General features: G+C 62.4%; 47 protein-coding genes and 4 pseudogenes (1 of these 51 only partly in view). 27 read left to right on the top strand and 24 right to left on the bottom strand.

The window, feature by feature from the left end:
* Positions 1 to 231, top strand: a pseudogene (locus LU684_RS11365) (ATPase); the annotation flags it as partial.
* A gap of 89 nt (positions 232 to 320) precedes the next feature.
* A pseudogene (locus LU684_RS11370) lies at positions 321 to 554 on the top strand (ATPase); the annotation flags it as partial.
* Positions 555 to 694: 140 nt separating this feature from the next.
* Here the strand turns inward: LU684_RS11370 and LU684_RS11375 are convergent.
* Positions 695 to 1,742 (bottom strand): annotated as a pseudogene (locus tag LU684_RS11375) (alkene reductase).
* A 17-nt stretch (positions 1,743 to 1,759) separates the two neighbouring features.
* Positions 1,760 to 2,062, bottom strand: coding sequence for an ArsR/SmtB family transcription factor (locus LU684_RS11380; RefSeq protein WP_016488913.1), 303 nt, complete (start codon positions 2,060 to 2,062; stop codon positions 1,760 to 1,762).
* Positions 2,063 to 2,212: 150 nt separating this feature from the next.
* Between LU684_RS11380 and LU684_RS11385 the strand changes: the two genes are divergently transcribed.
* On the top strand, positions 2,213 to 2,800 hold the full coding sequence (locus tag LU684_RS11385) for an acyl carrier protein phosphodiesterase (RefSeq protein ID WP_095116029.1): 588 nt from the start codon (positions 2,213 to 2,215) through the stop codon (positions 2,798 to 2,800).
* Positions 2,801 to 2,868: 68 nt separating this feature from the next.
* On the opposite strand, the gene LU684_RS11390 is transcribed toward LU684_RS11385, so the two are convergent.
* The gene (locus LU684_RS11390; RefSeq protein WP_016488911.1) at positions 2,869 to 3,657 is read right to left on the bottom strand and encodes a lysophospholipid acyltransferase family protein; all 789 of its coding nucleotides are present in this window, start codon (positions 3,655 to 3,657) and stop codon (positions 2,869 to 2,871) included.
* On the bottom strand, positions 3,657 to 4,412 hold the full coding sequence (gene olsB, locus LU684_RS11395) for an L-ornithine N(alpha)-acyltransferase (protein ID WP_016488910.1): 756 nt from the start codon (positions 4,410 to 4,412) through the stop codon (positions 3,657 to 3,659). Before olsB ends, LU684_RS11390 begins: the two co-directional genes overlap by 1 nt.
* Positions 4,413 to 4,571: 159 nt before the next feature.
* Here olsB and LU684_RS11400 point away from each other — a divergent pair, with 159 nt between their 5' ends.
* The 7 genes from LU684_RS11400 (at position 4,572) to LU684_RS11430 (ending at position 10,149) form a co-directional block, all read left to right on the top strand.
* Positions 4,572 to 5,459 carry a hypothetical protein gene (locus LU684_RS11400; protein ID WP_060517499.1) on the top strand — a complete coding sequence of 296 codons (888 nt, stop codon included), beginning with the start codon at positions 4,572 to 4,574 and terminating at the stop codon, positions 5,457 to 5,459.
* Positions 5,460 to 5,534: 75 nt separating this feature from the next.
* The gene (locus LU684_RS11405) at positions 5,535 to 6,617 is read left to right on the top strand and encodes a serine hydrolase domain-containing protein (protein ID WP_232894654.1); all 1,083 of its coding nucleotides are present in this window, start codon (positions 5,535 to 5,537) and stop codon (positions 6,615 to 6,617) included.
* A complete protein-coding gene (locus tag LU684_RS11410) occupies positions 6,614 to 6,910 on the top strand; it encodes a hypothetical protein (protein WP_016488907.1) in 297 nt (98 codons plus the stop codon). Before LU684_RS11405 ends, LU684_RS11410 begins: the two co-directional genes overlap by 4 nt.
* 44 nt (positions 6,911 to 6,954) lie before the next feature.
* Entirely contained in the window at positions 6,955 to 7,536 is a 582-nt protein-coding gene (locus LU684_RS11415; protein WP_023049230.1) for a YceI family protein, read from the top strand.
* Position 7,537: 1 nt separating this feature from the next.
* On the top strand, positions 7,538 to 8,695 hold the full coding sequence (locus LU684_RS11420) for a phospholipase D-like domain-containing protein (protein WP_232894655.1): 1,158 nt from the start codon (positions 7,538 to 7,540) through the stop codon (positions 8,693 to 8,695).
* A 51-nt stretch (positions 8,696 to 8,746) separates the two neighbouring features.
* Positions 8,747 to 9,325 carry a DJ-1/PfpI family protein gene (locus LU684_RS11425; protein ID WP_016488904.1) on the top strand — a complete coding sequence of 193 codons (579 nt, stop codon included), beginning with the start codon at positions 8,747 to 8,749 and terminating at the stop codon, positions 9,323 to 9,325.
* A gap of 233 nt (positions 9,326 to 9,558) precedes the next feature.
* Positions 9,559 to 10,149, top strand: coding sequence for a GNAT family N-acetyltransferase (locus LU684_RS11430; RefSeq protein WP_016488903.1), 591 nt, complete (start codon positions 9,559 to 9,561; stop codon positions 10,147 to 10,149).
* An 8-nt stretch (positions 10,150 to 10,157) separates the two neighbouring features.
* On the opposite strand, the gene LU684_RS11435 is transcribed toward LU684_RS11430, so the two are convergent.
* Positions 10,158 to 11,138, bottom strand: a complete 981-nt coding sequence (locus tag LU684_RS11435) for a hypothetical protein (RefSeq protein ID WP_060517501.1) — start codon at positions 11,136 to 11,138, stop codon at positions 10,158 to 10,160.
* Positions 11,139 to 11,375: 237 nt separating this feature from the next.
* Positions 11,376 to 12,899 carry a fumarate hydratase gene (locus tag LU684_RS11440; protein WP_016488901.1) on the bottom strand — a complete coding sequence of 508 codons (1,524 nt, stop codon included), beginning with the start codon at positions 12,897 to 12,899 and terminating at the stop codon, positions 11,376 to 11,378.
* A 276-nt stretch (positions 12,900 to 13,175) separates the two neighbouring features.
* On the opposite strand from LU684_RS11440, the gene LU684_RS11445 reads away from it, so the two are divergent.
* Positions 13,176 to 14,114 carry an iron-sulfur-binding ferredoxin reductase gene (locus tag LU684_RS11445; protein WP_016488900.1) on the top strand — a complete coding sequence of 313 codons (939 nt, stop codon included), beginning with the start codon at positions 13,176 to 13,178 and terminating at the stop codon, positions 14,112 to 14,114.
* 33 nt (positions 14,115 to 14,147) lie between these two features.
* Here LU684_RS11445 and LU684_RS11450 read toward each other — a convergent pair whose 3' ends face one another.
* Positions 14,148 to 19,154 (bottom strand): RHS repeat domain-containing protein, encoded by a 5,007-nt coding sequence (locus LU684_RS11450; protein ID WP_060517505.1) that lies wholly within the window; start codon positions 19,152 to 19,154, stop codon positions 14,148 to 14,150.
* A gap of 161 nt (positions 19,155 to 19,315) precedes the next feature.
* Positions 19,316 to 20,770: a pyruvate kinase gene (gene pyk, locus LU684_RS11455; protein ID WP_016488898.1), complete on the bottom strand. Its 1,455-nt coding sequence runs from the start codon at positions 20,768 to 20,770 to the stop codon at positions 19,316 to 19,318.
* A 179-nt stretch (positions 20,771 to 20,949) separates the two neighbouring features.
* On the opposite strand from pyk, the gene LU684_RS11460 reads away from it, so the two are divergent.
* From LU684_RS11460 to sbcB, 3 genes are all read left to right on the top strand, one after another.
* On the top strand, positions 20,950 to 21,336 hold the full coding sequence (locus tag LU684_RS11460) for a tetratricopeptide repeat protein (protein ID WP_016488897.1): 387 nt from the start codon (positions 20,950 to 20,952) through the stop codon (positions 21,334 to 21,336).
* A 123-nt stretch (positions 21,337 to 21,459) separates the two neighbouring features.
* Positions 21,460 to 21,819, top strand: coding sequence for a PilZ domain-containing protein (locus tag LU684_RS11465; protein WP_016488896.1), 360 nt, complete (start codon positions 21,460 to 21,462; stop codon positions 21,817 to 21,819).
* Positions 21,820 to 21,861: 42 nt separating this feature from the next.
* Positions 21,862 to 23,295, top strand: coding sequence for an exodeoxyribonuclease I (sbcB, locus tag LU684_RS11470; RefSeq protein ID WP_023049235.1), 1,434 nt, complete (start codon positions 21,862 to 21,864; stop codon positions 23,293 to 23,295).
* 72 nt (positions 23,296 to 23,367) lie between these two features.
* Here the strand turns inward: sbcB and mvaT are convergent, their stop codons facing one another.
* Positions 23,368 to 23,745: a histone-like nucleoid-structuring protein MvaT gene (mvaT, locus tag LU684_RS11475; RefSeq protein ID WP_012273998.1), complete on the bottom strand. Its 378-nt coding sequence runs from the start codon at positions 23,743 to 23,745 to the stop codon at positions 23,368 to 23,370.
* A 284-nt stretch (positions 23,746 to 24,029) separates the two neighbouring features.
* On the opposite strand from mvaT, the gene purU reads away from it, so the two are divergent.
* Positions 24,030 to 24,881, top strand: a complete 852-nt coding sequence (purU, locus tag LU684_RS11480; protein ID WP_016488894.1) for a formyltetrahydrofolate deformylase — start codon at positions 24,030 to 24,032, stop codon at positions 24,879 to 24,881.
* Positions 24,882 to 25,066: 185 nt separating this feature from the next.
* Here the strand turns inward: purU and LU684_RS11490 are convergent, their stop codons facing one another.
* The 5 genes and pseudogenes from LU684_RS11490 to LU684_RS30730 form a co-directional block, all read right to left on the bottom strand.
* Positions 25,067 to 26,059, bottom strand: coding sequence for a lysylphosphatidylglycerol synthase transmembrane domain-containing protein (locus LU684_RS11490; RefSeq protein ID WP_016488893.1), 993 nt, complete (start codon positions 26,057 to 26,059; stop codon positions 25,067 to 25,069).
* A complete protein-coding gene (locus LU684_RS11495; RefSeq protein WP_016488892.1) occupies positions 26,056 to 26,820 on the bottom strand; it encodes a DUF2334 domain-containing protein in 765 nt (254 codons plus the stop codon). Before LU684_RS11495 ends, LU684_RS11490 begins: the two co-directional genes overlap by 4 nt.
* Complete coding sequence (locus tag LU684_RS11500) at positions 26,813 to 27,934, bottom strand: glycosyltransferase family 4 protein (RefSeq protein WP_232894656.1); 1,122 nt, start codon at positions 27,932 to 27,934, stop codon at positions 26,813 to 26,815. The genes LU684_RS11495 and LU684_RS11500 overlap by 8 nt, the downstream gene beginning before the upstream one ends.
* 213 nt (positions 27,935 to 28,147) lie before the next feature.
* Entirely contained in the window at positions 28,148 to 28,912 is a 765-nt protein-coding gene (locus LU684_RS30725) for a methyl-accepting chemotaxis protein (protein ID WP_371262295.1), read from the bottom strand.
* Positions 28,913 to 29,005: 93 nt separating this feature from the next.
* Positions 29,006 to 30,022: pseudogene (locus tag LU684_RS30730) on the bottom strand (cache domain-containing protein); the annotation flags it as partial.
* Positions 30,023 to 30,192: 170 nt separating this feature from the next.
* Here LU684_RS30730 and LU684_RS11510 point away from each other — a divergent pair.
* Positions 30,193 to 31,668 carry a helicase HerA-like domain-containing protein gene (locus tag LU684_RS11510; RefSeq protein ID WP_023048374.1) on the top strand — a complete coding sequence of 492 codons (1,476 nt, stop codon included), beginning with the start codon at positions 30,193 to 30,195 and terminating at the stop codon, positions 31,666 to 31,668.
* 87 nt (positions 31,669 to 31,755) lie between these two features.
* On the opposite strand, the gene LU684_RS11515 is transcribed toward LU684_RS11510, so the two are convergent.
* Together LU684_RS11515 and LU684_RS11520 are read right to left on the bottom strand one after the other, a co-directional pair.
* Positions 31,756 to 33,228 carry an inorganic phosphate transporter gene (locus LU684_RS11515; RefSeq protein WP_024717454.1) on the bottom strand — a complete coding sequence of 491 codons (1,473 nt, stop codon included), beginning with the start codon at positions 33,226 to 33,228 and terminating at the stop codon, positions 31,756 to 31,758.
* A gap of 311 nt (positions 33,229 to 33,539) precedes the next feature.
* The gene (locus LU684_RS11520; RefSeq protein ID WP_016488886.1) at positions 33,540 to 33,740 is read right to left on the bottom strand and encodes a hypothetical protein; all 201 of its coding nucleotides are present in this window, start codon (positions 33,738 to 33,740) and stop codon (positions 33,540 to 33,542) included.
* Between the two features lie 475 nt (positions 33,741 to 34,215).
* Between LU684_RS11520 and pcaR the strand changes: the two genes are divergently transcribed.
* From pcaR to pcaC, 7 genes are all read left to right on the top strand, one after another.
* Positions 34,216 to 35,091: a pca regulon transcriptional regulator PcaR gene (gene pcaR / locus LU684_RS11525; RefSeq protein ID WP_016488885.1), complete on the top strand. Its 876-nt coding sequence runs from the start codon at positions 34,216 to 34,218 to the stop codon at positions 35,089 to 35,091.
* A gap of 327 nt (positions 35,092 to 35,418) precedes the next feature.
* Positions 35,419 to 36,765 carry an MFS transporter gene (locus tag LU684_RS11530; protein WP_016488884.1) on the top strand — a complete coding sequence of 449 codons (1,347 nt, stop codon included), beginning with the start codon at positions 35,419 to 35,421 and terminating at the stop codon, positions 36,763 to 36,765.
* Between the two features lie 198 nt (positions 36,766 to 36,963).
* Entirely contained in the window at positions 36,964 to 38,166 is a 1,203-nt protein-coding gene (gene pcaF, locus LU684_RS11535) for a 3-oxoadipyl-CoA thiolase (protein WP_232894659.1), read from the top strand.
* 185 nt (positions 38,167 to 38,351) lie between these two features.
* The gene (locus LU684_RS11540; protein WP_016488882.1) at positions 38,352 to 39,641 is read left to right on the top strand and encodes an MFS family transporter; all 1,290 of its coding nucleotides are present in this window, start codon (positions 38,352 to 38,354) and stop codon (positions 39,639 to 39,641) included.
* Positions 39,642 to 39,650: 9 nt separating this feature from the next.
* Entirely contained in the window at positions 39,651 to 41,003 is a 1,353-nt protein-coding gene (locus LU684_RS11545; RefSeq protein ID WP_232894660.1) for a 3-carboxy-cis,cis-muconate cycloisomerase, read from the top strand.
* Positions 41,004 to 41,014: 11 nt separating this feature from the next.
* Positions 41,015 to 41,806: a 3-oxoadipate enol-lactonase gene (gene pcaD, locus LU684_RS11550; protein WP_016488880.1), complete on the top strand. Its 792-nt coding sequence runs from the start codon at positions 41,015 to 41,017 to the stop codon at positions 41,804 to 41,806.
* Between the two features lie 10 nt (positions 41,807 to 41,816).
* Complete coding sequence (gene pcaC, locus LU684_RS11555; RefSeq protein WP_016488879.1) at positions 41,817 to 42,212, top strand: 4-carboxymuconolactone decarboxylase; 396 nt, start codon at positions 41,817 to 41,819, stop codon at positions 42,210 to 42,212.
* 131 nt (positions 42,213 to 42,343) lie between these two features.
* Here the strand turns inward: pcaC and LU684_RS11560 are convergent, their stop codons facing one another.
* The 6 genes from LU684_RS11560 to ttgA all read right to left on the bottom strand — a co-directional run bounded on the left by LU684_RS11560 (position 42,344) and on the right by ttgA (position 51,454).
* The gene (locus LU684_RS11560) at positions 42,344 to 42,850 is read right to left on the bottom strand and encodes an Mpo1 family 2-hydroxy fatty acid dioxygenase (protein WP_016488878.1); all 507 of its coding nucleotides are present in this window, start codon (positions 42,848 to 42,850) and stop codon (positions 42,344 to 42,346) included.
* A gap of 176 nt (positions 42,851 to 43,026) precedes the next feature.
* Positions 43,027 to 43,950 carry a LysR family transcriptional regulator gene (locus LU684_RS11565; protein ID WP_016488877.1) on the bottom strand — a complete coding sequence of 308 codons (924 nt, stop codon included), beginning with the start codon at positions 43,948 to 43,950 and terminating at the stop codon, positions 43,027 to 43,029.
* 202 nt (positions 43,951 to 44,152) lie between these two features.
* A complete protein-coding gene (locus LU684_RS11570) occupies positions 44,153 to 45,409 on the bottom strand; it encodes an OprD family porin (protein WP_016488876.1) in 1,257 nt (418 codons plus the stop codon).
* A gap of 283 nt (positions 45,410 to 45,692) precedes the next feature.
* Positions 45,693 to 47,147 carry an AdeC/AdeK/OprM family multidrug efflux complex outer membrane factor gene (locus tag LU684_RS11575; protein WP_016488875.1) on the bottom strand — a complete coding sequence of 485 codons (1,455 nt, stop codon included), beginning with the start codon at positions 47,145 to 47,147 and terminating at the stop codon, positions 45,693 to 45,695.
* Positions 47,144 to 50,296 (bottom strand): multidrug efflux RND transporter permease subunit TtgB, encoded by a 3,153-nt coding sequence (gene ttgB / locus LU684_RS11580; RefSeq protein WP_016488874.1) that lies wholly within the window; start codon positions 50,294 to 50,296, stop codon positions 47,144 to 47,146. The genes LU684_RS11575 and ttgB overlap by 4 nt, the downstream gene beginning before the upstream one ends.
* A gap of 3 nt (positions 50,297 to 50,299) precedes the next feature.
* A complete protein-coding gene (ttgA, locus tag LU684_RS11585) occupies positions 50,300 to 51,454 on the bottom strand; it encodes a toluene efflux RND transporter periplasmic adaptor subunit TtgA (RefSeq protein ID WP_016488873.1) in 1,155 nt (384 codons plus the stop codon).
* 258 nt (positions 51,455 to 51,712) lie between these two features.
* Here ttgA and ttgR point away from each other — a divergent pair, with 258 nt between their 5' ends.
* The gene (gene ttgR, locus LU684_RS11590) at positions 51,713 to 52,345 is read left to right on the top strand and encodes an efflux transport transcriptional regulator TtgR (RefSeq protein WP_016488872.1); all 633 of its coding nucleotides are present in this window, start codon (positions 51,713 to 51,715) and stop codon (positions 52,343 to 52,345) included.
* Positions 52,346 to 52,422: 77 nt separating this feature from the next.
* Here ttgR and LU684_RS11595 read toward each other — a convergent pair whose 3' ends face one another.
* Entirely contained in the window at positions 52,423 to 53,874 is a 1,452-nt protein-coding gene (locus LU684_RS11595) for an MDR family MFS transporter (RefSeq protein WP_095116006.1), read from the bottom strand.
* A gap of 362 nt (positions 53,875 to 54,236) precedes the next feature.
* On the opposite strand from LU684_RS11595, the gene LU684_RS11600 reads away from it, so the two are divergent.
* Positions 54,237 to 55,106: an isocitrate lyase/PEP mutase family protein gene (locus LU684_RS11600; protein WP_016488870.1), complete on the top strand. Its 870-nt coding sequence runs from the start codon at positions 54,237 to 54,239 to the stop codon at positions 55,104 to 55,106.
* Between the two features lie 252 nt (positions 55,107 to 55,358).
* Here LU684_RS11600 and LU684_RS11605 read toward each other — a convergent pair whose 3' ends face one another.
* Positions 55,359 to 56,264 carry a LysR family transcriptional regulator gene (locus tag LU684_RS11605; protein ID WP_232894661.1) on the bottom strand — a complete coding sequence of 302 codons (906 nt, stop codon included), beginning with the start codon at positions 56,262 to 56,264 and terminating at the stop codon, positions 55,359 to 55,361.
* A gap of 102 nt (positions 56,265 to 56,366) precedes the next feature.
* On the opposite strand from LU684_RS11605, the gene LU684_RS11610 reads away from it, so the two are divergent.
* Together LU684_RS11610 and LU684_RS11615 are read left to right on the top strand one after the other, a co-directional pair.
* The gene (locus LU684_RS11610) at positions 56,367 to 57,242 is read left to right on the top strand and encodes an MBL fold metallo-hydrolase (protein WP_232894662.1); all 876 of its coding nucleotides are present in this window, start codon (positions 56,367 to 56,369) and stop codon (positions 57,240 to 57,242) included.
* 28 nt (positions 57,243 to 57,270) lie between these two features.
* Positions 57,271 to 57,351: the start of an NAD(P)-dependent oxidoreductase gene (locus LU684_RS11615; protein ID WP_232894663.1), read on the top strand. The gene runs 534 nt beyond the window's last position; only the first 81 of its 615 coding nucleotides appear in the window; the start codon lies at positions 57,271 to 57,273; the stop codon falls past the right edge of the window.

The raw sequence follows: 57,351 nt of genomic DNA on the forward strand, positions 1-57,351 counted from the left end.
AGCGATGTGGCGGCGCTGAAGAAGCAGGGCAACCCGAGCGCGGCAATCCAGGGCCTGGAACAGGATATTTTGGTGTTGAAGAGCCAGATCGACAACCGCCCGGCTGCGGCAGCGTCCGGTGGTGCGTCGGTGCAGGAATTCGATGCCTTCCGTGCGCAGACGACGCGCAACCTGAATACGCTGCAGAGCCAGATTCAGAACCTGCAGCAGCAGATCAACGCCCGGCCGTAACAGAGCGCGGGAGGGCTTTGCCCTCCTTTCGCGACACAAGGCCGCTCCCACAAGTTCGACGCTACCTTGAGGGCTGTGCTTATCCCTGTGGGAGCGATGTGGCGGCGCTGAAGAAGCAGGGCAACCCGAGCGCGGCAATCCAGGGCCTGGAACAGGATATTTTGGTGTTGAAGAGCCAGATCGACAACCGCCCGGCTGCGGCAGCGTCCGGTGGTGCGTCGGTGCAGGAATTCGATGCCTTCCGTGCGCAGACGACGCGCAACCTGAATACGCTGCAGAGCCAGATTCAGAACCTGCAGCAGCAGATCAACGCCCGGCCGTAACAGAGCGCGGGAGGGCTTTGCCCTCCTTTCGCGACACAAGGCCGCTCCCACAAGTTCGGCGCTACCTTGAGGGCTGTGCTTATCCCTGTGGGAGCGGCCTTGTGTCGCGATGGGCCGCAAAGCGGCCCCGGCAATCGTGATTACAACCGCGGATAATCGATGTACCCCACCGGCCCCTTGCCATAGAAAGTCTCTGGCCGCGCCTCGTTCAATGGCGCATCCGCCGCCAGCCGCGCCGGCAGGTCGGGGTTGGCGATGAACGGCACGCCAAACGCCACTGCATCGGCTTTGCCACTGGCCAGGGCCGCATTGGCGCTGGCCTTGTCAAACCGCTCGTTGACGATGTACGGGCCGCCGAATGCCTCTTTGATCAATGGTCCGATGCTGTCATCGGCTTCCCGCTCCCGCGAGCAGATAAAGGCAATGCCTCGCTTGCCCAGCTCGCGAGCCACGTAGGTGAAGGTTTCGGCGCGGTCGGCATCACCCATGTCGTGAGCATCGGCACGCGGCGCCAGGTGCACGCCTACGCGGTTTGCGCCCCAAACTTCGATGGCCGCATCGGTCACCTCCAGCAGCAGGCGTGCACGGTTTTCCAGCGACCCTCCGTAGAGGTCAGTGCGCTGGTTGGTGCTGCTTTGCAGGAACTGGTCAAGCAGGTAACCGTTGGCGCCGTGAATCTCTACACCATCGAAACCGGCAGCCTTGGCGTTTTCGGCACCACTGCGGTAGGCCTCGACGATGTCGTTGATTTCCTCGGTTTCCAGCGCGCGTGGGGTGGGGTAGTCACTTAGCGGGCGCACCAGGCTTACATGGCTTGGGCTGGATTGCGCTGGGGGCCACCGGCAGCTCGCCGTTCAGGTAGCTGGGGTGGGAAATACGGCCAACGTGCCACAGCTGCAGGAAGATGCGCCCGCCGGCGGCGTGCACGGCCTTGGTGACGTTGTTCCAGCCACGCACCTGCTCATCGTTCCAGATACCGGGGGTATCCGGGTAGCCGACGCCCATGGCAGTGACCGAAGTCGCTTCGCTGAGGATCAGCCCGGCGCTGGCGCGCTGTACATAGTATTCGGCCATCAGCGCATTGGGCACGCGGCCTTCGTCGGCACGGCAGCGGGTGAGCGGGGCCATGATGATGCGGTTGGGCAGTTGCAGGTCGCCCAGGGTGATCGGATCGAAAAGCGTGGTCATAGCGGTTACCTGCCTTGTCAAAGTGTTTGGCGAAGTTGTTCGAGGAATGCCTCAATGGTGGCTTCGTTGCGTTTGAAGAAGTGCCATTGGCCAATCTTCTGGCTGCTGATGAGCCCGGCGCGCTGCAAGGTGGCCAGGTGGGCGGAGACGGTCGACTGCGACAGGCCGCAGCGTTGGTCGATCTGCCCGGCACACACACCGTTTTCGGTGCTGTGGTACTGGTCGGGGAATTGCGTTGCCGGGTCTTTCAGCCAGCTGAGGATTTCTCGCCTGACCGGATGGGCCAGCGCTTTTATGATTTCGTCGAGATCAAGAGGCATGGGTGGAGGCTCGTTGTAGCGGTATATCGCGATAGAGCGAAATGTAAATCGGCTGTTCCCGATATCCAAATACCAAGAGGTTCTGAGCTGAGCGCGAATCGATATATCGCGTTATAACGATATAAGGCGGAGCGGTGGTAGACTGCGCCCATGAACTACCTCGCACACCTGCACCTGGGCGGCCCGGCGCCGCAACAACTGCTTGGCAGCCTGTATGGCGATTTTGTCAAAGGCTCGCTGGAAGGGCGCTTCCCTCCTGCGCTGGAGGCGGCTATCCGGCTGCACCGGCATATCGACAGCTACACCGATCAGCATCCGCTGGTGCTGGCGGCACTGGCGCGCTTTCCGCGCGAGCGGCGGCGCTTTGCCGGCATCGTGCTGGATGTCTTCTTCGACCATTGCCTGGCGCGGCATTGGGGCCACTACGCCGAGCAGCCACTGGCGCAGTTTACTGGCGCGTTTTACAGGGTGCTGCTGGCGGAGCCCGAGCTGCCGGGGCGATTGGCGCGGATTGCGCCGTTCATGGCAGCGGATGACTGGCTAGGGGCTTATGGCGATTTTGCCACGCTGGAACAGGTGTTCAACGGCATTGCCCGACGCTTGTCGCGGCCTGAGGGGATGGCCGGGGTAATGGTGGAACTGGAGCGGCTGTATGAGCCGCTGCTGGCGGATTTTCGCGAGTTCTATCCCCAGTTACAGGCTTTTGCGGCGGCGCAGCGTAGGGCTGAGGACTTGTAGCGCCTGCGAGATCGAGCGCCGCCCGCGCGGCGCTCGATCTCGCAGGCGCCAGCTTGCCCACGCCAGGCTCAGGCAGCCCGCGCCGGCCGCCTTGGCACTGCTTCAACTTCTTCAACCCCGAACAAAGCCAGGTGAATCGCCTGCTGTGCTTGCAACGCCAGCACCGCACGCTCCTTGCCCACGCTGCCGATAGGTGGCAGCAAGTGAATGCACACCTCGCCTCGCGGCTGGGCAAACAGGCGCATCAGGTGCGACACCAGATCATCGTCGCCAATGAACGGCGCAATCGGATCGATCTGGCCATCACGCAGATACTGGATAGCCACCGGCTGCACCGCCGCGCCCCGGTCGATGGCACCTGCCAACAGGCGGCCATGGAAGGTGCGCAAGTTGCGACCGCAGGTAGTGGTGCCTTCGGGGAAGATCAGCAGGGGGCGCGCCAGCCCCAGTTGCCCGGCGATCTGTTCGTGCAGGCGCTGGCTGTCGCCACCACCACGGCGAATGAACAGTGTGCCGGCTTTTTCCGCCAGCCAACCCGCCACCGGCCAATGACGCACTTCAGCCTTGGACAGGAACGACAGGGGCAGCAGCATGCCGAGCAGGGGGATGTCGGTCCACGAAACGTGGTTGCTGACCCACAGCATCGGCCGCTGCGGCAGTTCGCCGACTACACGCACGTTGAAGGGCAGGGCGGCGACCAGGCGTTTCATGAACAGGCAGGTCCAGCGCTGGCGGCGCTCAAGGGGAGCCTTGAAACCGAGGCGTTCGCCGAGGGCAATAAGACTGGCCATGAACATACCCAGCAACAGCACGAGCAGCAGTCGGGTCAGGCGGGCTACTACCCGCAGCTTCTGCATCAGACCGCCGCCTTGAAGTGCCGGGCGTAGCGCGGGCAGAGATTATCGCGCTTGAGCAGGATGAATACGTCGGCCACCTGGAAGTCCTCGTCCCAGCAAGGCTCGCCGCAAATCTTTGCGCCCAGGCGCATGTAGGCCTTGAGCAGCGGTGGCATTTCGGCGATGACGTTGCCCGGCAACGCCAGGCTTGGCAGCGGGTTCTTTGGCTCGGCCCGCAGGTGCTCGTTGCACAGGTAGCGATCACGCAGGCGCTGCATCACGGCATGGGCCTGCACGCCGCCGTCCTGCATCGGGATGCTGGCACAGCCCATCAGGTAGCTGTAGCGGCCCTCGTTGAGCACCTCGGCCAGTTCACCCCACAGCACGGCGATGGTGCCGCCGTTGCGGTAGTCGGGGGCTACGCAGGTGCGGCCCAGTTCGAGGATCGGGCCCTGCAGCTGCAACAGGCCGTGCAGGCGGAATTCTTCTTCACTGTAGAAGCGGCCCAGGCTGCTGGCGGCCTGGTGGTCGAGCAGGCGGGTGGTGGCCACCAGCTCGCCTGTGCTCAGGTCGCGTACACCAATGTGGCGGCAGTGCACGTCGTAGTCGTCCATGTCCAGGCCGTGCTCGGCACCCTTGAGCTTGGCCTTGAATTCTGCGCTGAACACTTTGAAGCGCAGGGCCTGGGCCTCTTGCAGCGCCGCGGCGCCAACCAGGCGTTCGGCTTGCAGACGGCGTTCAGTGCTGTTGTCGCCAGAATGAGCGATCCGAGTCATTACGAGTCTCCATAAGCCAGCCATGAAGGGTTGCGGCCGGTCGGCTTTGTTGTGCAAAGTCAGCCTAGGTAGACGCGGTGTCACCCCTGTGAATCTTTGGTGATGCTTGCGTGACACCCCCCAAACCTTGACCAGAAAGCCCCAGCAAGGAGCCGTCCCATGGCCTGGTTGCAACGATTGAACGACCCGCTCCGCCACGCGCCGGCGGGCACTCTGGGCGAAACCTATGCCGCGCTGCTCGAGCGCCTCGGCCCGGTTGCCCCCTTCGAACTGGCCGCACTGGGCGGGCGCGCGATGGCCACGCCGGGCCTGGCTTTTTTGGTGGGTTACCAGGCCGCCTTGCGCGTGCTGTGGCCCAGTGCACCGTCCAGCCTCGGCGCGCTGTGCGCGACCGAGCGGCGCAGCGTGCGGCCGGCGGACATGCACACGCGCCTGGACGGCTTGCGCCTGACCGGCAGCAAGGACTTCGTCACCGCCGGGCTGGAGGCGGAGTGGCTGCTGGTGGCGGCGCGCAGCGAAACCGCAGGCGCGGCGCCACAATTGAACCTGGCGGTGGTGTACCCCGGGGAGCCCGGCGTGACCCTGGAGCCATTGCCGACCTTGCCGTTGATGCCGGAGGTGGGCCATGGGCGCTTGCTGCTGGAACAGGCGGCGTGCGAGCTGCTGGCCGGTGACGGCTGGGATGCTTATGTGAAGCCGTTTCGCTCGCTGGAGGACTTGTATGTGCTCACGGCACTGACGGCCTGGTTGTATGGCGTGGGGCAGGAAAGCGCCTGGCCGCAGGCTTTACGCCTGCAACTGCTTGGGCTGCTGGCCGGGTGTGCCGAGGGTAGCCGGCAGTGTGCCGACTGCACGGATGGCCATTTGCTGTTGGGTGGTTTGTTTGCGCAGTTCCAGGCGTTGCGGGGGGCGATCGACGCAGCATTGGCGGCCGGGCCGGTGCATTGGGCGCAAATCTGGCAGCGTGACCAAGGGGTGATGGCGTTGGCTGCGGCGGCGCGCGAGCAGCGCCTGAACAAGGCTTGGGCGGCTGCGGGATTGTCATGAAGGCCTGATAGGTTTTTGTGAACCGATGATCCCGGGGGGCCGCAAGGCGGCCCCAAAATTTCGAGCTGAAACACAATGCTGAAAGGTCTGCTATTGGTTCTTTGCCTGGCCTTGGCAACCGCCGAAGCCGAGGACTGGCCTGACCCTGACTGGCAGAACGATCCTGCCCGTTTCGACTGGCAAGCCGTCGACGCCTACGCCTTCCCCCCTCGCACTGCCCCCGACCGCAGCGGCATCCGCACCGACGCGCTGCTGATCATCCGCGATGGCCGTATCCTCCACGAGCGCTACACCGCCCCCACCACTGCCGCCACCGCGCACCTGACCTGGTCGGTAAGCAAGAGCGTACTCGCCACGCTGATGGGCGTGGCCCAAGGCGAAGGGCGCTTCCAGCTGGAAGATCCGGTCACCCGTTTCTATCCCGCCATGCGCGGCCATCCCGGCATACGCATGGCCGATCTGCTGCACTGGGCCAGTGGCCTGGACTGGCAGGAAGACTACGAATACGCCCCCCTCAAGTCATCAGTGGTGGCCATGCTATACACCCGTGGCCGCGAGGACATGGCGGCCTATACGGCGGCGCGGGGTACGGCGGCCAGCCCCGGTGAGCGTTTTCTCTATTCCAGTGGTGACAGCAACCTGCTGGCGGCTGCACTGCGCGGCATGCTCGATGCCGGGCAGTACCCCGATTACCCCTGGCACGCGCTGTTCAGCCCGTTAGGTATCGACAGCGCGGTGTGGGAGCGTGACGGGGCGGGCACCTACGTGGGCTCTTCCTATCTGTACCTCAGCGCCCGCGACCTGGCGCGAATCGGCTTGCTGATGCAGCGTGACGGGCGCTGGCAAGGCCGGCAACTGCTGCCCACGGCCTGGGTGGCCTTCAACCGAACAGCGTTTACCCATGCCGAACCTGTGCCCGGTGAGGCCAACCCTGGCGGCCACTGGTGGCTCAACCGGCCGTTGGCCGGCGCCCAACGGCCTTGGCCGAGTGCACCCGAAGACACCTACGCCGCCCTTGGCCACTGGGGCCAGGCGCTGTACGTGCTGCCCGCGCAAAAGCTGGTGATCGTGCGCTATGGCGATGACCGCGACGGCAGCTACCAGCACGACGAACTGCTCAAGCGGGTACTGGCGGCAGTGCCCCGGGAGGGCACATGAAGCGGGCCTTGTTGCTGGTGTTGCTGGGCCTTGTGTTCTGGGCCTGGCAGGAGCGTCAGGCGTTGGCTGATTTCCCCGGCATCCTCTCGGCCTACTCGGCCAAGGAATACTGCTCGTGCCGCTTCGTCATGGGCTTCGGGCAGGCCTACTGCCAAGGCTATGTAAAGCAATGGCTGCCGCTGAGCCTGCTGGAGGAAAACAGCCCGCAGCGACGAGTCACTGCCGAGGGGTTGGGGCGGCGCAATCAGGCTAGCTGGCAGGGCCCGCACGAGGGCTGCCGCTTGCTGCCATGAAGGCGGGCGGGTAAGGTTGGCGGCCTGGTTTCACGAGATCTGTCATGTTCAAGCTGCCCCGTCTGCTGCCCGCCTTGTTGCTGGCTTTGTGCCTGCCTGCCCACGCCAATTGGCACCTCGATGGCGAATCGTCGCGCCTGTCGTTCATTACCGGCAAAAACGGTGACACTGCCGAAGTGCACCGCTTTCTGGTGCTGCATGGCACGGTCGACCGCAAAGGCGTGGCGGGGTTGAGCATCGAGATGGATTCGGTGAGCAGTGGCATTGCACTGCGTGACGAGCGCATGCGTGAGGACCTGTTCGAGGTCGAGCGTTTTGCCGAAGCCAAGGTGCGGGCGCAGCTGGACCTGCGGCCGATCAACGACTTGGCCAACGGTGCCCAGATCGAACTGCGCCTGCCGCTCACCGTTACCCTGCATGGCCAGTCGCACAGCTACAACGCCCTGTTGTTGGCCACCCGCCTGGACGAGCGGCGCTTTCAGGTCGTGACACTCGAACCCCTGGTGTTGCGTGCCGATGATTTCGGCCTGCTGCCAGGGCTGCAAACCTTGCGCAAGTTTGCCGGGCTCACGTCCATCAACCCGTCAGTGCCGGTTAGCGCGGTGCTGATTTTCACCGCCCGCTGACATGCCGGGCCCGGTCTTCCCCTGGCGGGATGGCAACCAGTTCGAACTGCTGATCGACGGCCCCGAGTTCTTTCCGCGCATGCTCGCAGCCATCGTGCGTGCCGAGTTCCAGGTTGACCTGGAGCTGTACCTGGTCGAGGCCGGCGCCTGTGCCGAGGCGGTGGTCGAGGCGCTGGAGCAGGCCGCACGGCGTGGCGTGCGGGTGCGCTGCCTGTTCGATGATTATGGCTCGCTGGCCTTCGACAGCGCCCTGCGCCAACGCTTGCTGGAGGCTGGTGTGTACCTGCGCTGGTATAACCGTCTGCGCTGGAAGCGCGGCTTGCGCAACCTGTACCGCGACCACCGCAAGCTGCTGCTGGTGGACGAACGCTGGGCGGTGGTGGGCGGCACAGGGGTTACCGACGAGTTCTGGACCCCGGGCGACGCGACCAGCGAATGGCATGAGGTGATGGTGCAGATTCAGGGGCCGGTGGTAACCGACTGGCAGTTGCTGTTCGACCGCCAGTGGGGCGCCAACAACCGCCGCACCGCCTGGCGCCCTGCCGAGGGCTTCGGCCTGCCCCGTTTGCCCAAGGTGCCTGCGCAGGGCCAGGGCATGGGGCGGGTAGCTTATGCCGACGCCCGCCAGCATCAGGACATCCTGCATTCGCTGGTGCGGGCGCTGAACAGTGGCAAGCAGCGGGTATGGCTGGCCACGCCATACTTTCTGCCGACCTGGAGCGTGCGCCGTTCTTTGCGCCGTGCTGCCAGCAAGGGGCTTGACGTGCGGCTGTTGCTGACCGGCCCACGCACTGACCACCCGTCGGTCCGCTACGCCGGGCACCGCTACTACCCCCGCCTGCTGCGCGCCGGTGTGCGGATTTTCGAGTACCAACCGTGCTTCCTGCACCTGAAGATGGTTGTAGTGGACGACTGGGTCAGCGTCGGTTCGTGCAACTTCGACCACTGGAACCTGCGGTTCAACCTTGAGGCCAACATTGAGGCGCTGGACCCGCCGTTGACGGCCGCGGTGGTGGCCAGCTTCGAGCGCGACTTTGCCTTGAGCGAGGAAGTCGACCTCGACCACTGGCATGCCCGCCCCCTGTGGCGCCGGGTTAAACAACGAATCTGGGGCTGGATCGACCGACTGGTAGTCAACGTGCTCGACCGCCGTGACTGACAGCGGCTATCGTGCATTGACTGTTTACGGTTAACCGAAGGAGTGGGTGCGATGACGGCGAAGAAGATTCTTATGCTGGTAGGCGACTACGTCGAGGATTACGAGGCGATGGTGCCGTTTCAGGCCTTGAGCATGGTGGGCCACACGGTGCACGCGGTGTGCCCGGAGAAACTGGCGGGGCAGACCGTGCGCACTGCCATCCATGATTTTGAGGGTGAGCAGACCTACAGCGAAAAGCCGGGGCACAACTTTGCCTTGAATTATGACTTTGTGCGGGTGCGGCCCGAGAGTTACGACGCCCTGCTGATCCCGGGTGGCCGTGCGCCGGAGTATTTGCGCCTGGATGAAAAAGTGCTGGCGCTGGTGCGGGCTTTTGACCAGGCTGGCAAGCCGATTGCGGCGGTGTGCCATGGTGCCCAGCTGCTGGCGGCGGCGGGTGTGCTGGAGGGGCGCGAATGCAGCGCGTATCCGGCGTGTGCCCCGGAAGTGCGTCTGGCGGGCGGCACGTTCATCGATATCGCCGTGGACCAGGCCCATGTGGATGGCAACCTGGTGACCGCACCGGCGTGGCCAGCGCACCCGGCTTGGCTGGCGGCATTTCTGAAGGTGCTGGGCACCCGTATTGCCTGATACGGCGTCTTCGCGGGGGAACCAGGTATTCGCCATGCACGGTGAACGCCGCCACCGCGCGACTGCCGCCGGCGTTGAACGCGGCCTAGTAGGCGTTTACCCGCTCGGTAGCGGTCATGGAACAGTACCTGTCGTGTATGGAAAAGGCGGGTCGTTGCCTCGGATGATAGGGTTTCCCCTCAAGCCCGGCTTAGCCGAGCGCGTCATCCACATCGACAAAACGACCGCCAAGCATGGAAATACGCCTGTTGCACGGCGCCGCTATCGCGCCATACATCGATGACCTCGCTCGCCTGCGCCTGGCCGTAATGCGCGAATTTCCCTACCTGTACGACGGCAGCCCGGACTCTGACGTCGACTATCTGGCCAGCCATGTCCGCTCCGGGCGCAGCCTGGTCGTGCTGGCCGTGGACGACGGCCAGGTAGTCGGAGCCTCAACCGCTTTGCCGCTGATGGATGGAGCTCCTGAATTCCTTCAGCTGTTCCGGGCTCAGGGCCGCGATCCTGCGAGCGTCTATCTGTTCGGTGAGTCGTTTGTCCTGCCGCAGTACCGCGGGCAAGGCCTCGGGGTGCGTTTTTTTATCGAGCGTGAATCCTATGCGCACACACTTGCCGCGTTCGATTACTGCGTTTTCTGTGCCGTCGAGCGCCCGGGCGTGCATCCAAGGCGCCCCGCCGGTTACAAACCCTTGCAGGGTTTCTGGCGCAACCGGGGTTTTTTGCACGAGCCGTCGTTACGCACCACGTGTGCCTGGCGCGACCTGGGTGAGCAGGCCACTTCCGAGAAAATCATGTCGTTCTGGATGAAGGCACTGATGGCATGAACCTGTCGTCAGGGGCCAAGGTTCAGCTTGTTTTCGCTGACATGGTATTTCAGTGCGTGGCCGCCATTGCTGACGAGGAATTCGACGTGGTACGGGTTGCCGTGTTGGTCGCGTAGCAGCCACACACTGGGCGCTTCATTGAGCGAGTTGTAATGCTTTGCGTAAAAGCGTCTGTAGTAATGATGAAGCGTCATGTGGTTAGGGCGCTGTACATAGGCTTCGCCTGAATCAGGGGAGACTGCCTCGAACGCTTCTCCCACCCCCAGGGCTGTTACTGTTGCCTCTTGGCTGTAGTCGTTAGTCAGCTGGAATGAGATAAGCGCGTGGTCATGATTGTGCCGCTCATAAAATGGCGTGTTCGAGGGCGTCTCCAGTGCGGTGCTCTCTACCATGATGAGTTTGGGATCGGCAAAACCAAAATAGCTGACTGTCTCTTCGACTTCGTCGTCCCAATGGCTATTGGCATTGTTCGACTTGTATTTGAAGGGCGTGCCCGGCTCAAGGTGGAACACCTTGTCGTGCGGTGGCGGTGGCGTGATGGACTCAATGACCACCGATGACACGAAGGGGCTGGTGTTGGTTATGGCGTAGGTATTCTCATCTTTCAACATTAATGCGTAGATCTGGGTGAGCGTGCCGCCAGGGCGTTGGGACGTGACGTAGAAGATGCGGCGAATGCTGTTTGCGGTTTTTTCGGTGAGCGCGCTGGGGGCGCCTCCGTAGGCGGCATGATAAACAAACCGTTTATCGCGGGCCTTGGACGCAAACAGGTCGGGGTGATCCAGCAGGCGTGGTTCGCCGTCTTCATCAATTAACACCAGCGACAGGCTATTGAGGCTCTCTTCGCTGAGGGTTTCCCCTTTACGTGGCTCCAGGGTGACAGTCACTTCCACTTGCTGCCGACCATTGGCATAAAGGCGATTGGAGCTTGAGGTGATATCCAGGCGAAAGCGGGTGAGCCATTGGTTGTCGAGCTTGAACCCTTTCATTTTGAGACACTCGTTGAGGGGGGAGTGCCCAGTTAAAGCCATTCCAATCGCTACCGGATGGTACATAAATGAATCAGTTCAGCGTTTGCCCCCTGTTGCAGCAACACCGAAACGGCGATTTTTTGCCAATGCCTGCACAAAAAAAACACCCTGCGAAAGCGTAGCCATCGCAGGGTGTTGATTTCAATCGCGAGCAACCGACCTTCGAGAAACGGTTACTCAAGCCTCAAGGCTGCCTCACTTAACTTCTACTGCCAGGCTTTCGGCGATCTTGCTCTGCCACAGGGCAGGGCCTGTGATGTGCACCGATTCACCATTGCTGTCTACCGCGACGGTAACCGGCATGTCCTTGACCTCGAACTCGTAGATCGCTTCCATGCCCAGCTCGGCGAAGGCCAGGACCTTGGACTTGCGGATGGCCTGGGCCACCAGGTAGGCAGCGCCGCCAACGGCCATCAGGTACACGGCCTTGTTGTCCTTGATCGCTTCGATGGCGGTCGGGCCACGCTCGGACTTGCCGATCATGCCCAGCAGGCCGGTTTGCTCGAGGATCTGGCGGGTGAACTTGTCCATGCGGGTGGCGGTGGTCGGGCCTGCAGGGCCCACCACTTCGTCACCGACCGGGTCAACCGGGCCTACGTAGTAGATGAAGCGGCCTTTCAGGTCCACCGGCAGCGCTTCGCCACGGTTGAGCATTTCGACCATGCGCTTGTGTGCGGCGTCGCGGCCGGTGAGCATCTTGCCGTTGAGCAGAATGGTCTCGCCCGGTTTCCAGCTGGCGACTTCTTCAGGGGTGATGTCGTCGAGGTTGACGCGGCGGGCACTTGGGCCGGCTTCCCAGACGATTTCCGGGTAGGCGTCCAGCGATGGCGCTTCCAGCTCGGCCGGGCCGGAGCCATCGAGCACGAAGTGGGCGTGACGGGTGGCGGCGCAGTTGGGGATCATGCACACCGGCAGCGACGCGGCGTGGGTCGGGTAGTCCATGATCTTGACGTCGAGCACGGTGGTAAGGCCACCCAGGCCCTGGGCGCCGATGCCCAGTTGGTTGACCTTCTCGAACAGCTCCAGGCGGATTTCTTCCAGGCGGTTCTGCGGGCCACGCGCTTTCAGTTCGTGGATGTCGATGGATTCCATCAACACTTCCTTGGCCATGACGGCGGCCTTCTCGGCGGTACCGCCGATGCCGATGCCGAGCATGCCAGGCGGGCACCAGCCAGCGCCCATGGTCGGGACGGTCTTCAGCACCCAGTCGACGATCGAGTCGGACGGGTTGAGCATGGCCATCTTCGACTTGTTTTCCGAACCGCCACCTTTGGCTGCCACATCGACTTCGACTTTGTCGCCAGGGACGATCGAGTAGTGGATGACTGCCGGGGTGTTGTCCTTGGTGTTCTTGCGAGCACCGGCCGGGTCGGCCAGGATAGAGGCGCGCAAGACGTTTTCGGGCAGATTGTAGGCGCGGCGCACACCTTCGTTGATCATGTCGTCGACGCTCAGGGTGGCGCCATCCCAGCGAACGTCCATACCGACGCGCACGAACACGGTGACGATCCCGGTGTCCTGGCAGATCGGGCGGTGGCCGGTGGCGCACATGCGCGAGTTGATCAGGATCTGGGCGATGGAATCGCGCGCAGCAGGCGATTCTTCACGCAGATAGGCCTCGTGCATCGCCTGGATGAAATCGACGGGGTGGTAGTACGAGATGAATTGCAGGGCGTCGGCGACGCTCTGAATCAGGTCGTCTTGCTTGATCACGGTCATGCAGCGCGCTCCTCTTAAAGACGGGAACATTCATAAAGACGCTCGACGGTGCCGACCAGCATGTCGAAACGCCTTGCAAGGCGCCGGCAGGTCAGGCCGACGGAAAAAGGCGCGGCAGTATAGCGCGCATCCGTCCCGGGCACACCTTCGGCCGGTCTGGACGATGGTCGGCAGCGGGCAGGCACTGTTCTTGCTGTCTCGCTCGAGAGATAGGATGCTTGACGGGGGCCGCAAAGCGGGCCCGGCAAAATAAAGCGCCAGGAGAGAGAGCTGACAATGCCCGAAATTTGCGTGGGCGAGCGCCGCTGGGCGGTGCCCACTGGCAGCAACTTGCTCGATGCCTTGAACGAGGCCGGCCTGAATGTGCCCTACAGCTGCCGGGCCGGCAGTTGCCATGCTTGCCTGGTGCATTGCCTGGAGGGGCAACCGGCGGATGCCTTGCCTGAGGCACTGGCGCTGGATAAGCATGCACAAGGCTGGCGCCTGGCGTGCCAGTGCCGTGTAGTGGGGGACCTGCGCGTAGCGGTATTCGACCCTCTGCAGGACGGCATCCCCGCTCGGGTGAGTGCGCTGGACTGGTACGGTGATGTGTTGCGCCTACGCGTGCGTCCAGAGCGAGCGCTGCGTTATCAAGCCGGGCAGCATGTGCTTCTGTGGAACGGTTCGATCGCCCGGCCGTATTCACTGGCAAGCCTGCCGGGCGAAGACGACTTTCTCGAATTTCATATCGACTGCCAGCGGCCTGGTTTATTTTGCGACAAGGCTCGCAGCCTTGATGTTGGCGACGTACTGCGGTTGGGTGAGCTGCGGGGTGGGGCGCTGCATTATGAGCAGGACTGGCACGCGCGGCCGCTATGGTTGCTGGCGGCGGGTACCGGCCTCGCACCGTTATTGGGCATCCTGCGCGAGGCGCTGCGTCAAGGGCATCAGGGGGATATCCGGGTTATGCACGTGGCGGCGACGGCGCAGCAGCATTACCTGACTGCGCCCCTAGCCGCGTTGGCTGTGGAACACCCGAATGTGAGCGTGGAGTTTATCGTTGCCGAGCAGCTGCAAGCTTGGCTGCAAGGCTTGCGCCTGTCGTCGCGGCACACCGTGGCCTTGGCATGCGGTGCACCGGGGAGGATCGAGGAGTTTGCGCGGCGCTTGTTCATTGCCGGGTTGCCGCGAAACCAGTTGTTTGCCGATGCTTTCGTTGACCGCGCGCCACCGTGACGCCCGCCCGTGGGCGAAGCATGCTGCCGTAAGCTATTGAGGAAAATACAGCCTGCCGGTCGCCAGCTCTCTGTCGGGAGTCGCGGAAAACGGCCCGGTCTGGCCCATCAGTTGGCGCCATCTTGATATTTGCTGCCTGGGTAGATTGCTGGTCTGAGCTGTCACTTCAAGGGACTGCATGAAACCGGCACGATGTACCCAGATGGGTCTGTCATAGCCATGTACCGGCCGCTGCAGCACATTGGCGATGCGTTGTGCTGCTCCACTCTTGCCGCCATAACAGGCCAGCAAGACGATAGGTTGGTTGTCGGCCATGCCGGCGAGGCGCGGTGCGATTTCCCGCAGTGCAACACGTACGGCATCTTCCATCTGGCCTGCGCCGTTCATCAACTGGCCAGCCTTGCTGCCGTGGGTTTCGAAGGCACGGATACCTTGCCCCACGAAGTTGTAATGCATGGCAACGTCGTTGGCCATGCCGTCAGCCGAGTAGATCACGGCGGTGTTTTGTACCTGCCGGGGGGCGGGCGTCATCGGGTTGGCGAACGCACGCTTGGCATTAGCCCTGCCAGGTGAGCGGAGCGCTTTGCTGGCGACTTTGGTCGAGCCAGGCGCCATACCGATTACGGCACTGGCCAAGCCAGTACCCAGTGATATCCAGCCCAGTACGTTGGCGGCTTTTTCGTCCGCGCCACTGGCTTGCATCGTCATGCTGGCGATACCGGTGCTCAGGGAGATAGCGTTCAGTGCGGCATTGCCGATTGCCAGCGCCGCACTGCCGGTCAGCGCACTGCCGCCATACAGGGCGACAATGGCGGGCACGGCGGCGCCCAACGTGCTGATTGCGGCCGCTGCGCCTATCGCCAGGCCTACGCCTGCGATCGTCCAGCCGACCCAGCTGTGACCATCGGGGTCGATGCGGTTGACCGGATCACCGGCGCAGTACGCGTAGGCATTGAGCCCACCACGGTCGAACGGGCTATCACTGTCGGGGCTGAGGAAGGTCATCAGGACAGGATCGTATGGCCGGTAGCCGGCAGGGATGTACCAGCCCGTCAGCGGTTCGCGGCGCAGCCCGGCAAAACCGAACGGAGCTTGCTGGTCGTTTTCGGGTTCGGCGCCATGCGGGCTGTAATGGCACTGGCGCAGTCGCTCGTCGACTTGCAACCGTACGGTGCCTTGGCCATCGCAGCCAAGCAGGCGGATGGTGGACTCCCCGCCATCCTTGCAGCTCACGGCAAACACTTCGGCGCCGTCACCAATCAGCCCCAGGCGCAGCTCACCGTGCTGTTCGTGGGTCAGTTGCCCGGCGCTGTAAAAACTGCGTACCCGGCCATGGTCCAGTTCACGTTCGCAGAGGTTACCGCTGGCGTCGTAGTGGTAATGGCAGCTAGAGCCACTGTGCTCGACCTGTACCAAGCGGTCGGAGCTGTTCCAGGTCAAGGTGCGGCCCATACTGTCGGCGATGAGCCGGCCACAGGCGTCGTACGTCAGTTCGATGCGGGCTGGCCAGCTTGGGTGGGAGTGGGTAACCGCGCTGAGCTGGGTCGGATCGTTCGCCGCGTAGCTGAACTCAGCCGCGTCCTGGCTACCGTCGGCAAAGGTGCTGACCACTCGCTGATAACCATCCAGCGGGTTGAAGGTATAGCGTTGTTCGACGATGGGATTGCCGAACGGGTCGAGTGGCGCGCCGTCGGCGCTGGAGCGGTAGCGTACCAAGCGGCCCCGCCGGTCGTAGTCGAAATACTCTTCGGCGCCGTTGATGCTGCGCTGGATCACTTGGTCGAGGGCTGAATAGGCCAGCGTCAGGGTGATGCTACGCTCCCCCTCGGTATCGCTCACGGTGTAGACGCTGCGCTGTTCTCGGCCCATGGTGTCGTAGCTGATCCGCCGGGTCAGGCTCCGCGCACGGGCAGGGTCGTGGGTGGTAATGCTCAGCGGGCGGGAGAGGGCGTCGTAGCTGAACTCGGTTTGTACGCCGTCTACCTCAAGGCGCTGCAGGCGCCCGAACCTGTCGAGATGGCGATGGTGTTCGGCCCCCGCAGCGTCGGTGAATCCCACTGGCAACCCGTTGAGCGAATGGCGCCAATGGGTGGTGTGCTCGACCTCGTCGAGGCACCAGCTGTCGCGCAAGGGCAGCCCGGAAGGCGTGAGTTGCCAGCTGAGGCTGCCGAGCCCGCCGCGGGCGTTGGTCGGAATGCCGAGCGTGGCATGATAGGTCAGCTGCTGCTCGGCTTCGCCGTCGGCTGCGGTGCCTAGCAGGGCATTGCCCAACTGAGGCTCGTAGCGGTAGGTCACGTGCTTGCCATCGGCCAAGGTGTTGGCGACGGGCGGCAGCTGGCCTGGGCGGTAGTGATAGTGGGTGGTACGCCCGGCGACCTGCACCGAGCGCTGCCGGCCGAGCCCATCGAAGGTCTGGCGGCCGAGTATCCAGGCGGTTTCGCTCATTGCCTGCGCCTCACCGACGCTCGAGCTGACAGCAATGCTTTGCGGGTGATGGCCATCACTGTGCTCGGCGAAGGTCCAGGTCACCACTGTATTGTCCGGCAGGTGCTTTTCGATGATGCGTGAGTAGGCGTCATGGCGCAGGCGGGTGACGATGTCGGGTGAGCCTTCTACCTGGATGCGCTGCTCGATGACCCGGTCGAGGCCGTCGCGCAGCAGTAGCAGGGTGCGGGTGTGTCGCCCGCGGGTATCGTAATCCTGCTGTTCCACCGGGCTGCCGGCAGCGTTGTGCGAGATGACCTGGCGCGGCCCCTGTAACTTGCCTGCCGCTTGCCACTGTTCGCTGCGGCGGGTGATGGGGTCGTGGTGGAGGTGCTGTTCGATGCCTTCCAGGCTGGTCACCTGGCAGGCGTGGCCCCAGTCGTCGTAGCGGACTGTGCGGGTCAAGGTGAGCAGGTTGTCGGCCTTGAGCCAGTCCAGTGAGGTCTGGCTGACCAGGCGTCCGAGGGCATCGTACTGGTTGCGGCTTGTTTCGCGGAACACGCCCGGGCTGTTATCGAGGTCTTCAAGGTGAATGCTCACGACCCGGCCTTCGCCGTCGAGCCATTGGCGCTGTCGGCGGCCGGTGATATCGACCTGCTCGATCAATACCGGATTGTACTGGCCGTTCGGCCTGGCTTGCCTGGCGAACTCGTCGTTGAGGTGATAACGGGCCAGGCGCTGGGTCTGGTAAGGGCTGCCTGCTGCGGACCTGGTGCATACCACACGGCCTAATCGGTCATATTCATAACGGGTAATGGCACCGCTGTCGTGCCGCTCCCAGAGAGTCTGGCCGGTGAGCATCGATTGTGCATGAGCGGTGCTGGAGCGGTTTTCTTCATCGTTCTCAAAGCCCTGCAGGGTGACTTCGGTCACCAGTGCATCCGCGGTGGCACTGTAGCTGTAAAAGGTAGTTGTGCATTTGCCGTCGAGGGTGACGACGCTCTTTTCTTCCCGGCCATACGTGGTACCTGCAGTGGTCAGGTAGAACTGCCGGGTATGCTCGATCACCCGGTTCTCGGGGCCTTCGAGCTGCTCGCTGGCCACCAGTATGTGGGGCAACGCGCCTTCGATCAGCGAAGGTAGCGCCTGGTAGGTATAAGTAGTGGCCAGAACAGGGGCTGCGCCTTTGGCGATGACGGGGATAACGGTCTTTTTTTTCAGGAAACGTACCCGGCCGAGTGCGTCTGCGGGGCAGCCTTCGGCACCTTCTGCCGGGTAGTATTCGTAACATTCCTCGACGCCGCTGGGGAATAGCACGCGCAGAGGGTTGCCGAAGTCGTCATAGACATAGCGGGTGCTCTCGCTGCGGCTTTGGCCGGGCCGGGAATGATCCAGATAGGTGACCGATACTTCGTGGGGCAACTGGCACCAGGCCGGTTGCTCCTCCCAACTGAGTGCCGGATCGACGCCGTAGAGTGTTTTCTCGCGCGTTTCGCAGTGCCCCCGGCGGGTCACTTCACTTACCTGCAGGTGGAAACGGTCCCAGGTGCGTTCGACTGTGGCCAGAAGCCTGCCCTGGCCATCGGTCTGTTCTTCCACCATCTGGTATTGATAGTCGCTGTTGACCTGGTAGAGGTTGTCCCGCCCGCTATGCCATTCGAACGCCTGGTCGCTGCCATAGCCCAGGTGGTTGTGATCGCCGATCCACTGGTAGCTGCGTTGGAGCTCACTGCCCGGGCCAGCACTGGTATGGGTCCATCCCATGACGCGGGGCAGGAATGCCAGGGGGCCGCCTTCGGGCATGCGCAGGCCTTCACTGTCCTGGGACCAGTGGACGATGTCGCGGGCACCGAGAGGGCCGATAAAGCGACGTGGCAAGAGGAGCTGCGCCTGCCCCGGCACATTCAGGGCGTCGTACTCGATTTCGAATGGCTGGTCGATGTCGGGGAGGTACAGCTGGCTCAAGCGCTCATTGCTCAGCAGCGCCCTCAGAGTAGCGGCGTGGGCCGTTTGTGGATTGAGCACGAAACGCAGTTCACTGGCTTCGGTTTCCAGGGCCAGCAATGTACGGGTTTCATCGCGGATCCTGGCCAGCGTCGATATACCGTCGGCGAAGGGCATCCAGTCGAAATACAGGCGGCGCCCTTCGGGTGAGCGCATCTCCTCAAGCAAGTAGCGGGTGCTGTCGTCCTGTTGGCGAAGAATCTCGCTTTCGCCGGTTTGCTTGTCGACCCGAAAATTGCCATCGGCTTGACGCGTGACTGTGAAGGTTGGCAGTTTCTGATCGAAAAATGCCAGCCGGCCATCACTGCACGGGTCGGAGTTGATCAGATCAATGGCGAACTGCTCACCTGAAGACAGGCTCAGACGCGGGTTATCCTGATCAAGGTTGATTTCCGATAGCCCCAGGCTCCAGCCCAGGCCATAGCCACGGTTACAGGAAGAGGCCAGGGTGCTGAAAGCCAGTGTCACGCTCAGCGTTGGCCCGCACAGCTGGTTGGCGGGAGGCACGGGCAGGGCAATGGCCAAGCAGAACTGGCCTGTTCGGTTGTCGACAGCGGTCTTGAAGCAATCAAGAAAGTTGCCGGCTTGGGAGTGTAGTGGAGCGTCACGCATGATCAGGCTCTCGTCATCGAAGTGAAGAGGCCCAATTCAAGGACACGTGGCGAGCTGGCTGGCGCTAGATAAGTCTTTGAGAGGCGAGATGCGTGGCGTTGAAAAAAGCCCCGACAGAAGCTGTACGGGGCTCTTGTAGCACGCGACCTGCGAGCAGCTGATCAGCCGACCAGCGGATCACCGACATGCAGGATCTTCATGCCGTTGGTGCCGCCGATGGTGTGGTAGCTGTCACCTTTGGTCAGGATCACCCAGTCACCCTGTTGCACCAGGCCACGCTTGAGCAGCTCGTCGACTGCCGCCTGGCTTACCTTGTCGGCCGGCAGCGAGGCCGGGTCGAAGGCGATCGGGTACACGCCGCGGAACATCGAGACGCGAGCCTGGGTCGCGCGGTGCGGCGACAGGGCGAAAATCGGCACGTGCGAACGCAGGCGCGACATGATCAGCGGGGTGTAGCCGCTTTCAGTCAGGGCGATGATCGCCTTCACGCCCGGGAAGTGGTTGGCGGTGTACATGGCCGCCAGGGCGATGCTTTCGTCGCAACGTTCGAAGGTGGTGTGCAGGCGGTGGCTGGACTTCTGGTTGGTCGGGTGCTTTTCGGCACCTTGGCAAATCCGCGCCATGGCCTGTACGGCTTCGATCGGGTAGGAACCGGCAGCACTTTCGGCCGACAGCATCACCGCATCGGTGTTGTCCAGCACGGCGTTGGCCACGTCGGACACTTCAGCGCGGGTCGGCATCGGGTTCTGGATCATCGACTCCATCATCTGGGTCGCCACGATCACCGCCTTGTTGTTGCGGCGGGCGTGCTGGATGATCTTTTTCTGGATGCCGATCAGCTCGGCGTCGCCGATTTCCACACCCAGGTCGCCACGGGCAACCATCACCGCGTCGGAGGCGGCGATCAGCTTGTCGAGGGTCTCGTCGTCGGCAACTGCTTCGGCCCGTTCGATCTTGGCCACCAGCCAGGCGCTGCCGCCGGCCTCGTCACGTAGCTTGCGTGCGTATTCCATGTCGCTGGCGTCACGCGGGAAGGAAACGGCCAGGTAGTCCAGGTCCATTTCCGCGGCCAGCTTGATGTCGGCCTTGTCTTTTTCGGTCAGGGCCGGCGCGGTCAGGCCGCCACCTTTGCGGTTGATGCCTTTGTGGTCCGACAGCGGGCCACCGATGATCACCACGCAGTGCAGGGCGTCTGCAGTGGCGGTTTCGACGCGCATGACCACACGGCCATCGTCGAGCAGCAGTTCGTCACCGACGCCGCAGTCCTTGACCAGGTCGGGGTAGTCGATACCGACGATGTCCTGGTTGCCTTCGGTCAGCGGGTGGGCGGTGGAGAAGGTGAACTTGTCACCGATCTTCAATTCGATGCGCTTGTTGGCGAACTTGGCGATGCGGATCTTTGGACCCTGCAGGTCGCCCAGCAGCGCGACATGGCGGCCGTTCTTGGCGGCGATGTCACGGATCAGGCGAGCGCGGGCCTTGTGCTCGTCCGGGGTGCCGTGGGAGAAGTTCAGGCGTGCCACGTCCAGGCCGGCAAGGATCAATTGCTCGATCACTTCCGGCGAGTTGCTGGCGGGGCCAAGGGTGGCGACGATTTTGGTACGGCGGATGGTCATGCACAGACTCCTATAGTGAAGCGCAGCGAAAGGCTACTCCTGAATCTCGCTGTAGTCATTGTTCCGTTGCACTACCTGCGACCAAGACAGGGTGGCATTTGAACGGTCGGGGTATGCTTGCAAAAGCCTGTGAAGATTTGTTGGCGATGGCCGATACACAGGCATCAAAGGAGATCCCCATGCGAGCCCTGATCGTTTTAGCCCTGGCGGCCAGCGCCGTCGGCTGCACCCGCTGGTCCATGGACCACCACCTGAACAATGCCTACCGCGCCTACGACCGTGGCGACTGCGCACGGGTCATGCTGGAGCTGTCGCAGGTCGATCGCACCAGCCGTTCGCGGCCGTTCATCCACCCCGAGGTGTCGCTGCTGCGTGGCCAGTGCCTGGAGCGCCAGGCGCTGTACGTGGATGCCGCGCAGACTTATCAGTACCTGATCCAGAAATACCCGGGCAACGAGTACGCCTATCGTGCCCGGGCACGTCTGCAGACCCTTGAAAAACTCGGGCATGCCCGTAGCGGCGAAGCGGCTGTGGCCAACCCGGTGACCACCGCACCTTGGCGATAACACCAAGGTGTGGTTTATTTCACGGGATTTGCTGCGCGCCCTGCGCTAATCTGTAACTCAGCTGTTACAACAACCGCCAGTACCTTGTATTCCTGGCACCAGGTACGGAATACACACGCGATCATGTTCAACAAGCGCCACATCGAGCGTCATCAGCTGCCTTGTATCCTCAAGGTATTCAACCGTTTTACCGGTCAGGAGATCGGCCAGCTGGGTAATGCCTCCGAGGATGGGCTGATGGTCATCAGCCAGCTGCCTGTGCTGGTAGGGCCCGATTACGAACTGCAATTGCGCTTGCCGCTGGTTGGCGGCGGGCATCAGTTCGTCAACCTGACCGCCAGTTGCCTGTGGTGCCGCGAAGACCAGACGCCAGGCCACTACGATTCCGGCTTCATGCTGTTGCAGGCGCCTCGCGAATTCGACGAGTTCGTGCGCTCACTGCGTGATTATTTCAGTTTCCTGCCTGCCAACGCTTCTGTCTGAGGCTGCGCTAGAATCGGGTCGACCTTGATACAGGACGACCCCGTGACCTCAAGCATTTTCTGGCACGACTACGAAACCACCGGCATCAACCCGCGTTGCGACCGGCCGCTGCAGGTGGCCGGCGTGCGCACCGATTTCGACCTTAACGAAATCGATGAGCCGATCAGCCTTTATTGCCGGCCTTCCGATGACATCCTGCCACACCCGGCGGCTTGCCTGGTGACTGGCATTACCCCGCAGTTGCTGGCCGAGCAAGGCCTGTGCGAGGCCGAGTTCATGACCCGGGTGCATGCGCAACTGGCACACCCGGGCACCTGTGGTGCTGGCTACAACACCCTGCGTTTTGACGATGAAGTGACCCGCTACAGTTTGTACCGAAACTTTTTCGACCCCTATGCCCGGGAGTGGCAGGGCGGCAACAGCCGCTGGGACCTGATCGATATCGTGCGAACCGCCTACGCGTTGCGCCCTGACGGTATTCAATGGCCGCAACAGGATGGGCGCACCAGCCTGCGCCTGGAACTGTTGAGCAAAGCCAATGGCATTGACCATGGGCATGCCCACGAAGCGCTTTCCGACGTGCGGGCAACCATTGCGCTGGCCCGTCTGATTCGGCAGAAACAACCCAAGTTGTATGAGTGGCTCTTCCAGTTGCGCAGCAAGCATAAAGTGATGGAGCAGATCCGTTTGTTGCAGCCACTGGTGCACATATCCGGGCGCTTTTCGGCGGCGCGTAATTACCTGGGTGTCGTACTGCCATTAGCGTGGCACCCACGTAATCGCAATGCGCTGATCGTCTGCGACTTGCATCAGGAACCCCTACCGTTACTAAGGGAAAGTGCCGAGGTTCTACGCCAGCGCTTGTATACCCGTCATGAAGCACTGGCCGAGGGTGAATTACCGGTGCCGCTCAAACTGGTACAGATCAATCGCTGCCCGGTACTGGCGCCACTGTCGGTATTGCGCCCGGCCGACCAACAACGATTAGGCCTGGACTTGACGTTGTTACAATTGCGCGGCGAACAGTTGGCTAATCAACAGGCGCAATGGCAAGACAAGCTGGCGCACATCTACGGCAAGGAAGACTTCACCCCGACAGAAGACCCGGAACAACAGTTGTATGACGGTTTTGTAGGGGACCGAGACCGCCGCTTATGTGAGCAAGTGCGTATGCTGGAACCCGCGCAGTTGGGCCGTGGGCAGTGGATGTTCGATGACCCGCGTTTACCGGAATTGCTGTTCCGCTATCGGGCGCGCAACTTCCCCGAAACCTTGACCAGCGAAGAGCGTCAGCGCTGGTATGGCTTTTGTCAGCAGCGCCTGAGCGACCCGCAGTGGGGGGCGCCCAATACGCTGGGCGACTTCGAACAGGCGCGTCAAAAAGCCTGGGAAGGCGCTGACGAGGCTGGGCGGCGTGTGCTGGAAGCTTGGCAACTGCACGCCCGGCAACTGCAGGAACAATTTGCAATTGGCTGACAGCGGGGCAACAAAAACGCCGGCAATGTGCCGGCGTTTTTGTTGCGACAAGCAAAAGGCAAATGCGGACAATCAGTCCAGCAGGGTTGCCCAGCTCTCAACCACATCACCACCCCAAGTGGCTTTCCACTCTTTCAGGGTTTTGTGGTTGCCGCCTTTGGTTTCGATGACTTCACCGTTGTGCGGGTTTTTGTATTGCTTGACCTTGCGCGCACGTTTGGTGGCAGTAGTCTTGACCGCACCGCGAGGTGCCTTGCTCAGTTTCGATTCTGGGTCGAGCAGGGCAATCACGTCGCGCAACGACTTGGAGTACTCGCCCATCAGAGTGCGCAGTTTGCCTTCGAACTCCAGTTCTTTTTTGAGCTTGTCATCCTGCGACAGGTTGGCCAGGCGGGCCTGAAGTTCCTTGATGGCTTCTTCGGTAGCGCGGTACTCGTTGATCAGGGACATGGAGTGTTCCTTAATGCGTGTTCAGAAATGTGTGGAGCAATAATAGACAGGCGATAGTCGCAAGTAAACATGATATTGGGCGATTAACTGTTAATTAAGCTGTGACAATATTTCTCTACGTGAACAAAAATTTACTTAAAAACCCTGTTTTTCCACGTGTCTGTCAGGCAATGCCTGCGCTGTGTATGGCGACCGGCATACGCCATCGTGGCTGCGATCAATACTGCGTTTTTTCTGGCGTGCCGCTAGAATAGGCGCCTTTGCGAAGTTCTGGAGTCTCATTCATGCGCACCTATCGTCTGGTGATCGCCTGCCCCGACCGTGTCGGCATCGTGGCGAAAGTCAGTAATTTCCTGGCCTTGTACAATGGCTGGATCAACGAAGCCAGTCACCACTCTGACGAGCAGAGCGGTTGGTTCTTCATGCGCCATGAGATCCGCGCCGAATCCCTGCCGTTCGGTATCGAAGCCTTCCGCGAGGCGTTTGCGCCGATCGCCGAAGAGTTCTCCATGACCTGGCGCATTACCGACTCGGCGCAGAAAAAGCGTGTGGTTCTGATGGCCAGCCGAGAGTCGCACTGCCTGGCCGACCTGCTGCACCGCTGGCACACTGATGAACTGGACTGCGAGATCCCTTGCGTGATTTCCAACCACGACGACCTGCGCAGCATGGTCGAGTGGCACGGCATTCCTTTCTTCCACGTGCCGGTTGACCCCAAGGACAAGGCCCCGGCCTTTGCCGAAGTGTCGCGCCTGGTTCAGGAGCACGCCGCCGATGTGGTGGTGCTGGCCCGTTACATGCAAATCCTGCCGCCGCAACTGTGCCGGGACTTTGCTGAAAAAGTGATCAACATCCACCACAGCTTCCTGCCGTCGTTCGTCGGTGCCAAGCCTTACCACCAAGCCGCCCTGCGTGGCGTGAAACTGATCGGCGCGACCTGCCACTACGTCACCGAAGAACTGGACGCCGGCCCGATCATCGAGCAGGACGTGGTGCGTGTCAGCCATGCCGACAGCATCGAGGACATGGTCCGCTTTGGCCGTGATGTAGAGAAGATGGTGCTGGCCCGCGGCCTGCGTTATCACCTGGAAGACCGGGTGCTGGTGCATGGCAACAAGACTGTCGTTTTCGATTGATGATGCAGGGGCGCAAAGCGCCCCTGCAATCTTGAAAGGAACACTGATGGCCACACAACGCAACACCCCCAATGCCTCACCACCTCCCACTCTCGGCGAAGGTTGCCTGGCCCGCTACGACCCCGAAGCCCTGGATGATACTGACGGCACCGACTTCCCCGGCGCTGCCGAACTCTGGCAACAGCTCAACCCGCCTGACGCCGCCAGCGCTCCAGCAACGGACGCGCCAGCAGGCACACGAACACCGGCCCACCCGCCAGCAGATAAAAGTAGTAGGTAACCGCCCGCCATATCAGGATGGCCGCGGCGGCGGTAGAGCCGCCCACCCATGGCGTCAGCAGGCTGGCCGAGGTCAGCTCGGCGGCACCGGCGCCGCCTGGCAGCAGGCTGAGCTGGCCGGCGCTGAGCGACAGCATCTGCACCAGAAAACTGGGGATCCAGGCCAGGTCCACCCCCAATCCCCTCAAGACAAGGTACAACACGCTGTAGCGCAGACCCCAGTGTGCACAGGTCAAGGTGAACACCAGGCTCAGTGTGCGCTTGGGCAGCTGCCAGGTTTGCGTCAGCGCTTGCACGAAGTGCAACAGCTTGCGCGCCCAGCGACGTTTGCGCTGCTGGCTCATGCCCAGGCGCCGCAGCAGCCTGCCGTTCAAGCGCATGACCTGACGGCGATAGCGTAGTAGCCCGACCACCCCGGCCAGTGCTGTGCACAGTAGCAGCGCACTGCCCAACAACATGCTTTCCTGGCTGCGGCCCAGGCTGTGGAACAGCGCGTAGCCAGCTATTGCCAGCATGGCGCAGAAGAAGAACACCAGATCGTTCAACTGGTCCATGGCGAATACAGCGCCGCTGCGTGCCGCGCTGATGCGGTCACGTGCCAGGAGGGCCATCAGGGTCAAGGGCCCGCCGCTGCCACCGGGGGTGGTGCAGATGGCAAATTCGGTGGCCATTATCACGCCCAGGCTACGCAGGGGCCCAAGCCTGGCTCCCTGCTGGCCGAGCAACAGGCGCAAGCGAATGGCGTTGATGGCCCAGCACAGCAGAATCATGCCCAGCAGGGTGAGCATCAGCACAGGATCGAAGCGTTGTAGCCTCGGCAGCAGCTCGCTGCCACCGAGCAGGATCGGCACGAGCACCGCCGCCAGCAGTGTCAGGCCCAGCCAGGCCAGGCGGTTCATGCGCTTGCCTTGCGGTCCAGCCAGGCCGACTTGGTCAGGGGCTCGCGGCCTTGAGCCAGCAAGCTGCGCAAGGTGTTCAGCCAGTAGTCCCGGGATGAACGGTGGCGCATGTCCACCGGGTGCAGGCCCAGGCGCAGGGTCTCGGCATTGCGCCACCGGTGGCATTGCCAGTCGCACAGCACCCTGGAAAGCCCTCGGCGCCACGCGCTGCGGGCACTCCACACCAGCCCCGGGGCTTCGATCGCGGTGAAGTCCGGCAAGCGGTACAGGTGCTGCGGCGTGCTGGTGTAGCGCAGGGGAAGGCGGCGCAGGGCCTGGCGGGTGCCTTCGCTCATCAGCCAGGCCGGCGCTACAAAGCCTGCTACAGGCCAGCCTTGCTGGTGGAACAGTGCCAGGCCGCGCTCCAGCCGTTGCAGGGCCTGCTGCTGGTCCAGGCCGTAGAATTCACCTTCGTGGGTGTAGATACGGCGCATGAAGTAGTCGCCGGGTGTGCGGGGCGGTGGGCTGTTGTCGGCATGGTAGTAGCCGTGCAAGGCCAGTTCATCGCCCTGGGCCAGGCGCCGGTCAAGGAGGCGGCAGAAGGTGGGCGAACGCAGCAGCAGGTTGCGCTGGTGAAAGTCTGGCACCACAAGCCAGGTCATGGGGACGCCGCCGAGGGTGTCGACGGCTTCGACGAAGGGTTGATAGTCTGGCCAGGTCTCGGGCGCGACGTCATGCAGCACCAGCATCAGGCTGCGCGACGCCGGCCATGCCTCAGCCATGGGCGCGCACCTGCAGTGGGTGGCCGAGCACCGCGTGGTAGTGCTGCAGGAGGCCGCACACCACGTTGTCCCATGAATAATGCTGCTCCACATGGCGGCGCGCCTGCGCCCCGAGTATACGTACGCCGGCCTCGAACGCCTCGCGCACGGCTGCCGCCATGGCGTGGCCATCATTGGCGCGGCACAGGCGGCCGCACTGTTCGTTGACGATTTCACTGAAGGCACCGGCGCGTACAGCCACCACCGGGATGGCGCTGGCCATCGCTTCAAGAATGACCAGGCCAAAGGTTTCCTGGTCCCCGGCGTGCACCAGCAAGTCGGCGCTGGCCAGCAGCCGGGCAACTTCCGGCGCGGGGCAGAAGTGGTCGATCACGCTGACGTTGCGCGGCACATTGGCCGGCATGTTCGAACCCACCAGCAGCAGGTGGTAGGGGCTACCCAGCTGCTGCATGCAGTCGAGCAGCACTGGCAGGTTCTTTTCCCGCGAGCCGCGGCCGGCATAGATCAGCAGGCGGCTGGTGTCAGCGATGCCCAGTTGCGCGCGCAGGTGCGGGTCGCGCTGGTCTGGGTTGAAGGTGGCCAGGTCCACCCCCAGGCGCTGCACATGCACATCGCGTACACCCAGGCGGCGCAGTTTGTCGGCCATGACCTGGCTGGGCGCCAGCACCCGGTCGAAATTGCCGTACAGCTTGCTGACGTAGGCCTCGACATTGGGCGTGAACCAGTTGCCCATGCGGTTGCTGACCAACAACGGCAGGTCTGAATGATAGAAGCCGATCACTGGCACATCGAGTTGACGCCGGGCCTCCAGCGCAGCCCAGGCGGTCAGATAGGGGTCGCCGACCTCGATCAGGTCGGGCTTGAGCCGTCGCAGTTCATTGCACCAGGGGGCCAGGCGCACCGGGAAGCGGTAACCCTTGCCGAATGGCAGAGGCGGGGCGGGCACCTGATAGATGCCATCGGCGTGCTGTGCACTGGCACCGGGTATCAGCAGGCTGTGGCGTACGCCGTGAATGGCGTCGAGGCGGCGGTGTTTGGCATCAAGATAGGTTCGTACGCCGCCGCTGGCCGGGGCATAGAACATGGTGATGTCGGCGATGTGCACGATCAGCATCCCTCCAGGATCATCTTCGGGCTTGTCATCCGGCGATGACGCGCCTACAGGTTGACCTGTGTGAAGGATAGTTTGTTCGATCGGGGTTTGGCGGCCCAGGGCTGAGGGGGGTGTTGGTTTCTTTGTGGGCACGCCCGCTGCCGCAGAGACTGCACAGACCTTGAGGTTTGTGTCAGTCGTTGCGGGAGCGGGCGTGCCCGCGAAACAGTGTCTTTAGATGCGGAAACTGCCCACCAGGTGCTTCAGGCGGCCGGCCTGCTGCTCAAGGTCCGAGCAGGCGCGCAAGGTGGCTTGCAGGTTCTCCACGCCTTCCTGGTTGAGCATGTTGATCTCGTTGATGTCCATGTTGATCGCCTCGACCACGGCGGTCTGCTCTTCGGTGGCGGTGGCCACCGACTGGTTCATGCCGTCGATCTCGCTGATGCGTACGGTAACGCTGTCCAGCCGCTCACCGGCCTGGTTGGCGATCTGCACACTGTCCTGGCTGTGGCGCTGGCTTTGGTCCATGGTCTCGACCGACGCGCGGGCGCCCACCTGCAGCTCTTCGATCATGGTCTGCACTTGCTGCGCCGATTCCTGGGTACGGTGCGCCAGGTTGCGCACTTCATCGGCCACCACGGCAAAACCACGGCCGGCTTCACCGGCGCGGGCCGCTTCGATGGCGGCGTTCAGCGCCAGCAGGTTGGTTTGCTGGGAAATGCTGGTGATCACTTCGAGGATCTGGCCAATGTTGACGGTCTTGTTGTTCAGCGTCTCGATGTGACCGCTGGAGCTGACGATCAGGTCGGACAGGCGGTTCATTGCCGCAATGTTGCGCTCGACCACCTGTTGACCCTCTTCGGCCAGCAAGCGAGCCGAGCTGGCGTGCTGCGACGCCTGAGCAGCGTTGCCGGCGATTTCCTGGGCGGCGGCGCCCAGTTCGTTGATGGCGGCGGCCACGCTGTTGGTACGGTTGGACTGTTCGTCAGAATTGGTCATCGACGAGTTCGAGGCGCTGATGACACGCAGGGCCACTTCGTTGACCTGCTCGGTGGCCGAGGACACTTCGGCGATGGAGCTGTGAATACGCTCGACGAAACGGTTGAAGGCGGTGCCCAGGATGCCGAACTCGTCGTGGTTGTGAATGCGCAGGCGTTTGGTCAGGTCGCCTTCACCCTCGGCGATGTCTTCCATGGCGCGGGTCATGGTATGCAGCGGCTGCATCAGCACGCTGATCAGCAGGCCAAGCAGGCCGATGATGATCACCACCGCCACCACCGTGGCGATCACCGCCGAGGTGCGGAAAGTGCTCAGCATCGAGAAGGCCTTGTCCTTGTCCACTGACAGGCCGATGTACCAGTTGGCCGAAGGCAGGCCGGTGATCGGGGTGAAGGTCAGCAGGCGGGTCTTGCCTTCGCTCTGCACTTCGGTCAGCTCACCGGTCAGCTTTGGCGTGTGCTGCGGGAACAGGTCCGACAGCGACTTCATCACCAGGTCTTGGTCAGGGTGCACCAGGATCTTGCCCTGGTCGTTCACCAGGAAGGCGTAGCCCATGCCGCCGAAGTTCAGCGAGTTGATGATCTGCACCAGGCCGTCCAGGGCCAGGTCGCCCCCGACCACGCCGACACTGCTGGAAACCTTGCTGAGGATGCCAATGACCATCTTGTTGGTGGTCATGTCGATGTACGGTTCGGTCAGTGTCGCGCCGGTGGCGTTCATGCCGTCCTTGTACCAGGGGCGGGTGCGCGGGTCGTAGCCATCGGGCATTTTTGCGTCCGGGCGCACGCTGAAGCCGCCGTCCACCTTGCCCAGGTAAACGGTGAGGAAGCTGGAAATCAACGCATTCTGGCCCATCAGGGTTTCGGCGTTGGTTGGGTTTTGGGCAATGTTCTGTGCCAGGTTTTCCACCAGCTTAATACGGCCATCGAACAGGTTGCGGATGTTGGTCGAAGTGGAGGCGCCCATTTCAGCGAGATAGTTTTCCAGGTCCGCGCGGATCGCATTACGCTGGAGGTAATCGTTGTAGAGCGTGAACAGGCTGAAGGCGAGTATCACGATCAATGATGCTGCCAAAAGAATCTTGTGGCTGAAACGAAGGCTTTTGTTCATGGCGTAATCGGTTCCGCTAAGGTGTTATATCAGGCGTTCGCACGGGTGGAGCCGCAAAGCAGTGCAACATCCCGAAAAGTCCCTTTTCGGTTGTTCCTCTCTAATTAAGGCGAATATCACCCAAAGGTATCGGCCGAATTAAGGCAAAGCTTGAGCAGAGGATTGCAGAGATGTCGGAAACTTCGACCATAGTTGTGGGTGCTGGACCAGATGGCCAGCCAGTCGGGCAAGCGATGCGGCTGGCCAACCGCCATGGCCTGGTGGCGGGCGCGACGGGTACTGGCAAGACCGTGACCTTGCAGCACCTGGCAGAAGCGTTCAGTGACGCAGGGGTGGCCGTATTCGCGGCCGATGTCAAAGGTGACCTGTGTGGGCTGGGGGCTGCCGGCGCGCCGCAGGGCAAGGTGGCCGAACGCATCGCCGGCATGCCGTGGCTGGGGCACACGCCTCAGGCCTACCCGGTTAGCCTCTGGGACATCGCCGGGCAGTCCGGCCACCCGCTGCGCACTACCCTCAGTGAAATGGGGCCGTTGCTGCTGGGCAACCTGCTGGAACTGACCGACAGTCAGCAGGCGGCGCTGTATGCAGCTTTCAAGGTGGCCGACCGTGAGGGCCTGTTGCTGCTGGACCTCAAGGACCTCAAGGCGCTGCTCGCGCACCTGAAGGACAACCCACAATTGCTGGGGGAAGACAGTGCGCTGATGACCACGGCCTCGACCCAGGCGCTGTTGCGGCGCCTGGCGACCTTGGAGCAGCAGGGCGCCGAGGCGCTGTTCGGCGAGCCGGCATTGCAGCTCGAGGACCTGCTGCGGCCAGATTTGGATGGCCGTGGGCGCATCCACCTGCTCGACGCCAGCCGGCTGGTGCATGAGGCGCCCAAGGTGTACGCGACTTTCCTGCTGTGGCTGCTGGCCGAGCTGTTCGAGCAGTTGCCCGAGCGTGGAGATGCCGACAAGCCGGTGCTGGCCTTGTTCTTCGATGAAGCGCACTTGCTGTTCAACGGTACGCCAAAAGCGTTGCAGGACCGCCTGGAGCAGGTGGTGCGGCTGATCCGCTCCAAGGGTGTGGGGGTGTATTTCGTCACCCAGTCACCGGGTGACTTGCCGGATGCGGTGCTGGCCCAGTTGGGTTTGCGCATACAGCATGGCTTGCGGGCGTTTACCGCCAAGGAGCAGAAGTCGCTGAGGGCGGTGGCCGATGGCTTTCGCCCGAACCCGGCATTCGACACCCTGGCGGTGCTGACCGAGCTGGGGATTGGCGAGGCGTTGGTGGGTACCTTGGAGGAAAAGGGCACGCCTGCCATGGTGCAGCGGGTGCTGATTGCGCCGCCGCAGTCGCGTATCGGGCCACTGAGTGCGGCCGAGCGAGCTGCGCTGATTGCTGCTTCGCCGCTGGTGGGGCGCTATGACAAACCGGTGGACCGTGAGTCGGCCTATGAGAGGCTGACCCAGCGCAAGGGCGAGGCGTTGGAGCCGGCGCCGCAACCGAAGGTGGACGAGGAGAGCTTTGCCGACAAGGCCGGCGACTTCTTGCAAAGTGCGGCGGGGCAGGCGATCAAGTCGGCAGTGCGCCAGGCGGCCAATCAGTTGGGGCGACAGCTGGTGCGAGGGCTGATGGGATCGTTGCTGGGGGGCAAGAAAAGGTAGTTTGCCTGTACCGGCCCTATCGCCGGTACAGGAATGACTCCTGTGAAAAAGGCGCCCATGAGGCGCCTTTTTCTATTGCGGTGTCACTCAGCCAATGGCTTTGGATGCCAGCCAGAACAGGCCGGCGGCCAGGCCCATCGAAGCCGGCAGGGTCAGGACCCAGGCCAGCAGGATGGTCTTCACCGTGCCGCCTTGCAGGCCGCTCTTGTTGGCAACCATGGTGCCGGCTACACCGGACGACAGCACGTGTGTGGTCGATACCGGCAGGGCGAACACGTTGGCCATGCCGATGGCGCAGGCGGCAGTGATTTGTGCCGACATGCCTTGGGCATAGGTCATCCCCTGCTTGCCGATTTTTTCGCCAACGGTGAGTACCACACGCTTCCAGCCAACCATGGTGCCCAGGCCCAGGGCCAGGGCGACGGCCACGATCACCCAGAATGGTGCGTATTCGGTAGTGGCGGTCAGGTCTTTGCGGAGTTTTTCCAGGTCGGCCTTTTCACGGGCCTCGAGGCCCGGCAGCTTGCCGACCTTTTTCGCGGTGTCATCCAGGCACAGCAGGTAGCGGCGCACTTCAACACGTTTGTCGGCATCCAGGCTGTGGTAGTCGGTCACGCCCTGAAGCGAAGACTGCAGCGCGGCGATGGTCGGCTCGGTCTGCTGCGGGTTGCAGCTGAACTTCTCCGGCAGGTCGCTGGACTTGGCCTTGCCCAGTGCCAGGAATTCGCCCAGGGTGGCGGCGTTGCGCTGGTAGAACTGGCTCATGTGCAGGGTAGCGTCGCGGGTACGCTCGATCTGGTAGGTGGTGCTGTTCAGGTCGAGGACGAACTTGGCCGGGACAATACCGATCAGCACCAGCATGATCAGGCCGATGCCTTTCTGGCCGTCGTTGGAGCCGTGCACGAAGCTCACGCCCATGGCCGAAACCACCAGTACCATGCGGTTCCAGAATGGCGGGTGCTTCTTGTCGTCGAGTTTGCGACGCTGGTCGGGGGTTTTGTGCATCTTCGACAGCGGGCGCCACCACTTCAGGCCGATCAGCACCAGGGCCGCCACGGCAAAGCCGGCCATTGGCGAAACCACCAGCGACATGGCGATGTCGATCGCCTTCTGCCAGTTGACGCCATCACCCAACGGAATGTCGTTGATAAGGGCGTTGGCCAGGCCGACACCGAGAATGGAGCCGATCAGCGTGTGCGAACTCGAGGCCGGGATGCCAAAGTACCAGGTACCCAGGTTCCAGGTGATGGCGGCAGCCAGCAGCGAGAAGACCATGGCCAGGCCGTGTCCGGTGTTCACATTGATCAGCAGTTCTACCGGCAGAAGGTGCACGATGGCATAGGCCACCCCCACACCGCCGAGCAGAACGCCAAGGAAGTTGAACACACCGGAGAAGAACACGGCGAGGTGCGGCGGCATGGCTTTGGTGTAGATGACTGTAGCTACCGCATTGGCGGTGTCATGAAAGCCATTGATGAACTCGAAGGCGAGTACGAAGGTCAAGGCGAGCAGCAGGCTCACCAACACCCAGGCATCCAGTCCGCTGAATAAATCGATCATGAAGGTTGTCTGGCGGGTATAGGGGGGCGGGATTATGCCAGAAAACCTTGGCAATCGATGCACCTGCTACAGACCGATGGCAATCTTCATGGCGTGAGCATGGGATGCGCACTGGGGCAATCAGGCAGGAAAATGTCTGCTAAAAAGCGCAAAGCCTGGCGAAATCAGGCAAAAAAGCGAAGAAATGGCCGTTTCGCCATCATTCAAACGGTCGTATGAAATTTGTGAAAATCCATTTCATCTTCGGTCAGGCGGTAAAGATCGACCTCGCCCGGGCTGGCCGGGCGATGACGCGCTGGCATGGTCCCGGGTCAGGGATTGTCGCTGCGCAGTTCCTTTTCAATGCGTTCAAGTTCCTGGTTGAACGCCTGGTCGCGCACGCTGGCACGTTTGCGCCAGGGTTTGCGTTCCGGATCCGGTTGTGCGGCGTAAGTGGTGACTTCACCACCGTAAACATCCTTGTAACGTTCAGCCTGGCGCTCGAGTTCTGCGCGCAGTTCATCTTTCGTCACATGCAGTACCTGAATTAAGTGTGATGACGTTTGTTATGCGATGTGCAGCGTGCACATGCCTGGCTGGCCGCAACGGCTAGATACAGCGGAATAAGCCGCTGCCATGCTAGCGCCCGGGCCTGCGCAATGATTATAGCAACCGATAATTCGCCGAACATCGTTATTTACCGAACCCTGACAGCACCTGACGCAACGAGTGGCAGGGGCGGAAACAGTTCGGACGCTTCGTACAAGTTTGAAAGGCATGACGGATAAAAGTTCGCCGCAATGCCAGGGCGACGCCAGAATGAAAAACGGCCTCGCCAAGAGGCGAGGCCGTTGCCTGGGGACTTCTACGGTGGGTACCTGACCAGTCTCTCCAAAGAAGCCACAAGTGGCATGAGAAAGGTATAAGCAAACGTGTCAGCGGTCAATTGCGATTATCGGCCGTTTGTTCGATAATCGAACGAGTGGGCGTTTTTTTTTGAGGTGTGCGATGAGTGACGAAACCCTGGTCAATGATTCGGTCAATCCAGAGCCGGCGCGACCCCCATCGGCCGCCATGGCCCCGCCGATCGTGGCTTCACCGGCCAAGCGCATCCAGGCGTTTACCGGCGATCCAGACTTCATGACCTCCCTGGCACGTGGCCTGGCCGTGATCCAGGCCTTTCAGGAACGCAAGCGCCACCTGACCATCGCCCAGATCAGCCACCGCACCGAAATCCCCCGAGCCGCGGTGCGCCGTTGCCTGCACACACTGATCAAGCTGGGTTACGCCACCTCCGACGGGCGTACCTATTCGCTGCTGCCCAAAGTGCTGACGCTGGGGCACGCCTACCTGTCGTCTACGCCACTGGCGATCTCTGCCCAGCCTTATCTCGACCGTATCAGTGACCAATTGCACGAAGCCGCCAACATGGCCACCCTTGAAGGCGACGACATTCTTTATATAGCCCGTTCGGCCACGGTGGAGCGGCTGATATCGGTCGACCTGTCGGTGGGCGGGCGCCTGCCGGCCTACTGCACATCCATGGGGCGCATCCTGCTGGCGGCCATGGACGACACCAGCCTGCGTGAATACCTGGAGCGTGCCGACCTGAAGGCGCGTACCAGCCGTACCTTGCATGACCCCGAGTCACTGTTCGCCTGCATCCAGCAGGTACGCGCCCAAGGCTGGTGCGTGGTGGACCAGGAGCTGGAGCAGGGGCTGCGTTCGATTGCCGTGCCGATCTACGATGCATCGGGGCAAGTGTTGGCGGCGTTGAACGTGAGCACCCATGTGGGGCGGGTGACACGCAGTGAGCTGGAACAGCGCTTCCTGCCGATCCTGCTGGCGGCCAGCCGGGACCTTTGCCATCAGTTGTTTGGCTGAGATTGAAGGGGGCCGCGGAGCGCCCCCCTTTGACATTTAGAACAGGCAAAACGGTTTCTTGTGCGATAAACGCACAGTGTCGCTCCGGGCGAATTGCGCCACCGCCGCCCGCTGATTAATGTCTCTCGCAACGGTCGGCCATGCCGACCGAACAAAAAATACAAGAGGCACTTACCATGAATACTGTCCACTTGCTGCTGCGGCCGCACCCGCACGCAGTACCCTTGTATCCAGGCTGACGCAGGCCATATTCCCCCAATCATCGTCCTCTGTGCCGGTTGCCCGTGTGCAGTGGTCTGGCTGTGCCCAACATTCTGGACAACAACAATGAACCAAGCGCAAAACAACGTCGGCAAAAGCCTCGACGTTCAGTCGTTCATCAATCAGCAGCCGCTTTCCCGCTACCAGTGGCGGGTCGTGTTGCTGTGCTTCCTGATCGTCTTCCTCGATGGCCTGGACACTGCCGCCATGGGCTTCATCGCCCCGGCGCTGTCGCAGGAGTGGGGCATCGACCGGGCGAGCCTTGGCCCGGTGATGAGCGCCGCATTGATCGGTATGGTGTTCGGTGCCCTGGGCTCCGGGCCGTTGGCTGACCGCTTCGGCCGTAAAGGCGTGCTGGTGGGCGCGGTGCTGGTGTTTGGCGGTTTCAGCCTGGCCTCAGCCTATGCCACCAACGTCGACCAGTTGCTGGTACTGCGCTTCCTGACCGGCCTGGGTCTGGGTGCCGGTATGCCCAATGCAACCACACTGCTGTCCGAATACACCCCCGAGCGCCTCAAATCGCTGCTGGTGACCAGCATGTTCTGCGGCTTCAACCTGGGCATGGCCGGTGGTGGCTTCATTTCCGCCAAGATGATCCCGGCCTATGGCTGGCACAGCCTGCTGGTAATCGGCGGCGTGCTGCCACTGCTGCTGGCGCTGGTGTTGATGGTCTGGCTGCCGGAATCGGCGCGGTTCCTGGTGGTGCGCAACAGGGGTACCGACAAGATACGCAAGACCCTTTCGCCCATTGCGCCGCAGGTGGTGGCCGAGGCGGGCAGCTTCAGCGTGCCAGAGCAAAAGGCCGTAGCCGCCCGCAGCGTCTTTGCGCTGATCTTCTCCGGCACTTATGGCCTGGGCACCATGCTGCTGTGGCTGACCTACTTCATGGGCCTGGTGATCGTCTACCTGCTGACCAGCTGGTTGCCAACCCTGATGCGTGACAGCGGCGCGAGCATGGAGCAGGCCGCATTTATCGGCGCGCTGTTCCAGTTTGGCGGCGTGCTGAGTGCCGTGGGTGTGGGCTGGGCCATGGACCGCTACAACCCGCACAAGGTGATCGGCATTTTCTACCTGCTGGCCGGGGTGTTTGCATACGCCGTGGGGCAGAGCCTGGGCAACATCACCGTGTTGGCCACCTTGGTGCTGATTGCCGGTATGTGCGTGAACGGCGCGCAATCGGCAATGCCATCGTTGGCAGCACGCTTCTACCCGACCCAGGGCCGTGCCACGGGTGTATCGTGGATGCTGGGTATCGGCCGCTTTGGTGCAATTCTGGGGGCCTGGAGCGGCGCTACGCTGTTGGGCCTGGGCTGGAACTTCGAACAGGTACTGACGGCGTTGCTGGTGCCAGCGGCACTGGCGACCGTAGGTGTGATCGTGAAGGGGCTGGTAAGCCACGCCGACGCGACCTGAATAGCGAGGGGGCGCGTGCAGCGCTCCCAGCAGGTAGATAGGTAGCAGCGTAACAAATGGTTCGATAATCGCACGGATAGTCGATTATCGGATTGTAAGCCTACCGTCAGTCTCCTTAATCTGGGCTCATCGAAGCACCCTGACCAGTAGCCTCCACACGTACCGCCGCGGCCCATGGCCAGTGGCAGGAGAAGCCTAATGCGCGACGTATTTATCTGTGACGCCATCCGCACCCCCATCGGCCGCTTCGGCGGCGCGCTGGCGAGTGTGCGTGCCGACGACCTGGCCGCCGTGCCACTCAAAGCGCTGATCGAGCGCAACCCTGCCGTGCAGTGGGACCAGGTTGATGAAGTGTTCTTCGGCTGCGCCAACCAGGCCGGTGAAGACAACCGCAACGTGGCGCGTATGGCGCTGCTGCTGGCCGGCCTGCCGGAAAGCATCCCGGGTGTCACCCTGAACCGCCTGTGCGCGTCGGGCATGGATGCCATTGGTACCGCCTTCCGCGCTATTGCAAGCGGCGAAATGGAGCTGGTGATTGCTGGCGGTGTCGAGTCGATGTCGCGCGCACCGTTCGTCATGGGCAAGGCTGAAAGCGGCTATTCGCGCAACATGAAGCTTGAAGACACCACCATCGGCTGGCGTTTCATCAACCCTCTGATGAAGAGCCAGTACGGTGTGGACTCCATGCCGGAAACGGCCGATAACGTCGCCGACGACTACCAGGTTTCGCGCGCTGACCAGGACGCTTTCGCCCTGCGCAGCCAGCAGAAGGCTGCAGCGGCCCAGGCTGCTGGCTTCTTCGCCGAAGAGATCGTCCCGGTGCGCATTGCGCACAAGAAGGGCGAAACCATCGTGGAGCGTGACGAGCACCTGCGTCCGGAAACCACGCTGGAGGCGCTGACCAAGCTCAAGCCGGTCAATGGCCCGGACAAGACAGTCACCGCTGGCAACGCCTCGGGCGTGAACGACGGTGCTGCGGCGCTGATCCTGGCGTCGGCGGAAGCCGTGAAGAAGCACGGCCTGACCCCGCGCGCCCGCGTGCTGGGCATGGCCAGCGGCGGTGTTGCACCACGTGTGATGGGCATTGGCCCGGTGCCAGCGGTGTGTAAGCTGACCGAGCGCCTGGGGGTGGCGGTGAGTGATTTCGACGTGATCGAGCTCAACGAAGCCTTTGCCAGCCAAGGCCTGGCGGTGCTGCGTGAGCTGGGTGTGGACGACGATGCACCGCAGGTGAACCCTAATGGCGGCGCGATCGCTCTGGGGCACCCGCTGGGCATGAGCGGTGCGCGCCTGGTGCTGACTGCGCTGCATCAGCTGGAGAAAAGTGGCGGGCGCAAGGGCCTGGCGACCATGTGTGTAGGTGTCGGCCAAGGTCTGGCGCTGGCCATCGAGCGGGTTTGACCTGTACCGGCCCTATCGCGGGCAAGCCCGCTCCTACAAGGAACCACGCTCTCCCTGTAGGAGCGGGCTTGCCCGCGATAGGGCCGGTAGCTTCGACATAAGGCCAATTGCCAGCCAGATAGCGGAACGAGTGTGTTACCAGGTATGTCTAGACTTACCTAGTACCCTCCAGGAGTAAACCCGTCATGACCTCAACCTATTACACCGGCGAAGAACGCAGCAAGCGCATCTTCGCTATCGTCGGTGCCTCATCAGGCAACCTGGTGGAATGGTTCGACTTCTACGTCTACGCCTTCTGCGCAATCTACTTCGCCCCGGCTTTTTTCCCCTCCGACGACCCGACCGTGCAGTTGTTGAACACGGCCGGCGTGTTCGCCGCAGGTTTTTTGATGCGCCCCATCGGTGGCTGGATCTTCGGCCGCCTCGCTGACCGACATGGTCGCAAGAATTCGCTAATGATCTCGGTGCTGATGATGTGCTTCGGCTCTTTGATGATCGCCTGCCTGCCCACCTATGGCAGCATTGGCACCTGGGCGCCAGCGTTGCTGTTGCTGGCCCGCCTGATCCAGGGCTTGTCGGTGGGGGGGGAATACGGCACCACGGCCACTTACATGAGTGAAGTGGCCCTTCGTGGCCAGCGCGGCTTTTTTGCTTCGTTCCAGTACGTCACCCTGATTGGCGGCCAGTTGCTGGCGGTGCTGGTGGTGGTCATCCTGCAACAGCTGCTGACCGAAGACGAACTGCGGGCCTGGGGCTGGCGCATTCCGTTCGTGGTGGGGGCCATTGCCGCTCTTATCTCGCTGATGTTGCGCCGTTCGCTGCACGAAACCAGCAGCGCCGAAACCCGCAATGACAAGGATGCAGGCTCGATCGGTGGCCTGTTCCGCAACCATGCAGCGGCCTTCATTACCGTGCTTGGCTACACCGCTGGTGGCTCGCTGATCTTCTACACCTTCACCACCTACATGCAGAAGTACCTGGTCAACACCGCTGGCATGACGGCGAAAAACGCCAGCTACGTGATGACCGGCGCGCTGTTCCTGTTCATGGTGCTGCAGCCGTTCTTCGGCATGCTGTCCGACCGCATCGGCCGGCGCAATTCGATGCTGCTGTTCGGCGCCCTCGGTACCCTGTGCACTGTACCGCTGCTGATGGCGCTGAAAACCGTCACCAGCCCGTTCATGGCCTTCGTACTGATCAGCCTGGCATTGTGTATCGTCAGCTTCTACACCTCGATCAGCGGCCTGGTGAAGGCGGAGATGTTCCCGCCACAGGTGCGTGCACTGGGTGTGGGCCTGGCCTATGCAGTCGCCAACGCGGCATTCGGCGGCTCTGCCGAGTACGTGGCCCTGGGCCTGAAGACCCTGGGTATGGAAAACACTTTCTACTGGTACGTGACGGCCATGATGGCAATTGCCTTCCTGTTCAGCCTGCGCCTGCCCAAGCAGGCCGCGTACCTGCACCACGATGACTAAGGACGTGGCATGACCAACCAACTGTTCGACGCCTACTTCACCGCGCCGGCCATGCGTGAGATTTTCTCCGACCGTGGCCGCCTGCAGGGCATGCTCGATTTCGAAGCCGCACTGGCCCGTGCCGAAGCCGCTGCCGGGCTGGTCCCGCACAGCGCCGTGGCTGCCATCGAAGCGGCATGCCAGGCCGAGCGCTATGACGTTGGTGCGCTAGCCAATGCCATCGCTACCGCTGGCAACTCGGCAATCCCGCTGGTGAAGGCGTTGGGCAAGGTGATTGCCAGTGGCGTGCCCGAGGCCGAGCGCTATGTGCACTTGGGCGCCACCAGCCAGGATGCGATGGACACCGGGTTGGTCCTGCAGTTGCGCGATGCCCTCGACCTGATCGAAGCCGACCTGGGTAAACTGGCCGATACCCTGTCGCAGCAGGCCTTGAAGCATGCTGATACGCCGTTGGTAGGTCGCACCTGGTTGCAACATGCCACCCCGGTGACCCTGGGCATGAAACTGGCCGGCGTGCTGGGTGCATTGACCCGTCACCGCCACCGCCTGCGGGAACTGCGCCCGCGTTTGCTGGTGCTGCAGTTTGGCGGCGCGTCGGGCAGCCTGGCCGCCTTGGGCAGCAAGGCGATGCCGGTGGCCGAGGCCCTGGCCGAGCAGCTGAAGCTGACCCTGCCTGAACAACCCTGGCACACCCAGCGTGATCGCCTGGTGGAGTTTGCCTCGGTGCTGGGCCTGGTGGCCGGCAGCCTGGGCAAGTTCGGCCGCGATATCAGCTTGCTGATGCAAACCGAGGCGGGGGAGGTGTTCGAGCCTTCTGCGCCGGGCAAGGGCGGCTCTTCGACCATGCCGCACAAGCGCAACCCGGTGGGCGCTGCGGTGCTGATTGGTGCGGCTACCCGTGTGCCGGGGCTGGTGTCGACGCTGTTCGCTGCCATGCCCCAAGAACATGAGCGCAGCCTGGGCCTGTGGCATGCAGAATGGGAAACCCTCCCGGATATCTGCTGCCTGGTCTCCGGCGCGCTGCGCCAGGCCCAGGTCATTGCCGAGGGCATGGAAGTGGACGCAGCGCGCATGCGCCGTAACCTCGACCTGACCCAAGGGCTGGTGCTGGCAGAAGCGGTGAGTATTGTGCTTGCCCAGCGCCTGGGCCGCGACCGTGCCCACCACCTGCTCGAACAATGCTGCCAGCGCGCGGTGGCCGAGCAGCGCCACTTGCGTGCTGTGCTGGGTGACGAACCGCAGGTCAGTGCCGAGCTGTCTGCCGAAGAACTTGATCGCCTGCTCGACCCTGCCCACTACCTGGGCCAGGCCCGCGTCTGGGTGGCGCGCGCCGTATCCGAACATCAACATTTCACTGCCTGAAGGAGACTGCTGTGGCGCATTTGCAACTGGCCGATGGCGTTTTGAACTACCAGATCGATGGCCCGGAAAACGCCCCGGTGCTGGTCCTGTCCAACTCGCTGGGCACCGACCTGGGCATGTGGGACACCCAGATTCCCTTGTGGAGCCAGCACTTTCGTGTACTGCGCTACGACACCCGTGGCCACGGTGCCTCGTTGGTCACGGAAGGCCCCTACAGCATCGAGCAATTGGGTCGTGACGTGCTGGCGCTGCTTGACGGCCTGGACATTCAGAAAGCGCACTTTGTCGGCCTGTCGATGGGTGGCCTGATTGGCCAGTGGCTGGGCATCAACGCCGGCCAGCGCCTGCACAGCCTGACCCTGTGCAACACCGCCGCCAAGATCGCCAGTGACGAGGTGTGGAACCCCCGTATCGACACCGTGCTCAAGGGTGGCCAGCAGGCCATGGTTGACCTGCGCGATGGCTCTATCGCCCGCTGGTTCACCCCAGGCTTTGTCCAGGCCCAGCCTGAGCAAGCCCAGCGCATTTGCCAGATGCTGGCGCAAACCAGCCCGCAAGGTTATGCCGCCAACTGCGCAGCGGTGCGTGATGCCGATTACCGTGAACAACTGGGCCGCATCCAGGTGCCCGCGCTGATCGTTGCCGGTACACAAGACGTGGTCACCACCCCTGAGCATGGCCGCTTCATGCAGGCCGGTATCCAAGGTGCCGAGTACGTAGACTTCCCGGCAGCGCACCTGTCCAACGTCGAAATCGGGGAGGCGTTCAGCCGCCGTGTGCTCGACTTCCTGCTGGCTCACTGAGGAAAACGCCATGGATGAGAAACAACGTTACGACGCCGGCATGCAAGTGCGCCGTGCGGTGCTTGGCGATGCCCACGTGGACCGCAGCCTGGAAAAGCTCAATGACTTCAATGGCGAGTTCCAGGAGATGATCACCCGCCACGCCTGGGGTGATATCTGGACCCGCCCGGGCCTGCCCCGTCACACCCGCAGCCTGATCACCATTGCCATGCTGATCGGCATGAACCGTAACGATGAGCTGAAACTGCACCTGCGCGCGGCGGCCAACAATGGCGTGACCCGTGACGAGATCAAGGAAGTGCTGATGCAGAGTGCCATCTATTGCGGCATTCCGGCAGCCAACGCCACGTTCCACCTGGCTGAGTCGGTGTGGGATGAACTGGGTGTCGAGTCTCGACAGCAGTAATACCTGCGCTGGCCCTATCGCCGGCAAGCCAGCTCCCACGGGGAATGCACTGCCCTCAGGCCTGATGCAATCCCTGTGGGAGCTGGCTTGCCGGCGATAGGGCCATCCAATGCTTACATAACCGTGTTCTTCTAACGCATGGCTACCGGGCCTGCGTTGTTTTCTACGGCCTGTTTCAGGTTCGGGCACAGGCCCAGCATGAACGCGGCTTCTGCCACCACGAACAGTGGCCCGATGATCAGGCCGCTGATATCGTCGACAAATGCAGGTTTGCGGCCTTCGTAGTAATGGCCGACGAACTGGATGATCCAACCCGCCACGAATGCCGCCAGGCCGGTGCTGAGCCACAGCGTAGTTGTCTGCACGGCCAGCACCTGGCCGACCCACAGGCACAGGCCCAGCAGCAACCCCATCACCAGGCCGAACCGCAGGTCCAGGCGCAGGTAGAACCACACCGAGGCCGCCGCTGCCAGCAGGGCAGGGGACAACCACATGCCAGCCACCTCCCCGCCAGGGCGTGACAGCAGGATGGTGACTGCCAGCACGATCAGCGGGATGCCGACGAAGTGGGTGGCAATGTTGCGTGGGTCGCGGTGGTAGCTGGCGTATTGGCTCAGGTGGTCGACGAGGGTTTTCATTGTTGTGCCTCCCTGGTGTGCCTGATCTAGGTGTATTGCCAGTGCCGGCCCTTTCGCGGGTGAACCCGCTCCCACAGGGATCCACGAAACCCTGTGGGAGCGGGTTCACCCGCGAAAGGGCCGGCCTTGGCAACCCATATAGCTCAGGATAGCCCGCAGCCACCACTATCATCAGCTCAGCGAATGGCAGCAGCCCGCACTGGCGTATCCAGCCCCACCAGTGTCTCGATCATCGCCCGCGCCGCCGGCGACAACCGGTAACCGCTTCGGCTGACCACCCCGCAACGCACGCTCAGTACCTCCAGCGCCGGCGGCAGGTTGCGCCAGTGCAGGCGCACCAGGGTGCCAGCCGCAAGGTCATCGGCCACGGCCTCCTCGCTGGCCGTGCCGATAGCGTTGCTGGCCTGCACCACGCTGCGCAGTATGGCCAGGTGCTCGGTTTGCAGGTGCGGGATGAAATCGCTGCGCCCACTCAGGTTGGCCAGGCGCTTGCGCACGCCGGGGGCGAGCAGGGCGCTGGCCAGTGGATAGCTGAACAGGTCGTTGGTCGAGAGGCTGTCCTTGGCCAGTAATGGGTGCCCCGGGCGGCAGAAAAACAGGCCGGGGCGTGGCGACAGGGGCTCGGTATGGAAGTTGGGGTCGGCTTCGAACGGTCGGATATCGTCGACGAAAAACTCGATCTGTTCGCGGCGCAGGGCCTGGCCCAGGCGTTCGGCATTGTCCACCAGCAGCGAGGTGCGGATGCCGGGGTGGTGCTCGATGAAGTGGCGCAAGGCGTCGGGAACCAGGCGTACCGCCAGCGCCGGGCCACTGCCGAAATGCAGCTCGCCGGCGTCAAGCTTGGTCATTTGCAGCACTTCGTTACTCAGTTGTGCTGCGCCCTGCACCAAGCGGCGGGCGTGTTGCAGCACCACCAGGCCCTCGGGGGTTGGCAGCAGCGCCTTGCTCGCGCGGTCTACCAGCGGGCAGCCAAACGTGTGTTCCAGGCTCTGGATGGCGCGGCTGAAGGCGGGTTGAGTGATGCCCATGGCCTCGGCGGCACGGACGAAACTGCGGTATTCGGTAAGGGCAATGAAGTAGCGCAGCTGGCGGAGGTCCATGTCACGGCTCTGGGGCGGGGATCAGGGCCCTATTCAAGCTGTTACAGCTTATGTCGTCCAAGAAGGTTTATGGATTTGATTATTTCTTTTGGTTATTTCAAAGGGCCTTTGGCCTCTTCGCGGGCACGCCCGCTCCCACAGGAGCAGCACAGCATCTGAAAGCTGTGCCGGTCCTGTGGGAGCGGGCGTGCCCGCGAAGCATTCAAAGGAGATTCAGCGGGTAACTCACAATCAGCCGGTTCTCATCAAAGGCGTTGGTGCTGAAGTCCCGGCGCATGGTGGAGTTGCGCCATTTCACCGACAGGTCCTTGAAGCTGCCTGACTGCACCACATAGGCCAGTTCGGTCTCGCGAGCCCATTCCTTGCCGTCATCCACGCTGCCCACCGTGACGTTTTCACCCTTGATATAGCGGTTCATCAGGGTCAGCCCAGGCACGCCAACGGTTGCGAAGTTGAAGTCATGGCGCAGCTGCCAGGAGCGCTCCTTGGCGTTGTCGAAGCTGGAGTTGTAGCTATCGTTGGCCAGGGTGCCGCCACTGGTACCGTTGACCCGCATCCAGGCATCGTCGCCGCTGACCTTCTGCAGGCCCACGTAGAAGGTGTGGCCCTGGTAGCGCGCCGAAAGCATGGCGGAGGCGGTGCGGTTGTCCAGCTTGCCGGCGCGCTCTGCGCCGTCTTCCTTGCCGATGAAGTAGCCCAGGTTGGCGCCCAGGGTCCAGTCGCCGAGCGGCTGGCTGTGGGTCAGATTGAGGTATTGCTGGTGGTAGATGTCTTTGAGCTGGGCATCCCACAGGCCGATCATGGTGCGCTTGTCGTTGAAGGTGTACTCGCCGCCGCCGAAGTTGAAACGATCGGAGGTGAACGCACCTTTGCCGTTCATCGACATGTCTTCCATGCTGGCGTCGTTGCGCGGGCTATTGCCGCGGAACTGGCCGGCGTACAGCGTCAGGCCGGCTATTTCCTTGGAGGTCAGCTGGCCACCGCGGAAGGTCTGCGGCAGCGAGCGCCCATCGTCCGAGCGCAGGATGGGTAACACCGGCATCCATTCACCGACTTTCAGCTCGGTTTCGGACAGCTTGGCTTTCAGTGCCACACCCAGGCGGCCAAAGTCATCGGCCGGGCGGCCGTCGTCATGCACGGGCAGCAGTTGAGTGTTGGTGGTGCCTTTGCCGCCGTCGAGCTTCACCGAGTACAGGCCCAGCACGTCCACCCCGAACCCGACGGTGCCTTGGGTGAAGCCGGAGCGGGCGTCGAGAATGAAGCTTTGCGTCCATTCTTCGGCCTTGCCCTGCGGGTGGGCCGGGTCGACGAAGTTGCGGTTGATGTAGAAGTTGCGCAGGTTGAGGGTGGCCTTGGCGTCCTCCATGAAACCACCTTCGTTGGCGGCGAACACGGGGAGGGCGCAGGACATGGCCAACAGGCCGGGCAGCAGCTGGCGTGCGGGTTGCAAAGTGCTCATCTGTCGTGGATCTCTTGTTTTTATGGGGCGAGCCGGTGCACTGCTGGATCGAGCCTGCAGGTGCGGGTCTTTTCTTGATGAACTTGGGCAACGTTGCGTGAGGGGATGTTGCGGGGTCTTGCGGGGGTGAGGCAATTCGCCGCAAACGGAATGGGGCGATAATCGAACGGAATGTTCCAGTTGGTTAATTAATTTCCTGGTCCGAGTGCTTCGCGGCGGAACAGGCCGCGGATAACAAAAAAAGCCCACCGCGAAGGTGGGCTTGATTCAGCTAATGACGCAATCAGCCTTTCGGTGTTTCCACCGATGCCTGCTGGTTGGCCTGGCCGGTCTGCTCGTACCAGCCACCGCCGAGCGCCTTGTACAGGTTGACCTCGCTGGTCAGCTGCGACAGGCGGTCGGTAATCAGCGACTGCTGGGCGCTGAACAGGTTGCGCTGGGCGTCGAGGAAGGTCAGGTTACTGTCGATCCCGATGCGGTAGCGGCGTTCGGCCAGGCGGTAGTAGTCCTGGTTCGCCTGCACCAGGTCGCGCTGTGCCTGCAGCTGCTCTTCGAAGGTCTTGCGCGCGGCCAGGCCATCGGAGACTTCCTGGAAGGCGGTCTGGATGGTTTTTTCGTATTTGGCGACGTTGATGTCCTTCTGGATCTTCGAGTAATCCAGGCTGGCCTTCAGGCTGCCGGCGTTGAAGATCGGCAGATTGATCTGCGGCTGGAACAGCCAGGTGCCTTGGCCACCCGCGAACAGGTGCCCCATGTCGGGGCTCAGGCTGCCCGCGTTGGCGGTGAGGCTGATGCTGGGGAAGAACGCTGCACGGGCGGCACCAATGTTGGCATTGGCGGCCTTGAGCAGGTGCTCGGCTTCCTGGATGTCCGGGCGACGCTGGAGAATGTCTGACGGCAGGCCGGCCGGTACTTCGGCCAGCTGGTCGGCATTGAGCTCCAGGGGCTTGGCCAGGTCGGCAGGAATGCCGGTACCCAGCAGTACGGTCAGGCTGTTGACGTCCTGGGCGACCAGGCGCTGGTACTGCGAGTACTTGACCCGGGCGCCTTCCACGGCGGTGCGCGCCTGGCTGAGGTCGAGTGCCGAAGCCACGCCGACTTCATTGCTGCGGCGGGTGAGGTTGTAGCTTTCCTCGTAGGTCTTCAGCGTTTCTTCGGTCAGCTTGAACAGGGCCTGATCGGCCTGCCAGGTGTAGTAGGCGTTGGCCACGCTGGCTACGAGGGCGATTTGCGTGGAGCGACGCGCCTGCTCGCTGGACAGGTAGGTTTCCAGCGCCTGCTCGGTCAGGCTGCGCACACGGCCGAACAGGTCCAGCTCATAAGCGCTCACGCCCACCGTGGCCGAGTACTGGCTGGTGATGCCGGATTCGCCGGTTTGCGACATGTTTGCCGGGACCCGCTGGCGGCTGCCGCTACCAGTGGCCGAAACCGCGGGGAACAGGTCGGCACGCTGAATGCGGTACTGCGCACGATAGGCGTCGATATTCAGCGCCGCGACGCGCAGGTCGCGGTTGTTGACCAGCGAAGTCTGGATCAGCTGTTGCAGCGCCGGGTCGTGGAAGAACTGGCGCCAGCCCTGTTCGGCGGCAGCAACGTCCGCCGATTGCGTCGGCGAGTACGCAGGGCCTTGCGGCCACTGCGCTGCCACCGGCGCTTCCGGGGTCTGGTAGTCAGGGATCAGCGAGCAGCCGCCAAGGATGAAAGCGGTTACTGCCAGGGACAACAAAGACTTGGTCATTGCCCAGCCTCATAACGTGGAGTTTCAGGGGTGGCGTCTTTTTCCGGCTCTTTGCTGCCGAACAGCGACGACACTGCGACGAAGAACAGTGGTACCCAGAAGATAGCCAGCACGGTCGCACTGATCATGCCGCCGATCACGCCAGTACCAATGGCGTGCTGGCTGCCGGCGCCGGCGCCGCTGGCGATGGTCAACGGTACCACGCCGAGGATGAACGCCAGCGAGGTCATGATGATCGGGCGCAGACGCATGCGGCACGCTTCGATTGCTGCGTCATACAGGCTGCGGCCTTGCTCGTGCAGTTCCTTGGCGAACTCGACGATCAGAATGGCGTTTTTCGCCGCCAGACCGATGGTGGTCAACAGGCCAACCAGGAAGTACGTGTCGTTGGAAAGCCCGCGCAGGCTGGTGGCGATCAGTGCACCGATGATACCCAGCGGTACGACCAGCACGACGGCAATCGGGATCGACCAGCTTTCATACAGTGCAGCCAGGCACAGGAACACGAACAGCACAGAGAGGGCGAACAGTGCCGGCATCTGCGAGCCGGAGAGTTTTTCCTCGTAAGACATGCCGGTCCAGGAGAAGCCGATACCGTCCGGCAACTCGCCCGCGATGCGTTCCACCTCGGCCATGGCATCACCGGTACTGTAGCCCGGGGCCGGAGCACCCAGGATTTCCATTGCCTCGACGCCGTTGTAACGGGACAGCTTGGGCGAACCGTACGTCCACTCGCCCTTGGCGAAGGAGGAGAACGGGACCATTTCGCCTGCACCGTTGCGCACGTACCACTTCTGCAGGTCTTCCGGGCTCATCCGCGCGTTTGGTTCGCCCTGGATGTACACCTTCTTGACCCGGCCACGGTCGATGAAGTCGTTGACGTAGCTGGCACCCAAGGCAATCGACAGGGTGTTGTTGATGTCGGCAATGGTCACGCCCAAGGCGCTTGCACGTTCGTCATCGATAGTCAGCTGGTACTGCGGCTCATCGTTCAGGCCGTTCGGGCGCACGGCGCTGAGGATCTTGCTTTGTGCGGCCTTTGCCAGGAACTGGTTGCGCGCTTCCATGAGTTTGGCATGGCCGACACCGCCGCGGTCCTGCAGGAACACGTCGAAGCCGGTAGCGTTACCCAGTTCGAGCACCGCAGGCGGCGCGAAGGCGAACACCATCGCGTCGCGGAAGGTGAAGAAATGCTGCTGGGCACGCTCGGCCAGGGCGAACACACTGTTCTCCTTGGAGCGTTCGCCCCACGGCTTGAGCATGATGAACGCCATGCCCGAGCTCTGGCCGCGGCCGGCGAAGTTGAAGCCGTTGACGGTGAACACCGATGCCACGGTGTCGGCCTCTTCCTTCAACAGGTACTCACGCATCTGGTCAACCACAACCTGCGTGCGTTCGGCACTGGAGCCGGCCGGTGTCTGAACCTGGGCAAACAGTACGCCCTGGTCCTCCTCGGGCAGGAACGCCGTTGGAATGCGCGTGAACAGCCAGATCATGCCGACCACGATCAGCGCGTAGCCGAGCAGGAACGGTATTTTGTTGCGCAGGATAGTGCCCACGCTGCGCTCGTAGCCGTTTACGCTGCGGTCGAAGTTGCGGTTGAACCAGCCAAAGAACCCGCCTTTGGCGGTGTGGTGCTCACCTTTCTTCAGCGGCTTGAGCATGGTGGCGCACAGTGCCGGGGTAAAGATAAGCGCTACCAGCACCGAGAGGCCCATGGCCGACACGATGGTGATGGAGAACTGCCGGTAGATCACGCCTGTGGAACCACCGAAGAACGCCATGGGCAGCAGTACCGCCGACAGTACCAGGGCGATACCCACCAGGGCGCCCTGGATCTGTTCCATCGAACGTTTGGTCGCCTCCTTGGGCGGTAACCCTTCTTCGGACATGACCCGTTCGACGTTCTCCACCACGACGATGGCGTCGTCCACCAGCAAGCCGATGGCCAGGACCATGGCGAACATGGTCAGGGTGTTGATGCTGAAGCCGGCGGCGGCAAGGATGCCGAACGTGCCCAACAACACCACCGGTACGGTCATGGTGGTGATGATGGTGGCGCGGAAGTTCTGCAGGAACAGGTACATCACCAGGAACACCAGGACCACGGCTTCGATCAAGGTGTGGATCACACCGCTGATGGATTCGGTGACCACCGGGGTGGTGTCATAAGGGAATACCGCTTTCACGCCAGGCGGGAAGAAAGGTTCCAGGCCTTTGATGGTTTCGCGCAGTGCCTTGGCGGTGTCCAGGGCGTTGGCGCCGGTTGCCAGTTTTACGGCCAGGCCGGAAGCCGGCTTGCCGTTGAACTGGGCGCTGACCGCGTAGTTTTCACCGCCCAGGCCCACTTGCGCGACGTCACCCAGCCGTACCTGGGAGCCGTCCTTGTTGACCTTGAGCAGGATCTTCTCGAACTGCTCGGCGGTCTGCAGGCGGGTCTTGCCGATGATGGTGGCGTTCAGCTGGGTACCAGGCAGGGCTGGCAGGCCGCCGAGCTGGCCGGACGACACCTGCACGTTTTGCGCCGCCACGGCGGTCTTGACGTCGACCGGAGTGAGCTGGAACTTGTTCAGCTTGGCAGGATCGAGCCAGATACGCATGGCGTACTGCGCACCGAACACCTGGAAGTCACCCACACCCGCAGTACGCGAGATCGGGTCCTGCATGTTTGAGACGATGTAGTTGGCCAAGTCGTCCTTGGTCATGCTGCCGTCTTCGGACACCAGGCCGATCACCAGCAGGAAGTTTTTCACTGCCTTGGTGACACGGATACCTTGCTGTTGCACTTCCTGCGGCAGCAGTGGTGTGGCCAGGTTCAGCTTGTTCTGTACCTGGACCTGCGCGGTGTCAGGGTTGGTGCCTTGCTCGAAGGTAGCGGTAATGGTCATGCTGCCGTCGGAGTTGCTTTCCGACGATACATAACGCAGGTTGTCGATACCGTTGAGCTGCTGCTCGATCACCTGTACCACGGTGTCCTGCACGGTCTGCGCCGAGGCGCCCGGGTAGGTCACGGCGATGGCGATGGCCGGCGGCGCGATGCTGGGGTACTGGTTGATAGGCAGCTTCAGGATCGACAAGGCGCCGACCAGCATGATCACCAAGGCGATCACCCAGGCGAAGATCGGGCGATCGATAAAGAACTTCGACATGGTTTACTCCGCTTTGGCGTCTGCTTTCGCCGCGTTGGCCTGATCAGGGCTGCCCGGCTTCTTGACGTTGGTGGCTTCGCTGACCTTGACCTCGACGCCCGGGCGCACGTACTGCAACCCTTCGGTGATCAGGCGGTCGCCTGGGTTGAGGCCTTCCTCGATCAGCCAATCGCTGCCCAAGGTACGGCTGGCCTTGAGCTGGCGCAGTTCGACCTTGTTCTCCTGGTTGACCACCAGGGCGGTTGGCGAGCCTTTGAGGTCACGGGTCACGCCCTGTTGCGGTGCCAGGATGGCGTTGGCGTTAACCCCGGCGTTCAGCCGCGCATGCACGAACATGCCTGGGAGCAGGGTGTGATCGGGGTTAGGGAACAGGGCACGCAGGGTGACCGAGCCCGTGGTTTCGTCAACCGAAACTTCCGAGAACTCCAGGCGGCCTTCCTGCTTGAACAGGCTGCCGTCTTCGAGCACCAATTGCACCGAGGCTGCATTTTCGCCAGCCTTCTTCAGCTGGCCGCTCGCCAGGTCACGGCGCAACTTGAGCAGCTCGGCGGTGGACTGGGTGACGTCGACATAGATCGGATCGAGTTGCTGGATGGTTGCCATGGCGTTGGTCTGGCCATTGCTTACCAGGGCACCTTCGGTAAACGTAGAACGGCCGATACGGCCGCTGATCGGTGCCAGGACCTTGGTGTAGCGCAGGTCGATCTGTGCGCTCTTGAGCGAAGCCTCGGCCTGCAATCGTTTGGCATTGGCGTCGTCGTACTCCTGCTTGGAGACGGCCTGTTCGTCAATCAGCTGCTTGTAGCGCTCGGCCAGCGAGCGGGTAGCCTGCAGGTTGGCCTGAGCATTGCCCAGGTTGGCTTCGTACACGGCAGGGTCGATCTGGTACAGCTGCTGGCCTTCCTTGACATCGCTGCCTTCCTTGAACAGGCGCTTGAGGATGATGCCATTGACCTGTGGGCGCACTTCGGCGACGCGGTAGGCAGTGGTGCGCCCCGGCAATTCCGAGGTCAGGGTGAAGGCTTGCGGCTGGATGGTCACGACGCCGACCTGAGGAGCCTGCGCCGCGGGCGCTGCTTCTTCTTTCTTACAGCCACTGAGCAGGGTTGCCAGGGCGACGGCGGAAACCAGAGCGGTAACGGCTGGCTTGAATTGCATGAGGATCCTCGGGTCGCTGGAGCAGGGAGACGCTCAAGAGTAATGGAAGAGTTCTTGATCTGGAAAAATTGCTATCCGGTGGATAAATAGCTTGCTAAGGAATATACTTACATTCATGGTTGTTTGTAAATACCGCTGGGTTGTACTCAGGTACTGCCACAGCTCTTGATTAGCTTATCCGTGAGGCTCCCTGCAGAGGTGCCCCCGAAGCGTCCCCCGTACGCGCCGCGCGTTCGGGCCAGATGAGGTTGTACTGCCATGGTCCGTCGAACCAAAGAAGAAGCCCAGGAAACCCGCGCCCAGATCATTGAGGCGGCGGAAAAGGCCTTCTACAAGCGCGGGGTTGCGCGAACCACCCTGGCCGACATCGCCGAGCTGGCGGGAGTCACGCGCGGGGCGATCTACTGGCACTTCAACAACAAGGCGGAGCTGGTACAGGCGCTGCTCGACAGCTTGCACGAAACCCATGACCACTTGGCACGGGCGAGCGAAAGCGAGGACGAAGTCGACCCGCTCGGCTGCATGCGCAAGCTGCTGTTGCAAGTGTTCAACGAGCTGGTGCTCGATGCCCGAACCCGGCGTATCAATGAAATCCTGCATCACAAGTGCGAGTTCACCGATGACATGTGTGAAATTCGCCAGCAGCGCCAGGGGGCGGTGCTGGATTGCCACAAGGGCATTGCCCTGGCGTTGGCCAATGCCGTTCGCCGGGGCCAGTTGCCTGGCGAGCTGGATGTCGAGCGCGCGGCGGTGGCCATGTTTGCCTATGTCGATGGCCTGATCGGGCGCTGGCTGTTGCTGCCTGACAGTGTCGATCTGTTGGGTGATGTCGAAAAATGGGTCGACACCGGGCTGGATATGCTGCGCTTGAGCCCGGCTCTGCGCAAATGACACTTTGTTAAGGATTGTGAGGGATTGTTTCCCTTATGTATTAGCAGAGTATTAAGCGCAGGGTGCGGGAGCTGCCTCTAGCGTCCGCGCAGTTGCCGATCCGGCAGCGCCACTGCGGCAATCAGCCCGAGCAGTGCAATCAGCCCACTTCCCATCAGCAACTGCCGGAATGTTTCCGTCAACCGCGCCTGCGTAACCAGGTCCACCTCCCCTGCCTTCAGACTCCCAAGCAACGGGTTGCCCAGCATTTCGAACCCGCCCTGGTGCAGCAGTGCCAGCAGCAGACTGGACATGCAGGCCACGCCCATGGCCCCGCCCAGCGAACGGAACAGGTTGGTGGTGCTGGTGGCCACCCCAATGTCCTTGCTGTCCACAGCACTTTGCGTACCTACCAGCGATGTAGGGAACTGCAACCCGCAGGCAATGCCGGTCAGCAGCATGAACAATGCACTGAACCACCCAGACTGTGGCGGGGTCAGCGCCATGGCAAAAATGGCCACTGGCATCAGCAGGGCACCGGCCAGAATCTGCGGCTTGTAGCGCCCGGTGCGGCTGGTCATACGCCCGCCGGTGAAGGCACCCAGGGGCAGCCCCATCGCCAGTGGCAGCAGGTGCAGGGCGGCGCTGTCGGCACCGGCGCCGGTGATGCCCTGATAGCGCAACGGCATCAGCATGGTCAGGGAAATGGACTGGAAACTGGCGAAAAAGATCACGCCCCAGCACCAAACCGCGACACGGTTGCCGAACAGGCCCAAGGGCAGCAGCGGCTCCGGGCAGCGGCGCTCATGAGCGATGAACAGCGCAAGGCCCAGCACGGCGCAGGCGAACAGGGCCAGTACGGCCGGGTCGGCCCAAGGGTGGCCCTGGCCGACCAAGGTGATGCCCAGTAACAGACTGCCCAGGCCGAGGATCAGCAGCACGGCGCCGAGGTAGTCAACCTGCGCCTCGCGGCGTTGCGCCGGCATGCCGCCCAGGGCCCGGTGGATCGCCCACAAGGCAACCAGCCCCAGCGGCAGGTTGATCCAGAATACCCAGCGCCATGACAGGTACTCGGTCAACCCTCCACCCAGCACTGGCCCGGCGACACTCGCCACTGCATACATGCTGCTGAAATAGCCCTGATAGCGGCCGCGTTCGCGGGGTGGCACAAAGTCGCCGATAATTGCCTGGCTGACCGACACCATGCCACCCGCACCAATGCCCTGCAGTACCCGCGCCAGCACCAGTTGCTGCATGTCCTGGGCCAAGGCGCAGGCGATCGACGCCAGGGTGAACAGACTGATGCCGGTCAGGATCATCCGCCGCCGCCCGTACAGGTCACCCAGCTTGCCGTAGATCGGCACGGCCACGGTCATCGCCACCATGTAGCCGGAAATGATCCACGCCAGCAGGCCGACATCGTTGAACTGGGCCGAGATCGCGGGCAGTGAGACGGCGACGATGGTCTGGTCCAGTGCGCCGAGGAAGATCGCCAGCATCAGGGCGGTGAGCACGTTGCGCAGGGTGGTGGGGGGCAGGGCGGCGGTCACGGGAATACCTTGATTGAGTGTGGCGGCCTCTTCGCGGGCAAGTTGGATTGTAACCTGAGTTAGGTAGCTTCCTATGTACTATCTGCATCCCCTATGCCGAATCGGCATTGGCGCATTCATTCAGTGATGCATGGCTGCGTGATATCGTTGGTATGCCACAGGGGCTGAAAACCGGGGCTTGCACCAGCTTGGTGCAGCAATATGCCGCAGGTTTTTCAGGCCGCTGTCTCCCACACCTTTTATTCCTCTGCCTGCATGTCGAGCATGACCGCCCAGATGGCGACGGTTGGAACAGGTCAGGTAGACCCGATTACAGGGGGCGGTAGTTACCGTTCAAATTTCAACTTATTTGCGGAGTGATCATGCCCAAGGCTTCCCATCAAGATCTGCGTTTTGCCTTCCGCGAACTGCTCGCTTCAGGTTCCTGTTACCACACTGCATCGGTGTTCGACCCGATGTCGGCACGCATTGCCGCAGACCTGGGCTTCGAGGTCGGCATCCTGGGCGGTTCTGTCGCTTCGTTGCAGGTACTGGCTGCGCCGGACTTCGCCCTGATCACCCTCAGTGAATTTGTCGAGCAGGCCACCCGAATTGGCCGGGTAGCGCAATTGCCCGTGCTGGCTGATGCCGACCACGGCTACGGCAACGCGCTGAACGTGATGCGCACGGTTATCGAACTGGAGCGCGCCGGCGTGGCCGGGCTGACCATCGAAGACACCCTGCTGCCCGCCCAATTCGGGCGCAAGTCCACCGACCTGATCCCGGTTGAGGAAGGCGTCGGCAAGATTCGTGCGGCCCTGGAGGCGCGTGTCGACTCTTCATTGTCGATCATTGCCCGTACCAATGCTGGCGTGCTCACCACCGAAGAAATCATCGTGCGCACCCAGAGCTACCAGAAGGCCGGTGCCGATGGTATCTGTATGGTAGGCGTGAAGGACTTCGAACACCTCGAGCAGATTGCCGAGCACCTGACAGTGCCGCTGATGCTGGTCACCTATGGCAACCCCAACCTGCATGACGATGAACGCCTGGCGAGCCTGGGCGTGCGTATCGCAGTCGATGGCCATGGCGCCTACTTTGCTGCGATCAAGGCCACTTACGATTGCTTGCGCTTGCAGCGTGGCCAGCAGAACAAGTCGCAGAACCTGAGCGCCACCGAACTCTCGCACACCTACACTCAGCCTGAGGATTACATCCGCTGGGCCAAGGAATACATGAGCGTCGAAGAGTGACCGGCAGGGCGCCGTCAACTCAGCGGATGGCGCTCAAGGTTGCAGTGTGAGGCACGCAATGTGCCTGCTCGCAGCTGGCTGCGGCGCTGGGCTGACTGCGTAGCAGCTCGGCGCGCCAGCACGCTGAACCATACAGCCCTGCGACCGCAGTCAGGGCCATGACAAGGGCGACTCTTCTGGATTTGATGCCCATGGTGCTCACCTCCTGTTACAGCAATAGGTGATACCTTCCAGCGTAGGCCAATTTCAGCGTTACAGATCCCGATCCCACTCCGGCTCGTCCTTGAACCGCTGCACCAGGAAATCCAACATGCTGCGCAAGGTCGCCGGCATGTGCTTGCGTGACGTGTACACCGCATTCAGGTTCAGTTCACGTGGCTGCGCTTCGGGCAGCAGGCGTACCAGTTCGCCCCTGCGCAGGGCGTCGGCGGCCTGGTAGGTTGGCAGCATGGCGATTCCTGCGCTGGCCAGGGCTGCCTTTTGCAATGTCAAGGCTTCGTTGGCGCTGATGTTTCCCGCCACCGGTACGGCGACCTGCTGGCCGGCCACCTCGAAATGCCACAGGCTGTGGCCGAAATAGGCATGGGTCAGGCAGTTGTGCCGGCTCAGGTCCTCGACCCGTTGCGGTACGCCGTGCTCGCTCAGGTAGGCCGGGGCTGCGCACACCACCGAGCGGCACACGCTCAGGCGCCGGGCGATCAGGTTGGGGTCCAGCTCGTTGCTGGTGCGGATGGCCAGGTCGATGCGCTCATCCACCAGGTTGACGGTGCGATCGAGCATTTGCAGTTCCACCTTCACCCCAGGATAGCGCCGCACATAGGCCGCCACCGCGTCCACCAGCTGCGCCTGGCCGAAAGAGGTGCTGACGCTGATGCGCAGCGCGCCTTTCGGCGCGTCATCCGGCTGCTGCACCGCGGCCTGCAGGTCGCCGGCCAGTTCCAGCAGTTGCCGGCAGCGGGGCAGGGTTTCCTGGCCGGCCGCGGTGAGGCTGAGCTTGCGAGTGGTGCGCTGCATTAGCCTCGCGCCAACCCAGTCCTCCAGCTCTGCCAGGTAACGCGACACCACGGGGCGAGAAAGCTGCAGGTGGTCTGCCGCTGCCGACTGGCTGCCCAGGTCGACGACGGTAACGAAAACGCGCATGGCGTTGAGACGGTCCATGATTTGCCCGTTTTTAGAAACAAACTATGTTCAAGCATGGCATTTTTTGTCACGGATCGGGCAACTAAGCTGTTAGGCATTGTTCAACTGAAGGCCTTGCCCATGTCCCTGTTCACCCCCCTGCGAGGCCTGCTACTGGCCTGCGTGACCCTGGCCGGCCCTGCGCTGGCCGCCGAACCGCTGCAACTGCAGGTCTACAACCCCGGGCACGAGGCCATTTTTCCGGTCAGTTCGGTGATTGTCAGTGGCGAGCACGATGCCGTGCTGGTCGACGCCCAGTTTGGCAAAGCCCAGGCTGAGCAACTGGTAAAGCGCCTGCAGGCTGGCGGCAAACACTTGACCACCATCTACATCAGCCACGGCGACCCGGACTATTACTTTGGCCTGGACACCCTGACCCAGGCCTTCCCCAACGCCAAGGTGCTGGCCTCTGCCGCCACGGTTGCACATATCCGCCAGACCAGGGATGCCAAGCTGGCGTACTGGGGGCCGCAGATGGGGGCAGACAAACCGCAGCGGCTGGTGCTGCCGCAAGTGCTCGAAGGGCAGCGCCTGACGCTGGAGGGGCAGGCCTTGGACGTGGTCGGCCTGGACGGCCCGCAACCAGACCGCAGTTTTGTGTGGATCCCGTCGATCAAGGCGGTGGTCGGTGGCGTGGTGGTGTCCGAAAACATTCATGTGTGGATGGCCGACACTCAATCGGCCAAGTCCCATGCCGATTGGCTTGGCACCTTGGCGCACATCGAGGCGCTGGGGCCACGCACGGTCATCCCCGGGCATTACCTGGGAGACAGCAGCCGTTCACTGCAGGCCGTGCGCTTCACGGCAAACTACATTCGTGGGTTTGACGCTGAAACCGCCAAGGCGAAAGACGCCAATGCGTTGATCCAGGCCATGAAGCAGCGCTACCCGGGCCTGGCCGATGAAAGCTCGCTGGAACTCGGTGCCAAGGTCGCCAAGGGCGAGATGAAGTGGTAATTCCGTTCAATCAATGGAGAGTGTTCCCATGAGCAAAATCGCAATTATCGGTGCCACTGGCCGCGCTGGCAGCCAGTTGCTGGAGGAGGCCCTGCGCCGTGGCCACAGT

The sequence above is a fragment of the Pseudomonas sp. NMI542_15 genome (genome assembly GCF_021283425.1).
In the GTDB taxonomy this organism is placed as follows: Bacteria; Pseudomonadota; Gammaproteobacteria; order Pseudomonadales; family Pseudomonadaceae; genus Aquipseudomonas; species Aquipseudomonas fortuita.

Coding starts and splice junctions, on each gene's coding strand:
- LU684_RS11380 (WP_016488913.1), bottom strand. CDS start 2,062: ATGCCTCTTGATCTCGACGAAATCATAAAAGCGCTGGCCCATCCGGTC.
- LU684_RS11385 (WP_095116029.1), top strand. CDS start 2,213: ATGAACTACCTCGCACACCTGCACCTGGGCGGCCCGGCGCCGCAACAA.
- LU684_RS11390 (WP_016488911.1), bottom strand. CDS start 3,657: ATGCAGAAGCTGCGGGTAGTAGCCCGCCTGACCCGACTGCTGCTCGTG.
- olsB (WP_016488910.1), bottom strand. CDS start 4,412: ATGACTCGGATCGCTCATTCTGGCGACAACAGCACTGAACGCCGTCTG.
- LU684_RS11400 (WP_060517499.1), top strand. CDS start 4,572: ATGGCCTGGTTGCAACGATTGAACGACCCGCTCCGCCACGCGCCGGCG.
- LU684_RS11405 (WP_232894654.1), top strand. CDS start 5,535: ATGCTGAAAGGTCTGCTATTGGTTCTTTGCCTGGCCTTGGCAACCGCC.
- LU684_RS11410 (WP_016488907.1), top strand. CDS start 6,614: ATGAAGCGGGCCTTGTTGCTGGTGTTGCTGGGCCTTGTGTTCTGGGCC.
- LU684_RS11415 (WP_023049230.1), top strand. CDS start 6,955: ATGTTCAAGCTGCCCCGTCTGCTGCCCGCCTTGTTGCTGGCTTTGTGC.
- LU684_RS11420 (WP_232894655.1), top strand. CDS start 7,538: ATGCCGGGCCCGGTCTTCCCCTGGCGGGATGGCAACCAGTTCGAACTG.
- LU684_RS11425 (WP_016488904.1), top strand. CDS start 8,747: ATGACGGCGAAGAAGATTCTTATGCTGGTAGGCGACTACGTCGAGGAT.
- LU684_RS11430 (WP_016488903.1), top strand. CDS start 9,559: ATGGAAATACGCCTGTTGCACGGCGCCGCTATCGCGCCATACATCGAT.
- LU684_RS11435 (WP_060517501.1), bottom strand. CDS start 11,138: ATGAAAGGGTTCAAGCTCGACAACCAATGGCTCACCCGCTTTCGCCTG.
- LU684_RS11440 (WP_016488901.1), bottom strand. CDS start 12,899: ATGACCGTGATCAAGCAAGACGACCTGATTCAGAGCGTCGCCGACGCC.
- LU684_RS11445 (WP_016488900.1), top strand. CDS start 13,176: ATGCCCGAAATTTGCGTGGGCGAGCGCCGCTGGGCGGTGCCCACTGGC.
- LU684_RS11450 (WP_060517505.1), bottom strand. CDS start 19,154: ATGCGTGACGCTCCACTACACTCCCAAGCCGGCAACTTTCTTGATTGC.
- pyk (WP_016488898.1), bottom strand. CDS start 20,770: ATGACCATCCGCCGTACCAAAATCGTCGCCACCCTTGGCCCCGCCAGC.
- LU684_RS11460 (WP_016488897.1), top strand. CDS start 20,950: ATGCGAGCCCTGATCGTTTTAGCCCTGGCGGCCAGCGCCGTCGGCTGC.
- LU684_RS11465 (WP_016488896.1), top strand. CDS start 21,460: ATGTTCAACAAGCGCCACATCGAGCGTCATCAGCTGCCTTGTATCCTC.
- mvaT (WP_012273998.1), bottom strand. CDS start 23,745: ATGTCCCTGATCAACGAGTACCGCGCTACCGAAGAAGCCATCAAGGAA.
- purU (WP_016488894.1), top strand. CDS start 24,030: ATGCGCACCTATCGTCTGGTGATCGCCTGCCCCGACCGTGTCGGCATC.
- LU684_RS11490 (WP_016488893.1), bottom strand. CDS start 26,059: ATGAACCGCCTGGCCTGGCTGGGCCTGACACTGCTGGCGGCGGTGCTC.
- LU684_RS11495 (WP_016488892.1), bottom strand. CDS start 26,820: ATGGCTGAGGCATGGCCGGCGTCGCGCAGCCTGATGCTGGTGCTGCAT.
- LU684_RS11500 (WP_232894656.1), bottom strand. CDS start 27,934: ATGCTGATCGTGCACATCGCCGACATCACCATGTTCTATGCCCCGGCC.
- LU684_RS30725 (WP_371262295.1), bottom strand. CDS start 28,912: ATGACCAATTCTGACGAACAGTCCAACCGTACCAACAGCGTGGCCGCC.
- LU684_RS11510 (WP_023048374.1), top strand. CDS start 30,193: ATGTCGGAAACTTCGACCATAGTTGTGGGTGCTGGACCAGATGGCCAG.
- LU684_RS11515 (WP_024717454.1), bottom strand. CDS start 33,228: ATGATCGATTTATTCAGCGGACTGGATGCCTGGGTGTTGGTGAGCCTG.
- pcaR (WP_016488885.1), top strand. CDS start 34,216: ATGAGTGACGAAACCCTGGTCAATGATTCGGTCAATCCAGAGCCGGCG.
- LU684_RS11530 (WP_016488884.1), top strand. CDS start 35,419: ATGAACCAAGCGCAAAACAACGTCGGCAAAAGCCTCGACGTTCAGTCG.
- pcaF (WP_232894659.1), top strand. CDS start 36,964: ATGCGCGACGTATTTATCTGTGACGCCATCCGCACCCCCATCGGCCGC.
- LU684_RS11540 (WP_016488882.1), top strand. CDS start 38,352: ATGACCTCAACCTATTACACCGGCGAAGAACGCAGCAAGCGCATCTTC.
- LU684_RS11545 (WP_232894660.1), top strand. CDS start 39,651: ATGACCAACCAACTGTTCGACGCCTACTTCACCGCGCCGGCCATGCGT.
- pcaC (WP_016488879.1), top strand. CDS start 41,817: ATGGATGAGAAACAACGTTACGACGCCGGCATGCAAGTGCGCCGTGCG.
- LU684_RS11560 (WP_016488878.1), bottom strand. CDS start 42,850: ATGAAAACCCTCGTCGACCACCTGAGCCAATACGCCAGCTACCACCGC.
- LU684_RS11565 (WP_016488877.1), bottom strand. CDS start 43,950: ATGGACCTCCGCCAGCTGCGCTACTTCATTGCCCTTACCGAATACCGC.
- LU684_RS11570 (WP_016488876.1), bottom strand. CDS start 45,409: ATGAGCACTTTGCAACCCGCACGCCAGCTGCTGCCCGGCCTGTTGGCC.
- LU684_RS11575 (WP_016488875.1), bottom strand. CDS start 47,147: ATGACCAAGTCTTTGTTGTCCCTGGCAGTAACCGCTTTCATCCTTGGC.
- ttgB (WP_016488874.1), bottom strand. CDS start 50,296: ATGTCGAAGTTCTTTATCGATCGCCCGATCTTCGCCTGGGTGATCGCC.
- ttgA (WP_016488873.1), bottom strand. CDS start 51,454: ATGCAATTCAAGCCAGCCGTTACCGCTCTGGTTTCCGCCGTCGCCCTG.
- ttgR (WP_016488872.1), top strand. CDS start 51,713: ATGGTCCGTCGAACCAAAGAAGAAGCCCAGGAAACCCGCGCCCAGATC.
- LU684_RS11600 (WP_016488870.1), top strand. CDS start 54,237: ATGCCCAAGGCTTCCCATCAAGATCTGCGTTTTGCCTTCCGCGAACTG.
- LU684_RS11605 (WP_232894661.1), bottom strand. CDS start 56,264: ATGGACCGTCTCAACGCCATGCGCGTTTTCGTTACCGTCGTCGACCTG.
- LU684_RS11610 (WP_232894662.1), top strand. CDS start 56,367: ATGTCCCTGTTCACCCCCCTGCGAGGCCTGCTACTGGCCTGCGTGACC.